56 protein-coding genes and 2 pseudogenes (1 of these 58 only partly in view) are annotated in these 55,734 nt (G+C 66.0%); 39 read left to right on the top strand and 19 right to left on the bottom strand.

Features of this window, described 5'->3' with window-relative positions:
- Positions 1-74, bottom strand: partial view of a recombinase family protein gene (locus tag RCH21_RS16480; RefSeq protein WP_326965298.1) — the beginning only. 391 nt of this gene lie to the left of the window's left edge; only the first 74 of its 465 coding nucleotides appear in the window; its start codon is at positions 72-74; its stop codon lies beyond the left edge, outside the window.
- Between the two features lie 194 nt (positions 75-268).
- On the opposite strand from RCH21_RS16480, the gene RCH21_RS16475 reads away from it, so the two are divergent.
- The 6 genes and pseudogenes from RCH21_RS16475 to RCH21_RS16450 all read left to right on the top strand — a co-directional run bounded on the left by RCH21_RS16475 (position 269) and on the right by RCH21_RS16450 (position 4,180).
- Positions 269-358, top strand: a complete 90-nt coding sequence (locus RCH21_RS16475) for a potassium-transporting ATPase subunit F (protein WP_326965297.1) — start codon at positions 269-271, stop codon at positions 356-358.
- A pseudogene (locus tag RCH21_RS16470) lies at positions 358-909 on the top strand (potassium-transporting ATPase subunit KdpA); the annotation flags it as partial. The gene RCH21_RS16475 and the pseudogene RCH21_RS16470, both read left to right, overlap by 1 nt.
- Before the next feature lie 196 nt (positions 910-1,105).
- Positions 1,106-1,318, top strand: coding sequence for a winged helix-turn-helix domain-containing protein (locus RCH21_RS16465; RefSeq protein ID WP_326965296.1), 213 nt, complete (start codon positions 1,106-1,108; stop codon positions 1,316-1,318).
- Between the two features lie 157 nt (positions 1,319-1,475).
- Positions 1,476-2,084 (top strand): hypothetical protein, encoded by a 609-nt coding sequence (locus RCH21_RS16460; protein ID WP_326965295.1) that lies wholly within the window; start codon positions 1,476-1,478, stop codon positions 2,082-2,084.
- Between the two features lie 47 nt (positions 2,085-2,131).
- Positions 2,132-2,509 carry a hypothetical protein gene (locus RCH21_RS16455; protein WP_326965294.1) on the top strand — a complete coding sequence of 126 codons (378 nt, stop codon included), beginning with the start codon at positions 2,132-2,134 and terminating at the stop codon, positions 2,507-2,509.
- A 51-nt stretch (positions 2,510-2,560) separates the two neighbouring features.
- The gene (locus tag RCH21_RS16450; protein ID WP_326965293.1) at positions 2,561-4,180 is read left to right on the top strand and encodes an AAA family ATPase; all 1,620 of its coding nucleotides are present in this window, start codon (positions 2,561-2,563) and stop codon (positions 4,178-4,180) included.
- Between the two features lie 111 nt (positions 4,181-4,291).
- On the opposite strand, the gene RCH21_RS16445 is transcribed toward RCH21_RS16450, so the two are convergent.
- Positions 4,292-4,837 carry a CGNR zinc finger domain-containing protein gene (locus tag RCH21_RS16445; protein WP_326965292.1) on the bottom strand — a complete coding sequence of 182 codons (546 nt, stop codon included), beginning with the start codon at positions 4,835-4,837 and terminating at the stop codon, positions 4,292-4,294.
- Between the two features lie 88 nt (positions 4,838-4,925).
- On the opposite strand from RCH21_RS16445, the gene RCH21_RS16440 reads away from it, so the two are divergent.
- The 3 genes from RCH21_RS16440 (at position 4,926) to RCH21_RS16430 (ending at position 8,052) form a co-directional block, all read left to right on the top strand.
- Positions 4,926-5,894, top strand: coding sequence for an EamA family transporter (locus tag RCH21_RS16440; protein ID WP_326965291.1), 969 nt, complete (start codon positions 4,926-4,928; stop codon positions 5,892-5,894).
- A gap of 128 nt (positions 5,895-6,022) precedes the next feature.
- On the top strand, positions 6,023-6,793 hold the full coding sequence (locus RCH21_RS16435) for an SRPBCC family protein (RefSeq protein WP_326965290.1): 771 nt from the start codon (positions 6,023-6,025) through the stop codon (positions 6,791-6,793).
- A 230-nt stretch (positions 6,794-7,023) separates the two neighbouring features.
- Positions 7,024-8,052 (top strand): ion channel, encoded by a 1,029-nt coding sequence (locus RCH21_RS16430; protein WP_326965289.1) that lies wholly within the window; start codon positions 7,024-7,026, stop codon positions 8,050-8,052.
- 34 nt (positions 8,053-8,086) lie between these two features.
- On the opposite strand, the gene RCH21_RS16425 is transcribed toward RCH21_RS16430, so the two are convergent.
- From RCH21_RS16425 to RCH21_RS16415, 3 genes are read right to left on the bottom strand one after another with little or no spacing between them, the layout of a single operon-like run.
- Entirely contained in the window at positions 8,087-10,342 is a 2,256-nt protein-coding gene (locus RCH21_RS16425) for a heavy metal translocating P-type ATPase (RefSeq protein ID WP_326965288.1), read from the bottom strand.
- A gap of 1 nt (position 10,343) precedes the next feature.
- The gene (locus RCH21_RS16420; RefSeq protein WP_326965287.1) at positions 10,344-10,568 is read right to left on the bottom strand and encodes a heavy-metal-associated domain-containing protein; all 225 of its coding nucleotides are present in this window, start codon (positions 10,566-10,568) and stop codon (positions 10,344-10,346) included.
- Between the two features lie 28 nt (positions 10,569-10,596).
- Complete coding sequence (locus RCH21_RS16415; protein WP_326965286.1) at positions 10,597-10,923, bottom strand: metal-sensitive transcriptional regulator; 327 nt, start codon at positions 10,921-10,923, stop codon at positions 10,597-10,599.
- Between the two features lie 156 nt (positions 10,924-11,079).
- On the opposite strand from RCH21_RS16415, the gene RCH21_RS16410 reads away from it, so the two are divergent.
- The 5 genes from RCH21_RS16410 (at position 11,080) to RCH21_RS16390 (ending at position 15,578) form a co-directional block, all read left to right on the top strand.
- Complete coding sequence (locus RCH21_RS16410; RefSeq protein ID WP_326965285.1) at positions 11,080-11,742, top strand: DUF305 domain-containing protein; 663 nt, start codon at positions 11,080-11,082, stop codon at positions 11,740-11,742.
- A 124-nt stretch (positions 11,743-11,866) separates the two neighbouring features.
- Complete coding sequence (locus RCH21_RS16405) at positions 11,867-12,520, top strand: DUF3105 domain-containing protein (protein WP_326965284.1); 654 nt, start codon at positions 11,867-11,869, stop codon at positions 12,518-12,520.
- 185 nt (positions 12,521-12,705) lie between these two features.
- On the top strand, positions 12,706-13,446 hold the full coding sequence (locus RCH21_RS16400; protein WP_326965283.1) for a GAF and ANTAR domain-containing protein: 741 nt from the start codon (positions 12,706-12,708) through the stop codon (positions 13,444-13,446).
- 8 nt (positions 13,447-13,454) lie between these two features.
- Positions 13,455-14,555, top strand: a complete 1,101-nt coding sequence (locus RCH21_RS16395) for an alanine racemase (protein WP_326965282.1) — start codon at positions 13,455-13,457, stop codon at positions 14,553-14,555.
- Between the two features lie 144 nt (positions 14,556-14,699).
- The gene (locus tag RCH21_RS16390; protein ID WP_326965281.1) at positions 14,700-15,578 is read left to right on the top strand and encodes a TPM domain-containing protein; all 879 of its coding nucleotides are present in this window, start codon (positions 14,700-14,702) and stop codon (positions 15,576-15,578) included.
- A gap of 29 nt (positions 15,579-15,607) precedes the next feature.
- Here RCH21_RS16390 and RCH21_RS16385 read toward each other — a convergent pair whose 3' ends face one another.
- Both RCH21_RS16385 and RCH21_RS16380 read right to left on the bottom strand, forming a co-directional pair.
- A complete protein-coding gene (locus RCH21_RS16385; protein WP_235830773.1) occupies positions 15,608-17,221 on the bottom strand; it encodes a peptide chain release factor 3 in 1,614 nt (537 codons plus the stop codon).
- A 362-nt stretch (positions 17,222-17,583) separates the two neighbouring features.
- The gene (locus RCH21_RS16380) at positions 17,584-18,177 is read right to left on the bottom strand and encodes a dihydrofolate reductase family protein (RefSeq protein WP_326965280.1); all 594 of its coding nucleotides are present in this window, start codon (positions 18,175-18,177) and stop codon (positions 17,584-17,586) included.
- A gap of 228 nt (positions 18,178-18,405) precedes the next feature.
- On the opposite strand from RCH21_RS16380, the gene RCH21_RS16375 reads away from it, so the two are divergent.
- A complete protein-coding gene (locus RCH21_RS16375; RefSeq protein WP_326965279.1) occupies positions 18,406-18,948 on the top strand; it encodes a hypothetical protein in 543 nt (180 codons plus the stop codon).
- A 203-nt stretch (positions 18,949-19,151) separates the two neighbouring features.
- On the opposite strand, the gene RCH21_RS16370 is transcribed toward RCH21_RS16375, so the two are convergent.
- Entirely contained in the window at positions 19,152-20,714 is a 1,563-nt protein-coding gene (locus tag RCH21_RS16370) for an MFS transporter (protein ID WP_326965301.1), read from the bottom strand.
- A 115-nt stretch (positions 20,715-20,829) separates the two neighbouring features.
- On the opposite strand from RCH21_RS16370, the gene RCH21_RS16365 reads away from it, so the two are divergent.
- From RCH21_RS16365 to RCH21_RS16355, 3 genes are all read left to right on the top strand, one after another.
- Positions 20,830-21,384, top strand: coding sequence for a TetR/AcrR family transcriptional regulator (locus tag RCH21_RS16365; RefSeq protein WP_326965278.1), 555 nt, complete (start codon positions 20,830-20,832; stop codon positions 21,382-21,384).
- 100 nt (positions 21,385-21,484) lie between these two features.
- The gene (gene mscL, locus RCH21_RS16360) at positions 21,485-21,904 is read left to right on the top strand and encodes a large conductance mechanosensitive channel protein MscL (RefSeq protein ID WP_326965277.1); all 420 of its coding nucleotides are present in this window, start codon (positions 21,485-21,487) and stop codon (positions 21,902-21,904) included.
- Complete coding sequence (locus RCH21_RS16355; protein WP_326965276.1) at positions 21,901-22,593, top strand: Pr6Pr family membrane protein; 693 nt, start codon at positions 21,901-21,903, stop codon at positions 22,591-22,593. The genes mscL and RCH21_RS16355 overlap by 4 nt, the downstream gene beginning before the upstream one ends.
- A gap of 81 nt (positions 22,594-22,674) precedes the next feature.
- Here the strand turns inward: RCH21_RS16355 and RCH21_RS16350 are convergent, their stop codons facing one another.
- Positions 22,675-24,162 carry an FAD-dependent oxidoreductase gene (locus RCH21_RS16350; protein WP_326965275.1) on the bottom strand — a complete coding sequence of 496 codons (1,488 nt, stop codon included), beginning with the start codon at positions 24,160-24,162 and terminating at the stop codon, positions 22,675-22,677.
- 133 nt (positions 24,163-24,295) lie between these two features.
- On the opposite strand from RCH21_RS16350, the gene RCH21_RS16345 reads away from it, so the two are divergent.
- The 5 genes from RCH21_RS16345 to RCH21_RS16325 all read left to right on the top strand — a co-directional run bounded on the left by RCH21_RS16345 (position 24,296) and on the right by RCH21_RS16325 (position 28,884).
- Positions 24,296-25,912: a cryptochrome/photolyase family protein gene (locus RCH21_RS16345; protein ID WP_326965274.1), complete on the top strand. Its 1,617-nt coding sequence runs from the start codon at positions 24,296-24,298 to the stop codon at positions 25,910-25,912.
- 8 nt (positions 25,913-25,920) lie between these two features.
- Positions 25,921-26,904, top strand: coding sequence for an aldo/keto reductase (locus RCH21_RS16340; RefSeq protein ID WP_326965273.1), 984 nt, complete (start codon positions 25,921-25,923; stop codon positions 26,902-26,904).
- 131 nt (positions 26,905-27,035) lie between these two features.
- Positions 27,036-27,290, top strand: coding sequence for a hypothetical protein (locus tag RCH21_RS16335; RefSeq protein WP_120149763.1), 255 nt, complete (start codon positions 27,036-27,038; stop codon positions 27,288-27,290).
- Between the two features lie 14 nt (positions 27,291-27,304).
- Positions 27,305-28,222, top strand: coding sequence for an FHA domain-containing protein (locus RCH21_RS16330; protein ID WP_326965272.1), 918 nt, complete (start codon positions 27,305-27,307; stop codon positions 28,220-28,222).
- A gap of 95 nt (positions 28,223-28,317) precedes the next feature.
- On the top strand, positions 28,318-28,884 hold the full coding sequence (locus RCH21_RS16325; RefSeq protein WP_326965271.1) for a 2'-5' RNA ligase family protein: 567 nt from the start codon (positions 28,318-28,320) through the stop codon (positions 28,882-28,884).
- On the opposite strand, the gene RCH21_RS16320 is transcribed toward RCH21_RS16325, so the two are convergent.
- The 3 genes from RCH21_RS16320 to purB all read right to left on the bottom strand — a co-directional run bounded on the left by RCH21_RS16320 (position 28,861) and on the right by purB (position 32,770).
- Complete coding sequence (locus RCH21_RS16320; RefSeq protein ID WP_326965270.1) at positions 28,861-30,303, bottom strand: lipase maturation factor family protein; 1,443 nt, start codon at positions 30,301-30,303, stop codon at positions 28,861-28,863. The two genes, RCH21_RS16325 and RCH21_RS16320, sit on opposite strands and share 24 nt — an antisense overlap.
- A 99-nt stretch (positions 30,304-30,402) precedes the next feature.
- Entirely contained in the window at positions 30,403-31,278 is an 876-nt protein-coding gene (locus RCH21_RS16315; protein WP_326965269.1) for an endonuclease/exonuclease/phosphatase family protein, read from the bottom strand.
- Between the two features lie 61 nt (positions 31,279-31,339).
- Positions 31,340-32,770 (bottom strand): adenylosuccinate lyase, encoded by a 1,431-nt coding sequence (gene purB, locus RCH21_RS16310; RefSeq protein WP_120149758.1) that lies wholly within the window; start codon positions 32,768-32,770, stop codon positions 31,340-31,342.
- A gap of 123 nt (positions 32,771-32,893) precedes the next feature.
- Between purB and RCH21_RS16305 the strand changes: the two genes are divergently transcribed.
- The 7 genes from RCH21_RS16305 to RCH21_RS16275 all read left to right on the top strand — a co-directional run bounded on the left by RCH21_RS16305 (position 32,894) and on the right by RCH21_RS16275 (position 39,915).
- On the top strand, positions 32,894-33,202 hold the full coding sequence (locus RCH21_RS16305) for a hypothetical protein (RefSeq protein WP_326965268.1): 309 nt from the start codon (positions 32,894-32,896) through the stop codon (positions 33,200-33,202).
- Positions 33,199-34,542 carry a hypothetical protein gene (locus RCH21_RS16300; protein ID WP_326965267.1) on the top strand — a complete coding sequence of 448 codons (1,344 nt, stop codon included), beginning with the start codon at positions 33,199-33,201 and terminating at the stop codon, positions 34,540-34,542. The genes RCH21_RS16305 and RCH21_RS16300 overlap by 4 nt, the downstream gene beginning before the upstream one ends.
- Positions 34,526-35,686 (top strand): histidinol-phosphate transaminase, encoded by a 1,161-nt coding sequence (locus tag RCH21_RS16295; RefSeq protein ID WP_326965266.1) that lies wholly within the window; start codon positions 34,526-34,528, stop codon positions 35,684-35,686. The genes RCH21_RS16300 and RCH21_RS16295 overlap by 17 nt, the downstream gene beginning before the upstream one ends.
- Before the next feature lie 135 nt (positions 35,687-35,821).
- Positions 35,822-37,042: a pyruvate dehydrogenase (acetyl-transferring) E1 component subunit alpha gene (gene pdhA, locus RCH21_RS16290; protein WP_326965265.1), complete on the top strand. Its 1,221-nt coding sequence runs from the start codon at positions 35,822-35,824 to the stop codon at positions 37,040-37,042.
- Positions 37,042-38,016, top strand: a complete 975-nt coding sequence (locus RCH21_RS16285; RefSeq protein ID WP_326965264.1) for an alpha-ketoacid dehydrogenase subunit beta — start codon at positions 37,042-37,044, stop codon at positions 38,014-38,016. Before pdhA ends, RCH21_RS16285 begins: the two co-directional genes overlap by 1 nt.
- A gap of 9 nt (positions 38,017-38,025) precedes the next feature.
- Positions 38,026-39,684: a dihydrolipoamide acetyltransferase family protein gene (locus tag RCH21_RS16280; RefSeq protein WP_326965263.1), complete on the top strand. Its 1,659-nt coding sequence runs from the start codon at positions 38,026-38,028 to the stop codon at positions 39,682-39,684.
- A gap of 9 nt (positions 39,685-39,693) precedes the next feature.
- On the top strand, positions 39,694-39,915 hold the full coding sequence (locus RCH21_RS16275; RefSeq protein ID WP_326965262.1) for a hypothetical protein: 222 nt from the start codon (positions 39,694-39,696) through the stop codon (positions 39,913-39,915).
- A gap of 24 nt (positions 39,916-39,939) precedes the next feature.
- Here the strand turns inward: RCH21_RS16275 and RCH21_RS16270 are convergent, their stop codons facing one another.
- Positions 39,940-41,232 carry an aminotransferase-like domain-containing protein gene (locus tag RCH21_RS16270; protein ID WP_326965300.1) on the bottom strand — a complete coding sequence of 431 codons (1,293 nt, stop codon included), beginning with the start codon at positions 41,230-41,232 and terminating at the stop codon, positions 39,940-39,942.
- A 61-nt stretch (positions 41,233-41,293) separates the two neighbouring features.
- Positions 41,294-42,262 carry a helix-turn-helix transcriptional regulator gene (locus RCH21_RS16265; RefSeq protein WP_326965261.1) on the bottom strand — a complete coding sequence of 323 codons (969 nt, stop codon included), beginning with the start codon at positions 42,260-42,262 and terminating at the stop codon, positions 41,294-41,296.
- Positions 42,263-42,624: 362 nt separating this feature from the next.
- Here RCH21_RS16265 and RCH21_RS16260 point away from each other — a divergent pair, with 362 nt between their 5' ends.
- From RCH21_RS16260 to RCH21_RS16240, 5 genes are all read left to right on the top strand, one after another.
- The gene (locus tag RCH21_RS16260; RefSeq protein WP_326965260.1) at positions 42,625-42,765 is read left to right on the top strand and encodes a hypothetical protein; all 141 of its coding nucleotides are present in this window, start codon (positions 42,625-42,627) and stop codon (positions 42,763-42,765) included.
- 88 nt (positions 42,766-42,853) lie between these two features.
- Entirely contained in the window at positions 42,854-43,825 is a 972-nt protein-coding gene (locus RCH21_RS16255) for a lantibiotic dehydratase C-terminal domain-containing protein (RefSeq protein ID WP_326965259.1), read from the top strand.
- 43 nt (positions 43,826-43,868) lie between these two features.
- The gene (locus RCH21_RS16250; RefSeq protein WP_120149748.1) at positions 43,869-44,060 is read left to right on the top strand and encodes a hypothetical protein; all 192 of its coding nucleotides are present in this window, start codon (positions 43,869-43,871) and stop codon (positions 44,058-44,060) included.
- 102 nt (positions 44,061-44,162) lie between these two features.
- Positions 44,163-44,654: a universal stress protein gene (locus tag RCH21_RS16245; RefSeq protein ID WP_326965258.1), complete on the top strand. Its 492-nt coding sequence runs from the start codon at positions 44,163-44,165 to the stop codon at positions 44,652-44,654.
- A complete protein-coding gene (locus RCH21_RS16240; protein ID WP_326965257.1) occupies positions 44,651-45,502 on the top strand; it encodes a universal stress protein in 852 nt (283 codons plus the stop codon). Before RCH21_RS16245 ends, RCH21_RS16240 begins: the two co-directional genes overlap by 4 nt.
- Before the next feature lie 72 nt (positions 45,503-45,574).
- Here the strand turns inward: RCH21_RS16240 and RCH21_RS16235 are convergent, their stop codons facing one another.
- Positions 45,575-47,080, bottom strand: coding sequence for a helix-turn-helix domain-containing protein (locus RCH21_RS16235; RefSeq protein ID WP_326965256.1), 1,506 nt, complete (start codon positions 47,078-47,080; stop codon positions 45,575-45,577).
- Between the two features lie 166 nt (positions 47,081-47,246).
- Here RCH21_RS16235 and RCH21_RS16230 point away from each other — a divergent pair, with 166 nt between their 5' ends.
- From RCH21_RS16230 to RCH21_RS16220, 3 genes are read left to right on the top strand one after another with little or no spacing between them, the layout of a single operon-like run.
- On the top strand, positions 47,247-48,290 hold the full coding sequence (locus RCH21_RS16230) for an amidohydrolase family protein (protein WP_326965255.1): 1,044 nt from the start codon (positions 47,247-47,249) through the stop codon (positions 48,288-48,290).
- Positions 48,290-49,105, top strand: coding sequence for an iron-sulfur cluster assembly protein (locus RCH21_RS16225; protein WP_326965254.1), 816 nt, complete (start codon positions 48,290-48,292; stop codon positions 49,103-49,105). The genes RCH21_RS16230 and RCH21_RS16225 overlap by 1 nt, the downstream gene beginning before the upstream one ends.
- 5 nt (positions 49,106-49,110) lie before the next feature.
- A complete protein-coding gene (locus RCH21_RS16220) occupies positions 49,111-50,136 on the top strand; it encodes an NAD(P)-dependent alcohol dehydrogenase (RefSeq protein WP_442784734.1) in 1,026 nt (341 codons plus the stop codon).
- A 961-nt stretch (positions 50,137-51,097) separates the two neighbouring features.
- Here RCH21_RS16220 and hxlA read toward each other — a convergent pair.
- From hxlA to RCH21_RS16200, 4 genes are all read right to left on the bottom strand, one after another.
- The gene (hxlA, locus tag RCH21_RS16215) at positions 51,098-51,721 is read right to left on the bottom strand and encodes a 3-hexulose-6-phosphate synthase (RefSeq protein ID WP_326965252.1); all 624 of its coding nucleotides are present in this window, start codon (positions 51,719-51,721) and stop codon (positions 51,098-51,100) included.
- Positions 51,722-51,776: 55 nt separating this feature from the next.
- A complete protein-coding gene (hxlB, locus tag RCH21_RS16210) occupies positions 51,777-52,373 on the bottom strand; it encodes a 6-phospho-3-hexuloisomerase (RefSeq protein ID WP_442784733.1) in 597 nt (198 codons plus the stop codon).
- A gap of 356 nt (positions 52,374-52,729) precedes the next feature.
- On the bottom strand, positions 52,730-53,473 hold the full coding sequence (locus tag RCH21_RS16205; RefSeq protein ID WP_326965250.1) for an IclR family transcriptional regulator: 744 nt from the start codon (positions 53,471-53,473) through the stop codon (positions 52,730-52,732).
- On the bottom strand, positions 53,473-54,942 hold the full coding sequence (locus tag RCH21_RS16200) for an APC family permease (protein WP_326965249.1): 1,470 nt from the start codon (positions 54,940-54,942) through the stop codon (positions 53,473-53,475). Before RCH21_RS16200 ends, RCH21_RS16205 begins: the two co-directional genes overlap by 1 nt.
- A gap of 514 nt (positions 54,943-55,456) precedes the next feature.
- Between RCH21_RS16200 and RCH21_RS16195 the strand changes: the two are divergent.
- Positions 55,457-55,734 (top strand): annotated as a pseudogene (locus tag RCH21_RS16195) (primary-amine oxidase); the annotation flags it as partial.

Below are 55,734 nucleotides of genomic sequence, written 5' to 3'. Positions count from 1 at the left end.
TGTAGGGCTTCAACCGCCTTGGAACTCGGGTGACCTATGAGGCGTCGGAATGCACATGTGCCGAGCTCGAGCATTAAGGAAGCGTAGGGATGTTGGGCTTCGCTGTGAGGAAAGCGTAAGGATCAGGGCACCCGCTCGGCAGGAAGCCGGCGGACCGAAGTGCACTATCCCGTCCAATGGAGTTCCTTGTGCTTGACGTCGTCTATCTCGTGGGTATTGCAGCCCTGTTCAGTGTGGTCGCTTTGATCGCCCGGGCGGAGGAGGGACTGTGATCGTTTTCAACCTGATCGCCGTCGTCCTCGCTATAGCTGCCCTGGGCTACCTGGTCTATGCCCTCGTGCACCCGGAGCATTTCTGATGACTTTCGCCGCAGCGCTTCTGCCGCTGCTGACCGTCGTCGTCGTACTCGCCCTGCTCTACCGTCCGCTGGGCGATTACATGGCCCGGACCTTCACCAGCACAAAGGACCTCCGCGTGGAGCGGGGGTTCTACCGCGTCCTCGGCGTCGATCCGGCGTCGCACCAGCCTTGGCGCTCCTACCTCACCGGCGTCCTCTGCTTCTCCGTGGTCGGCGTGCTGCTCGTGTACGTGCTGCAGCGCACGCAGGCCGTGCTGCCCTATTCGCTCGGACTGCCGGCGGTGCCCGAGGGCCTGGCCTTCAACACGGCGGTCTCGTTCGTGGCCAACACCAACTGGCAGTCCTACTTGCCCGAGGCCACCATGGGCTACGCCGTGCAGATGACGGGCCTCGCTGTGCAGAACTTCGTGTCCGCCGCCGTCGGGCTCGCCGTGGCTATCGCTTTCGTGCGGGGACTAGCAGCCCGTCGCCGCGCAACGCTCGGTAACTTCTGGGTGGATCTGACTCGCGCTCTCCTGCGGATTCTGCTGCCGGGTACCGTCATCGCTGCTAACCAAACCGTTCCTCACCGACGAGTTGCTCGCTCGGGTGAGGGCCCTCACCCGGCGGCGCCTGCCCGCACAGGAAGAAGCAGGCGCGAGCTTCGGAGACGTGCGCGTGGACCTCGTCGCCAAATCGGTGGTCAGGACCACCGACGGCTCCTCCATCCACCTCACGCGCACCGAGTGGTGCCTGCTCGAAACGTTGATGCTGAACCCCGGGCGGCTTGTAGCGCAGGAGAACCTGCTGACAGAGGTTTGGGGGCTGGAGCACGTCCGTGACTCCGGCTACCTCCGCCTGTACATCCGGCAGCTGCGAAAAAAACTCGAGCCGGACCCAAGCACACCCCGGTACCTGCTGACCGAAGCGGGAATGGGGTACCGATTCAAGGCGAACGGCAATCAAAGGCACGGTAGCTGAGACAGTGAAGCCGACGTTCACCAGATCGGCACCGCGCTGCTGATAATTCCCACCTCGAAGGTCGGGGCGGTTCCCGGCAATCAGGGGCGAGGCCTGGAGGACTAAACTGGACTGGCCGGAGATCGCCCGGCCACCGCACTCCCCAGAGAGGGCCTTGATGGCTGCTGCACCGCCTGCCCCGGGCGCTGGTCATGACACCGCCGAGTCGACGGTCTGGAAGCCGTTCCTCGCCCGCGCCGTGGTGAGCGCCGTGTTCGGGCTGGTGACGATCTTTTGGCGTGAGCCCTCGACCCTCGTGATGTCACTGGTGGGCGGGCTGTACTTCCTGCTCACCGGCGCGGCCTACCTGTGGACGCACCGGATGTCGCACTGGGGTGCGCGGCCGCTCCTCACCGACGTCGGCGGTGGGCTGCTCGTCGGGGCGGGCATCGCGAGCTTGGCCTTTTCGGATGAACGCAGTTTCGCGTTCGCTGGAGCCGTAGCGCTCGTCGTCGCGGGTATCGCCGAACTGGTGCGCGGCCTCGGGATCCGCGGTCATGCTGCGGCCCGCGACCTCGTCGTCGTGGGAGTGGTGAGTTCCGCCACCGGCGTCATCCTCCCGTTCGTCGAACAGCTCGGGGCTCACGCCCTGCTGGGAGTGACCGGGGGAGGGGCCCTCCTGTCCGCGGTTGTGCTCGGAATCGCCGCACTCAGCTACCGGCACGATTCAGCGCTGAGCGCACCGGCCACTTCCGGTGCCGAGGGCGAGCCCGAGCCCGTAAACTAGAACCTCTACGCCTCGTAGAAGATCTCGCATCACCGGAAGGAGTGCCCGTGGCCAAGCGCCAGCCGGGAAAACCCACGCAGGGACGGTTCCGCCACGGCATCAAGGCTCCGCTCGTCTTCTCCGCCGTGCTCGCCGTCGTGGCCGGGACGGCGACGTCCATCTTCGCGACCGGTGGCGGCTCGAAGGTCCTGCGGGTCGATCTGGGCATCACAGCGGCCGGGATCGCCTTCATCACCTCCCTCGTGATCTGCGCGATGCTCATGATGGCCGAGACGCCGAACGCAGGGCATCTCAGCGAGGGCTCAGGCATCAACCGATCGTCGGCCAAGCCGGACCGTAAACCGGACGCAACCCAGCCCACAGCCGCACCGGAGGACGACGACGAACCCCGGTACGGTGAGCGCCTGCCCAAGCAGGACACCTAGGATTACGGTCCCCCTGGCACATTGCCTTGACGGCGCTGTTAGCCTCCCCACATGGGGGATACCACAGCAGGCTTCATCAGGGACTTCAGTACGATGGTGCGGCTCGCGCAGGAAGCGCAGCCGCACTCCATGCGCGGACGGGAGCTCCTCGACACCCTCACCGCGCACCTCGGCACGGACGCGGGCGGGGTCGCCGTCGTGCTGGAGGAGGTGGGCGCCCACCGCTTCGTGGACGCGGACATCGTTCTCGCAGCACTCGTGGGGGAGGACGCCCGACTCGTAGGGATCGGTGGCGGCGACCAGCGCAACCACATGTCGCTCAGCGACATGCTCCAGCACTCCCAGATGTACCCGAACTTTCCGCTGTCGCAGCCGGATTACGGGAACCTGCCGGTGGGACCGGACGAGCAACGCCAGACCGTGGCTCTCGGGCTGCGTCTCTTCGAGCGCGACGGCGTGCCCATTGCCCTCCTGCAGCGCAAGGCCGAGCCGCGCTTCGGCCGGCAGGCGGCGTCGCTCGAGGTCCTGTGTACCGATCCTGCCGTGACGGCAGCACTGCTGGCCGAGTTCCGGCGACGCATGCAGAGCGAGAGCGTGCTGAAGGGCCAGGTCCTCTCCTTCACCGTCGGCGATTTCGGCGCGGGCGGGGCAGGCGTCACGTTTCACCACCGGCCGGAGCTCACCGTCGACGACGTGATCCTCCCCGAGGGACTCCTCGAAAGGGTTACGGAGCACGCCCTCGGCATAGCGGCCCATCGCGAGGCCCTCATCGCCGCCGGCCAGCACCTCAAGCGGGGCATCCTCCTGTACGGCCCGCCCGGCACGGGCAAGACCCACACCGTGCGATTCCTGCTCAGCGGGAGCGAGGGTACGACGGCGATCCTCCTGACCGGCGGTACGCTCGCGCACGTCGGCGAGGCCGCGAGGATGGCGCGCGCCCTGCAGCCCTCCATCGTCGTCCTCGAGGACTGCGACCTCATCGCCGAGGATCGCAGCTTCGGGCACGGACCGCAGCCGCTGCTCTTCGAGGTGCTCGACGCGATGGACGGGCTCGACCCCGACGCCGACGTCACGTTCATCCTCACCACCAACCGCGTGGACATGCTGGAGCGGGCGCTTGCGCAGCGCCCGGGGCGCGTGGACCTGGCCGTCGAGGTGCCGCTTCCAGCTGAGCACGAGCGTGCCGCCCTGCTGCGCCTCTACGCCCGCGGGCTGCCCTTCAGTGCGGGGACCATAGGGGCGGTGGCCGCCCGCATGGAAGGCACGACGGCGTCCTTCACCCGTGAACTGGTGCGCAGGACGGTCCTCGCGGCAGCGCTGCTGGGAGTGCCGGTCGCCGACACGCATCTGCTCGCCGCCGTCGACGAGCTCTTGTCGGACAGCGCCGCCCTCACGAGGAGCCTGCTGGGCAGCGGCAGCGGCAGCGGCAGCGGCGGCGAGGACGGCGGACCAGGAGCCGGGGGACGGCCATCCGGCTGGATGCAGGGCCCGATGACGTACGCCGGCAGCTACACGCCGGTGCCCGGAAGCACCTCCCCTGGGCTCGTCGACCGTACGGGCTTCGCGGACGGTGGCTTCTCCGAGGACGGATTCCCCGGTGACGGGATCGAAGCCGTTCCTCCTGTGGAGCGCAGTCGCGAGGACGGACAGCCGGACGCCGCCGGGCGGTAGGAGAGTGTTTTACGAGCTCCAGGGACTACGCGGGCTGAATGCGCCGTCGTCGCCCCTGTTCCTCTTTCCAGGGCGGGAGGGAGCCGAACCCTGATGGCGGGAGCGGACGGATCACGCGCTCGATGCTTTCCTCGCCCGGTATGCCCTGACATGCGTGCGGTTCGCACAGTTGCCGGTGTCGCAGAAGCGTTTGGAGCGGTTGCGGCTGAGGTCCAGCACCACCCCGTCGCAGTCCTCGGCCGCGCATGAATGCAGTCGGTCGAGCTCGTGCCCGCGGATCACATCGGCGAGGGCCATTGCAGCCTCCGTAGCCATGCGCTCCTCGAGGGGGGCTTCCGGAGCGGTGGCGTGCAGATGCCAGTCCCATTCGTCGTGGCGGACGAGTTGCGGAAGTGCGTTGGCCCTGCGGAGGATCGCGTTGACGGATCCGACGGCGTCGTCCTCCTCCGCGAACCAGATCACCTCGAGCTCCGCACGTAGCGCCCGGACGGACTGCAACTCCGCCGTGGTGTGGGTCCTGGAGCCCGAGAAGCGCTGCTCCTCGAGGAATTGGTCCAGGCCCTCGAGGGTGTCCAGCGGATCGACGTCTTCCCTGGCCGTGTTGATGAGCGCGGCGGCTGAGGAGAGTGCGACTTCCGTGTCATAGGTGAACAACATGTTGACTCCTGACTTTGCACTCGCTTAGTGTCATCACCATACTTACTCGACACTCATGACACCAACCACCGACCTGAAAGGAGGGGACGTGACACTACGCCCCGCTGCCGGACTCTGGATAGCCCTCGTCTCCGCCGCGACCTTCGGCGTCTCGGGTCCGTTCGCCAAATCCCTCCTCGAGATCGGCTGGAGCCCCGGCGCCGCGGTCGGACTGCGCATCGGAGGCGCCGCCGTCGTGCTCCTCATCCCCGTGCTGATGGCGCTGCGCGGGCGCTGGTCCACGATGCACGGCAATGCCCTCACTGTCGCGATCTATGGAACGACGGCGATCGCCCTGTGCCAGCTGTTCTACTTCAACGCCGTGCAGCGGATGTCCGTCGGGGTGTCGCTGCTGCTCGAGTACCTGGCGCCCGTGCTGCTCGTGGGGTTCCTCTGGCTGCGCTCGCGGCATGCGCCGCACGCACTGACGATCATCGGCTCGGTCACGGCGATCCTCGGGCTCCTGCTCGTCCTGGACCTCACCGGCGATGCCCGGCTCGATCCCGTCGGAGTCCTCTTCGGGCTGGCCGCCGCCGTCTGCCTCGTCGTGTTCTTCCTGATGTCGGCGAGGGTGGACGAGTCGCTGCCGCCGATCGTCATGGCGGGTGGTGGGATGGTCGTCGCCTCGATCACCATCCTGGTCCTCGGACTGACGAACGTGATGCCGTTCCGCTTCGTCTTCTCGGACGTGGAGCTGGCCGGGCAGACCTACAGCTGGATCGTGCCCGTGGCGGTCCTCGTTCTCGTCGCCACGGTGGCCGCGTATGTGACCGGTATTCTCGCTGCACAGCGCCTCGGGTCCAAGGTGGCGAGTTTCGTGGCCCTGACCGAGGTGATGTTCGCGGTCCTCGCGGCCTGGCTCATCCTCGGTGAACTGCCCGGCGCGATTCAACTTCTCGGTGGGCTCCTGATCGTGGCCGGCGTCGTGTGCGTGCGGCTGGACGAGCTACGGTCCGCGCCCGACGACGACGCGGCGCTCGACCAGCCCCACACGGTGGAGCCGCTGCTGCGGCCCTGAGGGGAACGGATCCGCGCGCGGCCCTGCCATCCGAGGCGCGACCCACGCTATGCTAAGCATGCTGATGAACTGCTTCAGTAACTGTTTGCATTCCTAGCCGTAGCTTGTTCCAACCCGGAGGAGACGCCATGAGCACGAAGTTCGAGAAGAGCATCCTTGTCAACGTCCCGATCAGCATCGCCTACAACCAGTGGACCCAGTTCGAGGAATTCCCCCACTTCATGGGCGGTGTCACATCCGTGACCCAACTCGATGACGAGCGCCTGAACTGGGTTGTCGAAATCGGCGGCGTCCGCCGGCAGTGGGACGCCGTAATTCTCGAGCAGGTACCCGACACCAAGGTGTCGTGGGCCGCGACAGAAGGCGCAACGAACGCCGGCTCGGTCTCCTTCGAGGACGTCGGAGGCGGGCAGACCCAGGTGCATCTCGTCCTCGAGTACGAGCCCGAGGGCCTGGTCGAGAAGATCGGCGACAAGCTCAACGTCGTCGAGAACCAGGCCGAGGGTGACCTGAAGCGGTTCAAGGCATTCATCGAGGATGAGGGCTATGCCACAGGAGCGTGGCGGGGCTCGGTCGGAACCGGCATCGGCACCGGCGAGCCAGGGGTCGAGGCCGCCGCCGCTTCGCGCGGTGACAGCGGCAAGGCAGGAATCTCGGGCAAGGTTGCTGCCGGTGTCGGTCTTGCCGCTGCTGCCGCGGCTGTCGGAGTCGCGGCCAGCAAGAAGAAGGACGAGGAAGCAGCGGACCTGGACGCCGACGTGACGCTGACGCCGGTCGATGATGCCGCACCCGAGGTGTACACGACGAGCGAGGACGACGTGCTCTCTCCGAGCACCGCAGAGACCCTCCTACCCACCGACGGAGCGGACAAGAACCGCGGCACGGGTGGGGCACCGTGACCATCGGTCCGCTCCGCCTGCACCAGCACGGCGGATAACACCCGTCCCCTAGGGCCGGGACCAGCAGCACGGACAGCCACCCACTCCACAACGGAGGGGGTGGCTGTCGGCTGTTCGGCGGAAAGGAGGCGGCGATGAAGGACATCAGCGCCGTCGGGACCGCGTGAACACGGGATCGACGTCGGAGGATAGGGTCGAACGGTACTGACAGGGAGAGAAGGGAACGCGGCGTGCCATTCGTCTTGATCCGCCTGATCCGGGGCCTCGGGCGCTCACGCATCTGGGTGATGCCGACTGTCATCATCGTTGCGGTGTTCCTCACCAGTTGGCCCCTGATGGTGTGGGCCGAGCCGTCCAGCAACACCATCACGTCGGCGGCGAATTACTGGTGGTGGTTCCTCGTGACTGCCGCCACGGTCGGCTACGGCGATTTCTTCCCAACCACGGTGGGCGGTCGCCTCGTCGGGGTGTACGTCATCGTCGGCGGAATCGTCACGTTAACCACCCTGTTCACCAGGATTGCAGCGGCTATCGAGAATGCGAAAGGACAACGCATGAAGGGCACGATGGATCTGGATATGGCGAACCACCTCGTGATCGTGGGTTACACGCCCGGACGCACCGAACGGCTGATCCACGAGATCGTCGCCGACGAAGCCCATGCCCTTGCGCTGTGCGCCTGGGACGACATCCAGGAGAATCCGATGCCGGAGCAGCCCGACCTCGGCTTCGTTCGGGGAGACCTCGCCGAAGAGGGCGTGCTGCGCCGTGCCGGAGTTCATCGCGCTGCGCGCGTGCTCATCGATGCCCGGGACGACAACGAAGCACTCGCCGTCACCGTAGCGGTCAAGCATGTGAATCCCGAGGCGCACACTGTCGTCACGCTGCGCGATATGAGCCGGGCCGTCAACTTCTCCTACATCGCCGCCGACGTCCGCTGCGTACAGTGGCACTCGCCTCGCCTTGCCACCGAGGAACTGCAGGATCCCGGCATCGCTGTCGTGTACGCCGACCTCATGAGCCACGGCGGCCGGAACACCTACAGCACGCGACTGCCGCGGACGCTCCCGCAGGTCAGGTTCGGGCAGGTCCAGGAGGCCATGGGACGGAGCTTCACCACGACGGTGCTCGCCGTGCAACACGAAGGGGCCGTGATCAATCCCGGCTGGGACACCGAACTGCCCGACAGCGCCGTGCTGTACTACGTTGGCGAGCGCAGGCTGTCCGCGGAGGAGATAGCGCGGGCCGTTGCGCCGTAGCCATCGAGCGCGGTTCCGTTGCGACCTGGATGGACTACCTGCCGAAGCCGCGAAGCCGTAGGGAGTTGGCGACGACGAGCACCGAGCTCGCAGCCATGGCGGCTCCGGCGAGCATCGGATTGAGCAGGCCGAACGCGGCGACGGGGATGCCGACGGCGTTGTAGAAGAACGCCCAGAACAGGTTCCCCTTGATGGTGCTCAGCGTCCGCCGGGAAAGCTCGATGGCCTGGGCCACCTGCTCGAGGCTGTTGCCCATCACCGTGAGATCGGCGGCCTCGATGGCAACATCGGTCCCGGAGCCCATGGCGATGCCGAGGTCCGCCTGCGCCAGGGCCGCGGCGTCGTTCACGCCGTCGCCCGCCATGGCGACGGTGGCGCCCGCAGCCTGGAGGCTACGCACGACGTCGACCTTGCCCGCCGGCGTCACGCCGGCATGCACGTCTGCAGCATCGATTCCGACGGTCGCCGCGACCTGCAGGGCGACGGCGCGATTGTCACCGGTCAGCAGGACGGGGCGGAGGCCAAGACGGCGGAGCCGCTCGATCGCCGCTGCCGAACCGTCCTTGATGGAGTCCGACAGCGTGACGAAGCCGGCCACGGCATCATCGATCGCAACCCACACCGCCGTCGTGCCCGCATCCTCGACGGCGCCGAAGGCCGCCATGTCGGCGTCGTTCGGGCGGATGCCGTTCCGCTCGAGCCAGCCGGTCCGCCCGGCGGTGACCGTGACACCGTCGACGGTACCGCGCACTCCACCTCCGGGGGCGCTCGAGAAGTCCCGTGCTGCGGGCAGTCGGCCGGCGTCGGCAGCGTGCCGCGCGATGGCGTGCGCGATCGGATGCTCACTCTGGGCCTCGACAGCCCCCGCGAGGCGCAGCAGTTCGGCACCGGACGCGCCGTGGAGGGAGACGACGTCGTCGACGGCCATGGTGCCGGTGGTGATGGTGCCGGTCTTGTCGAGGACGATGGTGTCCACGGTCCGGGTGTCCTCGAGGACCTGGGGCCCGCGGATGAGGATGCCGAGCTGCGCTCCGCGACCGGTACCGGTCAGGAGCGCCGTCGGCGTAGCGAGCCCGAGGGCACAGGGGCAGGCGATGACCAGGACCGTCACCGAGGCGGTGAAGGCAGCGTCGAGGTCGCCGGTCAGCAGGAGCCAGAGGACAAACGTGACGATCGCGATGACGAGGACGACGGGGACGAAGACCGCGCTGATGCGGTCCGCGAGCCGCGCGATCCGCGCCTTGCCGCTCTGCGCCTGGCTGACCAGCCGGCCCATCTGGGAGAGTACGGTGTCGGACCCTACGCGTGTCGCCCGGACCACGAGCCTGCCGGACGTGTTGATGGTGGCGCCCGTGACGGCATCGCCCGGGGTCACCTCGACGGGGATGCTCTCACCCGTCAGGAGCGCGGTGTCGAGCGCGCTGTGGCCCTCGATGACGACGCCGTCGGTCGCGATCTTCTCGCCCGGACGAACCACGAATTCGTCTCCGGGAATCAACGCCTGGGCGGGCAGCGTCACTTCGGTGCGCTCGCCGTCGACGGTGCGCAGCACGTGCGCCTCCTTCGCGCCGAGGGTCAGCAGTGACTTCAGGGCATTGCCTGCGCGTTGCTTGGCGGAGGCTTCGAGGAAGCGCCCGAGCAGCAGGAAGGTCACGACGACGGCGGCCACCTCGAAGTACAGGGAGTACTCGCTCATGTCCATGCCGGCCATCCCCCCGTGCTGCGTCAGAGTGGGGTCCGCGAAGAGCTGCCACGCCGAGAAGAGGAAGGCCGCCGTGACGCCGATCGAGACGAGCGTGTCCATGGTGGAGGACAGGTGGCGGGCGTTGATGGCCGCGGCCCGGTGGAACGGCCAGGCCGACCACGTCACCACGGGCAGGGACAATCCGAAGACCACCCAGCCCCAGTTCGTGAACTGCAGGGCGGGCACCATCGAGATCAGCAGAACCGGCACGGAGAGGACGGCGGCGAGGGTCAGGCGGGCGCCGAGGAGGGACGGCGTGTGGTCGTGGTCGTGACCGCCCTCGACGTCGTGCTCAGGCTTGACGACGTGCGCCCCGTAACCGGTGGCGACGACGGTATCGATCAGGTCCTGGTCACTGATGGACGCGGGAACCCGCACGACGGCGGTTTCCAGCGGCAGGTTGACGCTCGCCTGGACGCCGTCGAGTTTGCCGAGTTTTCGCTCCACGCGCCCTACGCATGACGCGCACGTCATCCCCGAGATGGAGAGTTCGACGACGCGCTGTTCCTGCTCGGCACCCTGCGCCGGGATCTGCTGCGTGGTCATGTCAGGCGCCGTCGTGCACCACGGTGTAGCCCGCTTCGGCGACGGCTTCGTCGATCGAAGCGACGTCCAGTGGCACCGAGAAGGAGATAGTGGCGGTGGAGTTGCCGCCGTTCACGAGATCGACGTCGACGGTCTCGACGCCGGGGAGGTCCGAGAGCTCGTTCGTGACAGCGCTTACGCAGTGGCTGCAGGTCATACCGGTGATGTTAATCGTGGTGGTGGTCATGATGTTCTCCCTCAGTGATTCGATGTGTTCAGCGGAGCAGGCGGCCGATGGCCGCCGTCGCTTCCTGGACCTTGTCCTGCACGGCCTCGTTCTTGCCGGAGGCCTGGGCCTCCTGCGCAGCTCCGACCACGCAGTGCGCGATGTGCTCCTCGAGCAGCCCCATGGAGACGGCGTGCAGGGCTTTGTTGACCGCCGCGACCTGCGTGAGGATGTCGATGCAGTACTTGTCCTCCTCGACCATGCGGGCAATACCGCGAACCTGTCCTTCGACCCGGCGTAACCGCTTGAGGTAGGCATCCTTGTCCGCCGTGTAGCCGTACGGCACCGTTTCCTCCACAGGTGTCCCTGTCGTCATGAATTTACTCCTCGCTCACCGATCGATCATACCCTTGGGGGGTATAACGCAACGGCGCGAGGAATCATTCCCGGCTGGGTCCGGCCGGCATTGCGGGAACACCCAGCGGGATGCCGTACGTTGGCTAACCGGCACTCAACCAATCCAAGGACCTTCATGACCCTCTCGCTGCCGACCTGGCAGAAGCGCGTTCTCCTGATCCTCTCGGGGATCGCGGTCCTCGCGCTGTTCGCCTTGGCCTTCTCCGCAGGGCGCGTCTCCGCCGGCCCTTCGTACCCGAATACCACGAGCGCCGACGCGGGATTCGCCCGTGACATGCAGGTGCACCACAACCAGGCCGTCGAGATGTCCATGATCGTGCGGGACAACGTCACCGACGAGACACTCCGCACCATCGCCTACGACATCGCACTCACGCAGCAGCAGCAGGCCGGGCAGATGTACGCCTGGCTCGAGGAATGGACATTGGACCAGAGCAGCTCGCAGCCGCGCATGGAGTGGATGGCCGGTGGTTCCGGTGACCACGGAGGCATGGCCATGGGAGCCGGCGCCGATGCAGGATCCATGCTCACGTCCGAGGGGCTCATGCCGGGCATGGCGACCGGGGTGCAACTCGATGAGTTGCGCTCCGCCCGCGGTGAGGACGCCGAGAGGCTGTACCTCGAGCTCATGATCAACCACCACGAGGCAGGAGTGGAGATGGCGGAGGCCGGGGTCGAGCTCGCGGACACGGAGCAGGTCCGGACCCTCGCCACCAAGATTCAATCCGGCCAGCAAGCCGAGATCACGCTGATGCGCAGCCTGCTCGAGGACCTCTAGTCCCGTCGATCCGGCCTCCCCCCGCGGGCCGGTTGAAGGACTGGCACGCACCGCCGGTACATTGGAACCGGCGCCATCCGATCCGCGGCCAACGCCGCAACTCCCCAGCACTGAAGGACGACCGTTGAACAAGAAGCGATCACAGGAGAACCAGGACCGCCAGGCGCGCCTGGCTGCCATCCAGGCTGAACAGCGGGCCGGTGAGCGGAAGCGCAACGCCCTGATCTTCGGTGGCATCGGTGCCGTCATCCTTGCCGTCATCATCGCTGTGACCCTGGTGATCGTGAATCAGATCCAGGTGAACCAGACCCGGGAGGCTGCAGCTTCCAAGCCGATCGCGGACATCCAGGAATACCCGGACGTCACCTTCAATCACGTCGAGGGTGCGGTCGAGTACGACCAGGCGCCTCCCGTCGGCGGTGACCACAGTCCGGTCTGGACCAACTGCGGCGTTTATACAGAGCCGGTCCCCGACGTGAACTCCGTCCACTCCATGGAGCACGGAGCCGTCTGGATCACCTACAACCCCGACCTGGACCAGGCCGAGATCGACAGGCTGACGGACCTGGTCGGCACGCGCTCCTATGTCCTGCTGAGCCCCTATCCCGATCTGGATACGCCGATCGCGGCCAGCGCCTGGGGCGTGCAGCTGAAAATCGATTCCGCGGACGATGCGCGGCTCGCGACCTTCCTCGACAAGTACATCCAGGGGGAGCAGACCCGCGAACCGGGTGCCGCCTGCTCGGGCGGAATCACGCCGCCGGGACGCGCCTCCTAGTTCCGCCTCGGCGGTGCCGACGGGGCGCGGGGATCGACAAGTCTCGTCGCTCGACGGTCCTTGTCCGCTCCCGATACCCGACGACGAACCCGGTCCGCATATTTCGCGGAGGGGTACCTGCCCGGTAACGTGGCAGCACGTGGTGGCATGCAGGCGACCGTGTAGCAAGTGAAAGGCGGACCGTCGTGACGAACGATCAGATCCTTGGCGAGGTGAGCCTGCCGAGGATGCTCCAGGACATGGTGCTGGAGAGTTCCGACATCCACCAGTTCCTGGACAACCTGGCCAAACTCGCAGCAGATGCGCTGTCCTCCGAGGGTATCCAGATGCTGTGCGGCATCGTCCTCCTTCGACCCCGGTCCAAGGCCACGGTTGCCAGCAGCAGCGAGCATGCGCAACGCATGGACGAGGTCCAATACCAGTTCGACGACGGCCCCTGCCTCCGTGCCGCCCGCGAGGGCCAGATCTACGTCGTCGCCGACTTCACCGAAGAGTCGCGTTTCGGGGACTATCCGAAAGCTATTGCCGACCACGGGCTGAGGTCGGCCCTGGGTGTACCGATCCCGCTCGACGGTCTTGCCGCAGCCGGGCTGAATCTGTACTCGCCCCAGCCCAAGGCCTTCGACGAGGCCATGATCGCCGCGGCCGGTGAGCTCGCGCGGGAGGCGTCCCAGTCGTTGAGGATGGCGGTGCGCGTCGCGCACCTGTCCGACACCGGGGCGCAGCTCAAAGAGGCGATGAGCTCGCGCACCACCATCGACGTCGCCGCGGGCATCATCATGGGCCAGAACCGCTGTAGCCACGACACCGCGATGACCATCCTCAAGGCGGCGTCCAGCGGGCGCAACATGAAGCTGGGGGAGATCGCCGCCACGGTGGTCGCGTCGATCGGACAGCAACTCCCCGAGACGCACTTCGACGCCTGAGCCGCGCCGTGGCTCCTCTCCTCGACGACGCCTCGACCCCTGCCGTCGTGATCGATGCAGCCCTGCTCGAGCGCAACATCACCGCAATGGCGAGATCCGCCCGTCAGCGGGGACTTGCCTTGCGTCCCCACGCCAAGACGCACAAGATCCCCGAGATAGCGCACTTACAGGTCGCTGCCGGCGCCGTGGGACTGACGGTCGCCACCATCGGCGAGGCCGAGGCCTTCGTCGACGCCAGGATCGGGGACATCTTCATCGGCTATCCACTCTGGGTCGACCAGCGCGCCGCCGCCCGGTTGCTGGCGCTCGCCGACCGGGCACGGGTGACGGTCGGTATCGATTCCGCCGAGGGCGCACGGCAGCTGGTCCGTAGCCTGGGGGCCGATGCCCGGCGCGTCCCGGTGCGGGTGGAGCTGGATTGCGGCCACCATCGCAGCGGCGTGCGGCCCGAGGACGCCGTGGACGTGGCGAAGGCCGCAGAATCGGCCGGAGCGCGGGTCACGGGGATGTTCACTTTCCCGGGCCACAGCTACGGGCCCGATGCCGCCGCCCCGGCGGTCGCCGATGAGCAGCAGGCTCTTTTCACGGCCAAGGCGTCCTTCCGGGACGCCGGTTTCCGTGGACTCGACGTCAGCGGCGGATCCACACCCTCTGCGGGCCTGGCCGCCGGAGGCATCCTGACCGAACTGCGACCTGGTGTGTACGTGTTCGGGGACGCCCAGCAGTGGGAGCTCGGGCACTGCCGCCCGGAGGACATCGCCCTGACCGTCGAGAGTACGGTCGTCAGCCACCGGATCGGTCCGCCCGGAACTCCGGGCCGCTTCATCGTCGACGCCGGCAGTAAGGTGCTGGGCAGCGACCGTGCAGCATGGGCCACCGGCTACGGTCGGCTCCTCGACCACCCGGACGCCCGTATCGTGGCGCTGTCCGAACACCACGCGACGGTCGAATGGCCACTGAACGCGTCCCTCCCACCGCTGGGTTCACGCCTGCGCGTCGTCCCCAACCACGTCTGCCTGACCATCAACCTCGTGGACCGGGTGCACGTGGTGCGGGACGGCGTGGAGCAGGGCACCTGGGCCGTTGCGGCGAGGGGCCGGAACAGCTAGGAGCGGCGAAGGTGGATCGGGCTGGGGCCCTTGGCCCCTGGGGCATTGCAGGAGTGCCGCCTACAATGACACCGACGGCGGATGGTCCACCACCGGAAGCGCACAGCGATTCCCCGGCTGCTGCGCCTGATCAGGGGGCATGCAATGAAGCGCATGATGGACGTCGCGCGAATCACCGGAGCCACTGCCGCGGTGGTGCTCGTCCTGACCGCCTGCGGCGGCAGTGGGACGGCGGCAACGCCTGAACCTCCCGGGCAGGGCAGCCTCGTCGACGCCGCCGATGTCCTGACCTCCGGCGAAGAGCAATCCCTCAATGCCCTCATCGTGGAGCGGAACAGCGCTACGGATGCAGCGCGGGTCGCAGTACTCACGGTCGACGGCGCGGGCGGCTCGATCGAGGATTACGCACGATCAGTGGCTACCGCGTGGGGCGTCGGCGACCAGGGTGCCGACAACGGGGTGCTGATCGTCGCCGATACAGCCGAGCGCGAACTCCGGATCGAGACGGCGGTCGGGGTGCGGGACGCCCTGTCGGACGACGACGCCGAGAGCATCATCGACGACGTCCTGGAGCCCGCCTTCGCCGACGAGGAGTACGCGCGTGGGCTGACCGACGCAGTGGACCAGGTGTACCTCTACGCAGAGGGTGGCGAGCCGGTAAAGGAGCCCTTCAACATCGGGCTCCTCGCTGCGGTGCTCGCGGGCAGTGTCCTGGTGATTGGCGCACTCACCTGGTGGATCGTGGCGGACTCGCGGCGCCGGCGTCGAGCGGCGGACGAGGAACTGCGGACCGCGGAGAAGGCCTACCCGGATTTCCGACTGACCGATGAGCAGCGGGAGGCCTACCGGAAATACCGCTATCGCAAGCGGGGTGACGATGCCGTGTCCAATCCGGTGGTATGGCTTCCCCTGTACGCGGCCAACCCGGCTCTGTACTCAGGAGGTACCACAGGGGGCTCGTCCGGATCGTCCATCAACGGAGGCGGGGGCTTCAGCGGAGGCGGAGCGTCGGGCATCTACTAGCGACGTCCGCGACTCGGAGCATGGCGGTGCTACTGGTCGACGGCGGCGCCGATCGCCTCGAGGACGACGTCGGGGTAGTCCTTCTTGAAGTGCCCCACCTTCCACTTGTCCCCGAAGACGGCCACGATCTCGCCGTCGGAACGGAACATGATCTCGCCGCCGCGGAAGGTCTCGGGGACGCCCTGGCTCTCGGGGGACACACGCATGGCCAGCGAGTAGGACAAATGATCCAGCGACGTCGGAGCATTGAACTCGGTGCCGAGGCGCTCCGCGGCCACCTCGAACTGCAGGGCCCCGACGGCAGCGAGGACGGGCGCCTGGTCACCACGAAGGTCGGAGCGCAGCACCTGCACCACGCCTTCGTGCTCGAGCTGCTCGATGCCGCGCCGGAACTGCTTGTATCGGCCCGGGTCCTTCGCTCGCGCGACGGCGAACAGCTCGGGGGAGAAGCGGGGGATGTCCGGAAACTGCACGGGCTGTTCGGCGAAGAGGCTGTCTCCCACGCGGAGGCTCGTTGCGTTGACCAGCCCGACGACGTCGCCCGGCCAGGCGGTGTCCACCACTTCGCGGCTGCGCCCGAGGACGCGGTGCGCGTACTTGGTGGCGAAGGGCTTCCCGGTGCGCTGGTTGGTGATGACCATGCCGCGCTCGAACGTACCGGAGCAGATGCGGAGGTAGGCGATGTGGTCTCGGTGTGCGCTGTCCTGGCCGGCCTGGACCTTGAAGACGAAACCGGACAGCGGCGCCTCGATCGGCCTCGGCTCGTCTTCCTTGGACGGCCTCGGCGACGGGGAGGGGGCTACGTCGACGAGGATGTCGAGGAGTTGCGAGACACCGAAGTTCTTCGCGGCGGCAGCGAAAAGAACGGGCGTCTGGCGGGCGGCCTCGAACTCTTCGCGGTCGAAGGATCCGTTGGAGGCCTCGACGAGTCCTGATTCTTCGCGGGCCTCGAGCCACGCACCGGCGTCGCGCGGGTCGAGGGCATCGATGTCGACGTCCGTCTCGTCGGCAGCCTGTGCGCCGGCCTCGACGGCCTCGAGCGCAATGGCACGTTCCGCCCGGAGATCGAGCAGCCCCTTGAAGTCCCCGGCAATACCGGCGGGCCAGGTGAGCGGAACCGGCGTCATGCCCGTGCGCTCGCCGACGTCGTCGATCAGGCCGAGGGCGTCGAGGCCCGGGCGGTCCCACTTGTTGATCACCGTGATGATCGGGATGTTCCGCGCCTTGCATACGGCCAGCAGCTTCACGGTCTGCGGTTCGAAACCCTTGGCGGCGTCGATGAGCATGACGGCGGAGTCGACGGCGGCGAGGACGCGGTAGGTGTCCTCGGAGAAGTCCGCGTGGCCGGGGGTGTCCACGACGTTGAGGATGGTGTCGCGGTAGGTCAGTTGCAGTGCGGCCGAGCTGATGGAGATGCCGCGGTCCTGCTCTATGCCCATCCAGTCGGACACCGTCGCGTGGCGGCTCGACTTGCCGTGCGTGACGCCGGCGTTCTGGATGGCGCTGGCGAGTAGCGCGAGAGCCTCCGTCAGCGTGGACTTGCCGGCGTCGGGATGCGAGATGACGGCGAAGGTGCGACGTCGTCCGGCCTCGCGGCGGACGGCATCGGCGTCGAGGACGGGGGATTCGGTTAACAGGGCCACGTCTCCATTGTCCCCGATCCGGCAACGCAGCCCGTCGGGGTGGTCCGGTGTTCGCTGTGCGCGTGGGCGGTGGGAATCCCGGAGGGGCCCTGGATGCAGATCTGGTTCGCATCGAGCCTCACTCCATCGGCATCCTCGTGGTCCCTTGCTAGGCCATCTCGGCCACCAGCGCCGCGGCTCCGGCCCCGCGGCTTGTCCCCTCATGGCTCGCCTTCACGATGTCGCGGAGGGCCACGGACGTTCCACCGCCTGGCGTGCCTCATTGCGGTTCAGTGTGACCGTGGGCCTGCAGCTGGGGTAGAAACTGATCGCGCTCGTGAGCTCGGCGTCAGTCGCGGGTACCACGTCGACCCGGTGTTCCATCATCGGACTCTGTAGATGAGATGGGTGACACGAGTGCCGGGCACGACCACGGGATCGTCGAGCAGTATCTCTTCAACGAGGCCGTCGAACCAGCGGATGCCTTCGCCTAGGAGCACGGGAATCAAGTCAACCCGGAGCTCGTCGACGAATCCTCGTCGCAGGCACTGCTGTACGACCTCGGGTCCCGCGATGCCGATCTCTCCGCCATCTGCCAGTCGGGCGGCGCGAGTGAGCGCGGTGTCCAGATTGGCGACGAACTCGAACGGCGCAGGGGCTCCGTCCCGCCGCGCCGGCGGCCAGTCCGGTGGTGGCCCACGGTGCGTGAGCACCACGGTGGGTGATTCGTTCGGAGGGTGTCCGCCCCAACCGTGCGTGACATCGAACAATCGCCGCCCCGTCACGAATGCACCCTCACGCGGCAGCGAATTCCAGTACGCGGCGTCCGGTCCGCTCAAATGAAACGGTTGAGCGAGTCCTGGCATCCACGTAGTAATGTCTCCGGCCTCGTACCAGTCGAAAAGCGGCCCGACACTGTCGTCGGCCCGGGCAATGAATCCATCGAGCGACATGGAGAACTGCGCGGAGACCTTCACGGAGTTGAACATGGAGACATTGTGTTGATTGCCACCACCGTAATCAACCGATCCTGCCGGCCCGTGAATTCCTCGGATACTTCAAGCGGAATGTCATTGCGAGGAGGCACTGGCCAATCTCCCCGCACAGGCTTATCTTGACCCTTACGGGCGTCGTTCGCGCCCCGTAGGCGGTAGGACGTGCTGGTCTTCAAGGTTCGTGTCGAAGCGGCTGAGGACGGGTTCGCAGTGACCTGTCCGAAAGTTCCTGCGCTCCACTACCGGATCGGATCGATCTGGGATGCCTGCGGTGTGCGCCCTGTACTGGCCGAGCTCAACGGGGTTCCCGACGACCTGGTGTGGCTGCACATCAAGGCCCAGGCAGGCGCAGTGACCATCGTCTCCGACGTGCATCCGCTGCACAGGGTGTCGTTCCACTCCGTCGCACGACCGTCGCATCCGTCCTTCGATCGCGGAACCGTCGTGTTCGATCATGCGATGACCGCTCTCCAGCACGAGGCCGATTACGCCGAGCGGGAAGGCCGGACCGATGCAAGGGTCAAGGTGGTCGTCTCGTTCCTGGACGGCACGAAGATCCAGGTGCCTCGAACAGGGGGTTGCGCGCTGTCGGAGGTGGTCGAGTGTACCCGCGCTACAGGCGACTTCAGCGGGTGGCTCAGGGTGCAGTTGACCGGGCAGACCCCGCCGGTATCGGGCTGGCATGCTCCTGTCGTCGGTCTGCAGGTCGGAGTCTTCGCGCCGGAAGCCACCAACGCCCGGCGGTACCGGTGACCGGTTGAACGCCGAAGATCTCCGGCCCGGAGGGCCCTCGTCGAGGGCCGGAGCGGACGGTTGATACGTCAGGCGTTCCGGAAGAGGGTGTCCGTCGGCTCCGCCGACGAGGGGCACGACGACATCCACGACGAGACGGACGAGGCGCTGGTCCGGGACGTGGTGGATGTCGTGGGGGGCCGGAGCCGACGGTCCGTTCCTCCTTATCGGGAGACACCTGCGGACGTGCCGTGCGTCCGGGAGGGTGCGACTGCGGCCATGCCGCGCAGGCTCCAGGCGGCGAGGACCGAGGCCCCGACCATCAGCAGGGCCGCAATGCCGGCGGTGACCGTCACTCCACTGTCGAAGGCGTGGAACGCGGAGTCCCGGAGGAGCGACGCACTGCCGGCACCGAGCTGGGACGCCACCTCGACGGCGCCGCCGAGCGTCTCGGTGGCCGATTCGGCCTGCGCGGAACTGAGCCCTGCGGGGAGTATCAGGTTCCGCTGGTAGGACGCGAGGAGGATGCTCCCGAGGACGGCGGTCCCGAGGACGGAGCCCACCTCGTAGGCAGTCTCCGAGACCGCGGAGGCGGCGCCCGCTTTCGCTGCAGGAACGGTTGAGAGAATGAGGTCGTTGGAGACGGTCTCCGAGGCGCCGACGCCGATGCCGAGGATGACGAAGGCGATCATCAGGAATCCTGCAGACCCACCCTCCCCGAGCAGCGCGATCATCGCATAGGCCACGGCGGAGAACAGCAGCGCCACCGAGACGACGACGTGCGGCGGCAGCCTGCGTGCGAGGGGCACGACGGCGAGGCCCGCGATGATCGTGACGAGGAGTCCCGGCAGGAGCACGAGTCCGGCGTCGAGCGGGGTGTAGCCGAGCACCAGTTGCAGGTGTTGTGCGACGAAGAACAGGAAGCCCACGAGCGAGAAGATCGCCAGCAGGTTCACCAGGACGGCGCCGGAGAAGGCCCGCACCCTGAACAGGCGCACATCCAGCATGGGATCGTGCCGCCGGAGCTGACGCACCACGAATGCCGTGCCCGCAGCGATGCCGATGAACGCCGCCGTCACGGACACCAGCAGGGGCCCGCCTTTCGCGAGGTTCTTGATGGCGTAGACGACCGGAAGCATGGTCGCGACGGACAGGACGATGCCCGCGTAGTCCACGCGACCGGGATTGGCATCCCTGGACTCGGGTACGACGGCGGGCGTCAGCGCGAGCATCAGCACGAGCACGGGAACGGCGAGGAGAAAGACGGAGCCCCACCAGAAATGCTCGAGGAGGATGCCGCCGAGCAGGGGACCGAGCGCAGCGCCGGCGGAGAAGCCCGCGGCCCACACGGCGATGGCGATCCGACGCTGGTGGCGGTCGGTGAAGATGTTGCGGATGAGCGAGAGGGTCGACGGCATGAGCATCGCACCGAAGACACCCAGGCCGACGCGGGAGGCCAACAGGAAGCCCGCAGTGGGGGCGAAGGCGGCGGCGACAGAGAACACGGCGAAACCTGCGGCACCGATCATGAGCATGCGACGGCGGCCGAAGCGGTCCCCGAAGCTACCCATGGCGACGAGCAGGCCCGCCAGAACCAGCGGATAGCTGTCCACGATCCACAGCAGCATGGTGCCGCTGGTGGAGAAGTGTCGGGAGATCTCCGGCAACGCGAAGCTCAGGACAGTGTTGTCCACCGAGACCAGCAGCACCGGCAGCATCAGCACGGCGAGGGCGAACCACGCGCGGCGGCCTGCAGGCGGAACGGGAAGGACGGGAGAGGACTGCATGGCACGCGGGTTCACCCCGGACATACGTGCGGAGGGGGACGGTGTAGTGGTCATCTCCCAAAGGTATACCGTCCAGCCGGTACAGTACAACAAAAGTGACGGGTATCATCAGGGAGTGTCAAGTTCCCGCGAGCGCATCCTCGACAGCTTCGAAAACGCGCTGATCCGAGACGGCGAGAGAGCCGCCACCATGGAAGCCGTCGCAGCGGCGGCCGACGTCTCCAAGGGCGGCCTCCTTTATCACTTCCCCTCGAAGGAAGCCCTCGTGGAGGGACTGGCCGAACGCCTCCGCGGGCTCGCTGACAGGGACCGCGACGCCATGACGAAGGCCCCCGACGGAGCGGCTCGCTACTACGTGCGGACCTCCGTGTTCGAGGACAGCGCCCTTGATCGTGCACTCGTGTCGATGGCACGCCTCGCCCAGCAGGGGCACCCGACGGCAAAAGGCTCCCTGGCCGAGATCCAGGAACGCTGGCTCGACGCCCTCGAGGCCCAGCTGGGGGACCGCACCACCGCGCGCGCGGTCAAGCTGCTGGGGGACGGCCTCTACTACGACGCGGCATTCTTCGCATCGGCGGGCTCGGGACGGACGAGCAGCCGGGAAATCGATGACCTGCTGGACATCGTCGACCTGATCGTCGCGGGCCGGGGCAGGATCACCAGCATCTGAAGACCGGCTCCCTGCCCGCGACCGGTCGGGTGCTTGCCCACGTCACTAGAGTTGGTCCCGCAATCACTTCGGCAGGACATCGACCACAGGGGACGAGCGCATGATCAAGGGTTTTCGGGACTTCATTCTGCGCGGCAACGTGATCGAACTGGCGATCGCCGTCGTCATCGGCAGCGCGTTCACGGCTCTCGTCGGGGCATTCACCGCAAACATCATCGACCCGGTGATCGCCTCGGCAGGCGGTATCGACGCGGCCGGATTCGGCTTCCTCGTCCGTCCGGGCAATGACGCAACCTTCGTCGACGTCGGCGCCGTCATCACGGCCGTCGTCACCTTCCTGATCACAGCCGCCGTCGTCTACTTCCTCTTCGTGGTGCCGATGAACCGTGCCAACGCACGGTTGCGCTCCCTCGCCGCCCCGCATGAGCCCGAGGAGGAGCCCACGCCCATGGACATCGCGCTCCTCACGGAGATGCGGGACCTCCTGCGGGAGATGTCGTCGAGGGACGCCCGGCCGTGACCGCAGCAATCCGCTCGGGCACGAACCCGGGTGTCCTCCGTCTGCAGAACCCTCCGACCAGGGCGGTCGTTCGAGTCACCGTGGCAGCGGTGGTGTTGCTGGCGGTCCTGTCGACCTTCCTCGACACAGCCTCCCGCACCGCCGTCAACCCATTCAATTTCTTCGGCTTCTTCACCATCCAGTGCAACCTCCTGGCCGCGGCAGTGCTGCTCATCGTGGCCGTGCTGCACCTCCGATCAGTTGCCGAACCCGAGTGGGTCGTCCCGGTCCGAGCGGCTGTCACCACCTACATGTTCGTCGTCGGCGTCGTCTACAACCTGCTGCTCGCCGGACTTCCAGGCGGTGTCGACCTCGCTTGGTCCAACTGGGTGATGCACGTGGCCTTCCCGATCTATGCCGTCCTGGACTGGCTCGTGACCGCTGACCGCCGTCGATTGTCCTATCGCGTGCTCCGGCTGATCCTCATCTACCCCCTGGTGTGGGTGGTCGTCGTCCTCGTCCGGGGGGCGACGGACGGATGGGTGCCCTATCCTTTCCTCGATCCGGCGTCCGGCTACGCGTCGGTGCTCCTGTACGTCCTCCTCATCGCAGCCACGTGCACAGGCTTCGGCGCCCTCTTGATCCTGGCCAGCCGCCACGTTGCTCCGCTCGCCGAGTTGTTCGGCAGGGTGCGGAGGGGCCGTTCCTGAAGCACCCTCGGGGGCGTCCAGGGGTCGCCCTCCGCGGGTGTCGGCTCGGAACGTTCCGATCCGAGCAGCGCCTGTCCCGGTCTACCTTCGCGTATCCGACAGGTCCGACGTCGACGGTCCCTCGAGCAGTTTCCCGCTCGCCGTGAAACGGGAGCCGTGGAGCGGGCAGTCCCACGACCGTTCCGCATCATTCCAGGAGAGGATCCCCCGGAGGTGAGGGCAGACGGCCGAGACGCGATGCTGAACGCCGTCGACCGTGCAGACGCCGATAGGTCGCGCTCCCTCGCGGATGACATGCCCCTCGCCTTCCCCGGGAGCAGAAGCGCTGCTCCTGGAAAGGCCCGACAACCAGCCGCTCACCATGTTCATGCCCACCGAGGCATTCGCCTGCGTTGTCTGCAGGGCGTCGGCCGGGCTGATCTTGGTGCGATAGAGCGTCTCCGCCCAGGGCATGTTGCCACCGAGGATCTCACCTGCCAGGGCGAGGGAGGCGGCCACGGCGTTGGTCATGCCCCACTTGTTGTAGCCGGTGGCAGCGTAGATATGGCCGCCTCCGGCCGGTACCTTGCCCACGTAGGGCACGGCTGCGGCGGGCGTGTAGTCCTGGGCGGACCAGGTGTAGGCCGGCCTCGCCGTCGGGAAGTATTCCTGCGCCCAGCGGATCAGGTCGTCCACTCTGGCCTGCGTGTTGGAGCTGTGGCCAACCTTGTGCCCGTTGCCGCCGACGATCAGGTACTTGGTGCCGTCCACCGTCGCCGTCCGTAGTGAGCGGGTAGGGGAATCCGCACTGAGGTACATGTCCTCGGGGACGTCATCCTCGACCGTCAGCGCCACGCAGTAGGAGCGCATGGGCTGCAGCACGGCGAAGTACCCGCCGCGGTCGAGGATGGGGATGCCGGTCGCGAGCACGACGTTCGACGCCGTCACCGCCCCCGCGCTCGTCTTCAACTCCACGCCCTCGGCCCCGGTCCTGGCGACCCCCTCGACCCGGACGCCTTCGACGAGCACCCCGCCGTGACGCTTGAACTCCGCAGCCAGCCCGGCCAGCACCTCCAGCGGATGGAACTGCGCCTGGTCCCGCAGGCGGAGTGTCTTCCTCACGGGAAACGGAAGGGAAGCCGCGGTGCCGAGTTCGGTGTCGAGTCCTGCTTCGGTGCAGGCCTCGTGCTCGGAGACCAGCTTGCGGGCGCCCGTGTCGGTGGTTGCGTAGTCGATCGCGTCCCGTGTCTCGTAGGCGATCCCGTGCTCGTTGCAGAAGCGCAGGAGCCAGCTCTGGCCCTCGCGGTTGCCGGTCACGTAAGCCCGTGCCAGTTCGGCGTCGTGATGTTTGAGGATGGTCGAGATGCTGGTGCCCTGGAGAATGGACAGTTTTGCCGTCGTGTTGCCGGTGGTGACCGCTCCGGTGGTCCTGGCTTCGAGGATCGCCACCCGATGACCCGCCCGGGCCAGGAGCAACGCGGTCGTGAGCCCCGTCAGGCCTGCGCCGACCACCACGGAGTCGAACCTGGAATTCTCCTGCAGCGGATCCGAGGGAATGGCCGGTGCTGTGTCGAGCCAGAGCGATCTCATGGTGGTCCCTTCAGGAGCCGGTCGGTGGATCCACCGAACCACTAAGCATGCTTACAGTCAAGCGTCCGGATGCCTGCCGGCGCTGGCGCTAGGGTGACGATGGACGACCGTCTCCTTCAGGAAGGCAACCTCCGTGCACGTCCGACTCGTCCTGCCGCACCAGCTGTTCGAAGAGCACCTCGAGGCCCCTTCCGACACGCACTTCGTGTTCCTCGAGGACGACCTCCTGTTCCGCAGCCTCCGGTTCCACCAGCAGAAGCTCGTCCTGCACCGTGCAGCCATGACCATTTTCGCCCGGCGGGTGGAGGCGGCGGGCTACAGCGTGCGCTATGTGGAAACGTCGGCGGATACACCGAGTCAGGAGCGCCTCCACGCCGCACTCACGGAATGCGATGCAACGCTCGTGACCTACTACGACGTCGTCGACGACTGGCTCGAGCGGCGGCTCACCCGCACGCTGGCCGACGCTGGCGTCGAGGCCCACTTGCTGGAGACACCCCAGTTCCTCACTGCCCGGGACGTCCTCGCCACCTACTTCTCCTCGCACAACTGGAGGATGCAGACCTTCTACGAGTGGCAGCGCAAGCGGCTCGGGATCATGGTCGGGTCCGACGGCTCGCCCGAGGGCGGAAAGTGGAGCTTCGACACCGAGAACCGCAAGAAGCTGCCCAAGAGGATCGATCTCCCGGACCTCCCCGAGTTCGAGCGACTGCCGGAGGTGGAGGACGCCATCGCCTGGGTGGTGTCCGCCTTTCCGGACAACCCCGGCAACGCCGGATCCTTCAACTGGCCCGTGACTCACGCTCAGGCGTTCGACGCACTCGAGGCGTTCCTCGTCGAGCGTTTCGAGCTCTTCGGCCCCTATGAGGACTCGATTGCCGTGGGGCAGACCTACCTCTTCCACTCGGCGCTGAGCTCCAGCATGAACACAGGTCTCCTCAGCCCCGTGGAGGTGGTCGACCTCGCGCTCGACTTCGCGGATCGGCACGGGACGCCGATCGCCAGTGTGGAGGGATTCATCCGCCAAGTCATCGGCTGGAGGGAGTACATTCGTGCGTCCTACGTGCTGCGCGGTCGGGAGATGCGGACCGGCAACACGCTCGGGTTCACCGCGGACCTGGATCAGCGCTGGTGGACCGGTGACACGGGCCTGGAGCCGGTGGATTCCGTCGTCACCCGGATACTCGACACCGCCTACGCGCACCACATAGAGCGCCTCATGATCCTCGGCAACGCGGCCCTGCTGATGCGGGCGAAACCGGACGCCGTCTACGAGTGGTTCATGGAGATGTTCATCGACGCGTACGACTGGGTCATGGTGCCCAACGTCTACGCCATGAGCCAGTACGCCGCGGGAACCATGATCACCACCAAGCCCTATGTCAGCGGCAGCAACTACATCAGGAAGATGAGCGACTTCGGGGACGGGCCGTGGCGGTTCAGCTGGGACGCGCTCTACTGGGAGTTCGTAGGCGACCACCGCGAGCTGTTCGCCCGCAATCCGAGGTCCCGGATGAGCGTCGTCCTTCTCGACCGCATGGACGCCGAGCGGCGAACCGCACTGCGCCGAGAGGCTGCGCAGTGGATCCCGGGCAGGGGCTCGACGTCGGGTGGGCCGGGCGAGGTGCGCACGCCCACCCAGGCTCGGGCGCCGCTCGAGGAACGCTCGACCGCGGAGCAGGGATCACCGGCCGAGCGGCGGATGGCGGCGGAGAAGACGGCGACCGAGGCCACCCTGCCCGGCCTATAGTCGAAAGCATGGAAAAGAGAACCCTTGGAACAACCGGTCACCCCGTCTCCGTCATCGGACTGGGCACCTGGCAGCTCGGCGCCGATTGGGGAGAGGTCGAGGACAAGGACGCCGTCGCCGTCCTGGACGCGGCCGTCGAAGCAGGCGTGACCTTCTTCGACACGGCGGACGTCTACGGCGACGGCAGGAGCGAATCGACGATCGGTGCCTTCCTGAAGGACAACCCGGATCTCGACATCTTCGTGGGCACGAAGATGGGCCGTCGGGTCGACCAGATCCCCGAGAACTACACGCTCGCCAACTTCCGGCAGTGGATCGACCGCTCGCGCACGAACCTCGGCGTCGACACCCTCGATCTCGTGCAGCTGCACTGTCCGCCGACCTCCGTCTACAGCTCCGACGAGGTGTACGACGCCCTGGACACCCTCGTGAGCGACGGCGTCATCAGGAATTACGGGGTGAGCGTGGAGCGGACCGACGAGGCGCTCGCCGCCATCAGCCGCGGCAACACCGCCAGCGTCCAGATCATCCTCAATGCGTTCCGCCTCAAGCCGCTCGACGACGTCCTGCCGGCAGCGAAGGCCGCCGGTATCGGGATCATCGCGCGCGTCCCCCTTGCTTCCGGCCTCCTGTCCGGGAAGTACACCAGTGACACGGCATTCGCCGAGAACGATCACCGCAACTACAACCGGAACGGTGCAGCCTTCGACGTGGGTGAGACGTTCTCAGGGGTCGACTACGAGACCGGGCTCCAGGCGGCCCGTGAGTTCGTCGAGCTGGTCCCCGAAGGGACCACCACGGCACAGGCCGCGCTCGCGTGGATCGTCGCGCAGGACGGCGTCAGCACGGTCATCCCTGGAGCGCGCACCCCGGAGCAGGCCAGGGCAAACGCCGCCGCGGCCGGCTTCACGGATGCCGCTGCCGGGATCAGCGACGCCGTCACCGCCATCTACGACCGCCACTTCAGGGCCACCGTGCACCCGAAGTGGTAGTCGCGTGACCGGAACCTGCCCCTGAGGCGGGCGGGTTCCGGTCGGACCGGCCCTCCGCTAGGGTGGGCACACCAGGTCAGACGGAGTTAGAGGACGTCTGTCATTGTTAGATCACCGACGAAGGAATCGACATGACTGAAAACACCTCGAGCGTTGGCCCCGGCGAATCCCACACCATCCGCGATTGGACCGACCTCGCCGAAGAGATGTGGTCCTACCTGACCGGCCGTGGCGCAGCCATCAACTACACGCTGCAGGACATGACCATCGAGGTCCCGCGCGATATCGGCCCGGACGCGCCCAGGGCGACGTGGAAGTTCGACGGCACCCTGCGGATCACGACGAGTGACAACGCCGTCGGCGGTTCCGGCCCGCACGCGAGCTGATTCGCCACAACACGATGGCCTCTACACTCAGGCTCGATATAGATATCGACTTCTCGCTGGGGGAGCCGGCGGTCGACGGCAAGCCGGAGGCGCGCCTGTCCGGCACGGTGAAGGCCGCGGGCAGCACCGTGGATGTCTTCGTGGATGATCCTGCGTCTTTCCGCGGCAACAACCTGCCCGGCATCGGGCAGGTGCGAACCATCGCGAAGGCGTTGGCGGACCGCGGTCTGGCGGTGTCCGTCAGCGGACCCAAGGGACTCCTGGTCAGCATCGGAGCCGTGCGCTCCTCCCTCGCCCAGCGGCTGATCACGCGTTCTCCGCACATCCGGCTCGGTTCGCCGGGGACTCTCGCACCGCTGCTCGGAATCGGTCGGCGTGCCCTGGAGAAGGGCGACTCCCCATCGCTCCTTCCTCCCTCCACACCGTTCCCACTGGTGCCGACCGTCAACCGACGGATCAAGCGGACCATCACGACGACGCACTACCTGCCCGGCGGCGGTCGCCCGCGGCTGATCTTCGTGCAGAATTCCGAGTCCTGGAACGGACAGGTGCCGCGTGAGTTCGAGCTGGTGGGTGAGTGCACCACGATCGGCAGCGGAGCGGACGCGATGCTTCAGCTCGTCGGTCTCGATCACCTCCACGCGGAGGTCGTCCACACCGAGGACGACGAGTACGTGCTGGTGCCTCACGGAGTCATCACGGGCAGCGTCAACGGCAGGGAGGAGTCCGTCCTCCGCACCGGCGCGCGTGTCCAGCTGGGCGCGTGGGCCCTGGCATTCTTCCGCGAGGAGTATGCGGATCACGGCAGGCCTTTCGGCGGACGCAACGGCGGTGAGCTGTCCTATCAGCGGCCCCAGCGCAATCCGCGCACAGGGCGAACCGAGAGGGATGGATCGACGGGTGTCGGCGACTTCCGACGGCCGCCGCGCTGACTGGGTCCGCCGCGGTGATCGGGCTGCCGCGCTGACCGGGCGGACAAGGCGAGCAGGACGAGGAGTGACGGGACCGGCAGGAAGGTGCGCACGGCATGGCCGATAGCGTCGAACTCCTGCTGGACCCGTCGTCGGACCTGGTCCTGCTCGAGGACTGGGCGGCGCTCGAGGCCGAGGGGCTGCCGAACCAGTCGAGGCACCAGTCCTTCAGCAATGCCCCGCACATCACCCTGGCCGCGGCCACCCGCATCGACGGCAGGTACGACGACGACCTCGCTGCTGCCGCGGACGGCCCACCGCTGCAGCTGGTGACGGCGGGTTTCCTCGTCTTCCCCACTCGCCGGAAGTTCGTCCTTGCCCGTCAGGTCGTGGCCGATACCGCCCTCACCAACCTGCACCGGCGCATCTGGTTCGCCCTCGAGGGTGTCCCCGAGTCCGTTCCCACGACACTCCGCGGCGCGTGGACCCCGCACGTCACCCTCGGGCATGGGCTCACCTCCGGGCAGCTCGCGACCGCCCTGGAGCTCCTCCGCGAGCGGCCGCCGGAACGGCTGGGCGCGGGAATCGTGCGCCGGTGGGACGCCAAGGAGAAACGCCTCATCCTGCTCGGCGGCGGCGGAGTCTCCTGGGAAGAGCAGTCAGGGAACCTCCGCACGCAGTGATGCCGGATGAACGAGGAAACCCTGCGGTTCGCGGATCCACCACAGGCCGGCGGCCCGCTTCTCGGCTCTCGTCGAGAACCGGTAGATGAAGATCCTCGCCCTGACGTAGCGCGGCCGTGCACCGTCGAAGGGGTCATGGCGCAGGAGTTTCAGGATCAGCGGGTCGGCCTGCAGGAGCTTGACCAGGAACGGCGTGAACCAGCCCCGCTCGGATCCGAGGGCGAGGAACCACATCATCCAGTCCAACCGCAGATGGTAGGGCGCGAACTGGCGGGGCATCCTGGACGGATCGCCCGGCTTGCCCTTGAACTCGTATTCACGCCACCGCGCGCCCGGTCCGACGTCGTCGAGCGTCCCCTCCACGATCACCTCGTACCGCACCTTCGTGACGCTGCCGAACGCACCATAGGCATTGCCGAGATGCCACCGGTTGAAGCTCGCGTTCATCAACTGCCGCCGGGCGAACAGGTTCAGGAGTGACGGCCAGCTCAGGTAGGCGAGGAGCAGCATCGCGAGCGCGACGACGATCGTGAACCACAGGGGCGTCGGCTCGTAGGAGCCGGACAGCTCGAGGGTGGGAAGAACTGCCTCGTAGAAGGAATCGGGGACGGCGGCGAAGGCCAGGATGATCGTCAGGGTGTTGAGCCAGGCGAAATTGCCGGACAGCACCAGCCAGCCCTGCGTCACGATCATGACCAGCGCCGCGAATCCCGCGACCGGTTGGGGAGCGAAGAGAAGGAACGGCACGGCCAGCTGTGTCACATGGTTACCGGCGACCTCGAGGCGGTGCATCGGTTTCGGTAGGAGGTGGAAGAACCTGCTGGCCGGGTTGGGCATCGGCTGGGTCTCGTGGTGGTAGTAGAGCGCCGTGAGGTCCCGCCATGAACGGTCGCCGCGCATCTTGATCATGCCCGCGCCGAATTCGAGGCGGAAGACGAGCCAGCGAACCATCAGGAGGACGAGGAAGGGCGGCGCGACATCACCTGACCCGAGGAATGCGACGATGAACCCGGCTTCGAGCAGCAGGCTTTCCCACCCGAAGCCGTAGAAGGTCTGACCCACATTCACGATCGAGGTGTAGAGCCACCAGATGGCGAGGAACGCTACGAGGGGCACCCAGGGCGGCCCGGCCTGCGGCACCCCGATGACCAGCAGGGCGGCGATCCCCGCGCCGCTCCACGCGACGATGCGCAGCAGTCGGTCGGTGTAGCCGCGATGGAACAGGGAGGGACCCGCCTGTCGCCCGGCATATTCGAGGAACACAGGAACGGGCATCAGGCCCTTCTCACCCAGAAGCGCAGGGAACTGGTTCACGGCCGAGATGAACGCGACGAGGTATACGGCTGCCACCCCGCGCTGCAGGATCTGCCGGCCCACCTCGTAGTCCTCCGCCGACAGGACCTCGGTCAACCACTCCACCCGTCCAGCGTCCTGCCGCCAGGAAGGCGTCGTCAAGGGAGCACTGCCGGCTCGCGCGGCTTCGCGAAGTGCTAGCTGTAGCTGCTCCGGGAAGTACCGCTAGCGGGGCGGAACGGGGTTCTCGGCACCGGAATGCCTGCGCGGGATGTCGACGAGGACCTGGACCGGTGCGTGGTCGCTGGCATAGCGGCCATCGAGCGTCGACGTGTTGACGGCGGCCTGGCGTACCAGGACGTCCGGTGTCGTGAGGATCCAGTCGATCCGGCGCCCGCCGTCGACCGGCCGTGCGTAGCGCGGGTAGGTCCCGTGGTCGGGGGTGAGGTGCTCTTCCGCCCTGAGCCAGGCGTCGACGAGGACGCCCGAGCCGACGAAGCTGCGGTGGGCGGAGGCCCCGGCGTCGGAGTTGAAGTCCCCCATGACGATCGTGGGGAGTCTCGGCCGGAAGAACCGGACGAGGTCGAGGACGGCCCCTGCACTGCGGATCCGCGCGTTGTCCGACTCGTGGTCGAAGTGGGTGTTGACGAGCAGGATCTCCCGATCCATGACGACATCCCGGAAGCGCCCCCAGGTGACGATCCGGGTCACGCCGTTGCCCCAGGTGGACGAGCCGATGAGCTTCGGGGTGTCGGAGAGCCAGAACTGGTCCCATTCGATGAGCTGCAGACGGCGCGCATCGTAGAAAATCGCCGAGTACTCGCCTCTGCTGCCACCCTCCCTGCCGGCTCCGATCCTGCTGTATCTGGGCGGCAATGCCGCCTCGATGACAGCGAGCTGGTGGTGGAGCGCCTCCTGCACGCCCAGGACCGCCGGGAGCTCCCGACGCAGCAGGTCCTGCAGGGGAGCGATCCTGCCGGGCCAGTAGTCGACGTCACCGGGCTGGGTGGCGGGACGGTCGTACCGGATGTTGAAGCTCATGACATGCAGGGACGTTCGGCCGGCCTTGATCAGCGGGGGTGGTGCGGGTGTTTGTGGCATGGCGCCTTTCCGGTGCGGCACGTGGAGCGTGACTGCTGCCCGGCGTTGCGCCGGCACCCGGTCAACCCAGATGGTCCACGAGCTGCGCCGCGATCCCGGTATAACGCGCCGGCGTCAGGTCGAGGAGTCGCTGCTCCGCCTCCTCGCTGAGCCCGAGGCCGCCGACGAACTCGCGCATGCGGTCGGCAGTGACGCGCTGGCCACGGGTGAGGTCCTTCAGCCGCTCGTAGGGATCGTCGAGGCCACCGACGCCGGCGACCGCTTCGGCTCGCATGACCATCTGGACCGCCTCGCCGAGCACCTCCCAGTTGCCGTCGAGATCGGCCGTGAGCACGTCCTCCGCGACGTCGAGCCGGGCAAGGCCTTTCGCCACATTGGAGATGGCCAGGAGCGAATGCCCGAGAGCCACGCCGATGTTGCGCTGGCTGGAGGAGTCCGTCAGGTCCCGCTGCCAGCGCGAGGTCACGAGGGTCGCCGCCAGGACGTCGAGCAGGGCCGACGAGATTTCCAGGTTCGCCTCCGCGTTCTCGAAGCGGATCGGGTTGACTTTGTGTGGCATCGTCGAGGAACCCGTAGCGCCCGCGACCGGGATCTGGGCGAAATAGCCGATGGAGATGTAGCTCCAGACATCGGTGCAGAAATTGTGGAGGATACGGTTGAAGCGGGCGACGTCGGAGTACAGCTCCGCCTGCCAATCGTGCGATTCGATCTGCGTGGTCAGCGGATTCCAGGTGAGACCGAGGCCCTCGACGAAGGTCCGGGCGACGTCCTGCCAGTCGGCCTGCGGAACCGAGGCGTAGTGGGCCGCGTAGGTGCCCGTTGCGCCGTTGATCTTGCCGAGGAATTCGGTAGCGGCGATGCGGTCGAGCTGTCGCGTCAGCCGGTGGGCGACGACCGCCATCTCCTTGCCGAGCGTGGTCGGGGTCGCCGGCTGGCCGTGCGTGCGGGAGAGCATCGGGGTGTCCCGCGACGAGCGGGCCAGGTCCGCGATGGATGCGACGAGGCTGCGTGCGGCGGGAAGCCAGATATCCACGACGGCGCCCTTGACCCCGAGGGCGTAGGAGAGGTTGTTGATGTCCTCGGAGGTGCAGCCGAAATGCACCAGGGGCTTCAGGTGCCCGATCCCTATGCCTTCGAGTCGCCGGCCGATGTAATATTCCACCGCTTTGACGTCATGAACAGTGACGGCCTCGATCTCGGCCAGCTCGGCCACCGAACCGTCGTCGAACGAGGTGACGACAGAACGCAACGCCGCTTCCTGGTCCGCGCCCAGCGGCTCGGTGCCGGGAAGCACGGCGTGGCGCGTGAGGTGGATGAGCCATTCGACCTCGACGTGGACGCGATCGCGGTTGAGCGCGGCTTCCGAGAGGAAATCGATGAGGGGGGCGACGGCCTCGCGGTACCGGCCGTCGAGGGGGCCGAGGGTCAGCGACGTTCCCTCCCCTCGGGACAGAGCAGCGAATTCAACCCGGGAGAGCGCGGAGTCAGCCATTGACCCATCATTTCACGGAGCCGGCCCGGCACGGCACGTCGTGTCCACATACCCGCCCGCCGGGCCGCCCGCCAGAGGCCGTCCTCCTAGCGTGGAGGGAACAGGCGGAGACGGGGTGTGGCGATGGACGGTCGATGGGGCGCGGGAACCGAGTGCGTGCCGGGAGGTCCTGCGAGCGAGGAGATCACCGCGATGGCGGCGGCCCTCAGGAGGCATGCGGGGAAGCTCGCGGACATCCGGCGGCACGCACTGTCCGTCGCCCTTCTCTCCTGGGATTCCCCCGCAGGTGGCAACTTCCGTACGTACCTTTCCGAACGCTGCACCGAGCTTTCGGGCAGCATCAGCCTGCTGGAGTCCGCCGCACAGGACCTCGGTGACTACGGTCATCTCGTCCGCGAGGCCGAGGCGCTGCATCGGGCGGTGGGACTGTGACGGACCGGCTCCGGCCCGAGAGGCCCGACGACGGTTCGCTGGACATCCGCGGGGGAGTCGGAGGAATCCGGTTCCAGTGGGACGAACTGGACCACGCCGCTCGGGTACTCGCCCTCCTCTCGGCAGACACGGCCGACGTCGCCACGGCCCTCGGTCACCTGGACGCTGATGTGGCGGAACTGCCATGGCGCATCATGCACCTTCGGCCGACCGGAGGCGTAGCCGGGCCGTATTACCAGGCTGCGCGGGCCCAGCTGGGTTCCGCGTGGTCGTCCGCGGCCGAGAACGGCCGGTCGCTGGCGACGACGGAGGAACGACTCCGAGCGAGCCTGCGTGCCTACCGTCTGGCTGATACCGCCGCGGTCGCGGCGACGGAGGCTGCACGCAGCGGAACCGGTGCGACGGCGCGGGCACTGGCCCGCGGGGCGATAATCGGCGGTGCCCTGCAGGTAGGACCGATCGACCTCCGTGGCGCGTCCCTCGGTGCCGGCGGCTCCCACACTTCCGGCGCAGGCTCCTCCCTCGGGGCCGTGGTGGCGTTCGACGGGACGGTCGAGGGCGTGGTGGAGCGCCTCGCCGCCGTGGAGGCCGAGGGAGCAGGGACCTTCGAGGTGTTGCGGCTGGGTACCGACGCGGACCCCGTGTACATGGTGGTGCTCCCCGGCACCCAGACGGGACTGGTCGATGGTGTGGCCGGCAGCAACCCCTTCGATGCCGGCGGTGTCGCGGAGGCCCTCGCCGAGGACAGCCGGTACACGGAGGCCGCTGTGCTGGAAGCTCTCGCACAAGCCGGTGCTCGGCAAGGAGACGCGCTGATGCTCGCGGGCTACAGCCAGGGTGGGATGCACGCCGTGAACCTCGCTGGTTCTGGCGGGCTCGGCGGGCAGTACGACGTCCAACTGGTCCTGACGGTCGGGTCGCCGACGGGATGGCAGAAGACAAACAGCGGCGAGTACCTGCACCTCGAGCACGCAGCCGACGCGGTGCCAGGACTCGACTCGTCACCGAACGGCGACGACCGCCACCGGACGACCGTCACGCTGACCCATCCGGTGCCACCCCTCGGTCAGGCGGCGGACGGCTCGCCGGAACCCTGGGGACTGGGACCGGCACACAAGCTGAAGAACTACGCGGAAGGCGCGAGGCTCGTGGATGCCAGCAGTGCACCGTCCCTCGTCCCGGCCACCGCCCTTCTCGCAACGGCCGGCGCCCGTGGAACCGCCCACCGCTCCACCTTCACGGCACTACGGCGCGTACATCCGAAGGTCAAACCGGGGCCCGGAGCCACGCCCCCTCCGGCGGGAGCCGGTCTAGGCTATGGCCATGACTTCGATCGATGACCTCCGGGCCATACCCCCCGCCGAAACCTCCGAAACCGAGGGCAGCTCACCGGGTCTCCGCCCACGTGGCGTCCTCGGAAAGCTTCCGCGCTACGCAGCGGGCAAGCCGCCCGTCATGGTGGACGGCCTGGAGAGTTTCAAGCTGTCCTCGAATGAGAACCCCCTTCCGCCCCTTCCTGCAGTGCTCGCGGCCATCGCCTCCGAGACCTCGATCAACAGATATCCCGATCCCATGACGACCGCACTGCGGACCGAACTCGCGGCTTACCTCGGCGTGCCTGCGACCGACATCGTGACCGGGGCGGGCAGCCTCGGGGCTCTGAACCAGATCCTCGCCACCTTCGCCGGGCAGAACGATTTCGATGCACCCGACGAGGTGGTCTATGCGTGGCGGTCCTTCGAGGCCTACCCCATCAGCGTCGGGCTCGCCGGCGCTGCGGGCATTCAGGTACCGGTCCGGGCGGACGGCACCCACGATCTCGAAGCGATGGCCGCCGCGATCACCGACAGGACCCGCGTGGTCCTGCTCTGCACGCCCAACAACCCCACGGGGCCCATCCTCACGCGGGACGAGGTCGTCGATTTCCTCGCGGAGGTGCCCTCCCACGTCGTCGTCGTGATCGATGAGGCCTACCAGGAGTTCGTCCGTCGGCCCGACGCCGTCAACGGGATCGAGCTCTACCGCGACTACGGGAACGTCATCGTGCTGCGGACGTTCTCGAAGGCCCACGGCCTGGCCGGCCTCCGGGTGGGCTACTCCGTCTCGCAGCCGTCGCTCACGGAACACCTCCGGGTCAGCGCCGTTCCGTTCGCCGTCTCGCAGATCGCCGAGCATGCCGCCGTCACATCGCTGCGACACATCGATGAGGTCGAGGCCCGCGTGCAGCTGATCGTCGACGAGCGCACGCGCGTGGTCGAGGGTCTGCGCGGCCTGGGCTGGAAGGTCCCGAAGGCAGAGGGCAACTTCGTCTGGCTGGCACTCGGCGATCACACGCAGGACTTCGCGGCGAGAGCCGGAGAGCATGCATTGTCCGTCCGCGCTTTCGGGTCCGAAGGCGTCCGCGTATCCATTGGTGAGGAGACCGCCAACACGCGCTTCCTGGAGCTGTGCGGAGAATACACCCACCGACCCGCTGGCCTTTGAGTCCGTCTCGAATAGGCCTGCGCGCCCCTGCTGACTAGTCTTGGTCAGTATGTCGCCCGGAGATATGTTCTTCGGTGTATGACTTACGGCAAACATTCCGTAAGAGGTATGTATAGGGTCGGGTAAGGAGCAGGGATGAACGCCAGTCGCTTGCCGGCAGCGGAGTTCGAGGCAGAGGAAGTACTGCGCGCCGCGCACACCGCCGATGTCGGCCGGGACCAGGAGCCCGGTGGGGAGATGATTCAGGTCCTCTCCTCGGATGGCTCGATGGCCGGTGGCATGGTGGCCGAGGTCGCCGGAAGCACCGTCGATTTCGCTCCGTACCTGTCGGCGACGGACGCCCCGCACCTCCGCTCGCTCTACCGCGACATGTTTCTCATCCGGCGCTTCGACCAGGAGTCCACCGCGCTGCAGCGCCAGGGCCAGCTCGCCCTGTGGGTTCCGCTCACGGGCCAGGAAGCTGCGCAGATCGGTTCCGGCCGCGCCCTTCAGGCTCAGGACTATGCCTTCCCCACGTACCGCGAGCACGGTGTCGCACTGACACGAGGCGTCCGGTTCGACGAGATCCTTCGCCTGTTCCGGGGCGTGACCAACGGCGGCTGGGACCCTCGCGAGCGGAACTTCCATCTGTACACACTGGTGCTGGCGGCGCAGTCCCTCCACGCGGTCGGCTACGCGATGGGAATGCAACGTGACCAGCTGACAGACCCGTCCCTTCCGCAGGGGGTGTCCGTCGCCTACTTCGGTGACGGCGCCAGTTCCGAGGGTGATATCCACGAATCGATGGTGTTCGCCGCATCCTTCGACGCGCCGGTCGTCTTCTTCTGCCAGAACAACCAGTGGGCTATCTCGGTCCCGTCCTCCGTTCAGACGAAGGTGCCGCTGGCGAAGCGAGCCGAAGGCTACGGGTTCCCGGGGGTACGCGTGGACGGCAATGACGTCGTCGCCGTCGAGGCCGTCATGCGATGGGCGCTCGAACATGCGCGAACGGGGAAGGGGCCGGTGCTGATCGAGGCCTACACCTACCGCATGAGTGCACACACCACGGCGGACGATCCGACGAAGTACCGATTGTCGCGGGACGAGCAGGAATGGCAGACCCGTGACCCGCTCGCACGCCTCGAGGCCTACCTCCGCACAGCGGGCCTGGCGGACGAGTCGTTCTTCGAGGAGCTGGGTGCCGAAGCCCGCTCCATGGCCACGGACCTGCGTGAGGCCGTGCTGTCCATGACCGCGCCGGATCTCGAAAGCCGCTTCGCGGCCGTCTACGCGGAACCGCATCCGCTCGTCCAGGAGGAGCTGCGCTTCTTCCAGCAGTACGAGGCCGGATTCGCCGACGAAGGGAAGCACGCCTGATGGCGACGATGACCATCGCGAAGGCGATCAACGAGGGATTACGTGCCTCGCTCGCACATGATCCGAAGACCCTGCTGATGGGCGAGGACATCGGCGAGCTCGGAGGCGTCTACCGCGTGACGGACGGGCTGAAGAAGGAGTTCGGGGCCATGCGCGTCGTCGACACCCCTCTGGCCGAATCCGGCATCATCGGCACCGCGATCGGCCTGGCGCTGCGCGGCTACCGGCCCATCTGCGAGATCCAGTTCGATGGCTTCGTCTTCCCCGGATTCAATCAGATCACCACCCAGCTGGCGAAGCTCCGCACCCGCAGTGACGGCATGCTCAGTGCCCCTGTGGTCATCCGGATCCCCTATGGCGGCGGGATCGGCAGCGTCGAGCACCACTCGGAGTCGCCCGAGGCGCTCTTCGCCCACACCGCGGGCCTGCGGATCATCACTCCGTCGAATCCTCAGGACGCCTACTGGATGATCCAGCAGGCCGTCACCTGCGAGGACCCGGTGATCGTCTTCGAGCCCAAGCGCCGTTACTGGCTCAAGGGCGACGTGGACACGAGGACTCCGGCGGCCGATCCGTTCACAGCCCAGGTTCTCCGCAGGGGGAGCGACGCCACCGTCGTGGCCTACGGACCGCTGGTGCCAGTCGCACTCGCGGCGGCGGCTGCCGCCGCGGAGGACGGCCGGAGCATCGAGGTCATAGACCTTCGCTCCATCTCGCCGATCGACTTCGACACCGTCACCGCATCGGTGACCCGCACCGGTCGCCTGATCGTCGCGCACGAGGCTCCGACCTTCGGCGGCCTCGGCGGCGAGATCGCAGCGCGAATCTCCGAGCGGGCGTTCCTGTCCCTCGAGGCACCCGTCATCCGCGTGGGCGGCTTCCACATGCCGTACCCGGTGGCACGTGTGGAGGAGCAGTACCTGCCGGACATCGACCGCATCCTCGAGGCACTCGACCGTGCCTTCGCTTACTGAAGGACCATCATGACGCTCAAGACGTTCAATCTGCCCGACGTCGGTGAAGGCCTCACCGAGGCAGAGATCGTGCAGTGGAAGGTGGCGCCCGGCGCAACGGTGTCCGTCAATGACATCATCTGCGAGATCGAGACCGCGAAGTCGCTCGTCGAGCTCTCCTCGCCGTACGCGGGAACGGTCTCCGAGTTGCTCGTACCCGAGGGCGAGACGATCGAGGTCGGCACGCCGATCATCTCCGTGGAGGACGCATCCGTCTCCGGATCCGGGAATGAACACGACGGCGCCGGCCCGGGTGTCACCACGCCGCAGGACACGAGCGGTCATGGCTCCGGTGGAACCGCATGGCCCCCGGCTCCGGGCGCGAACCATGACCGGTCCGCTGCCGGATCCTCGTCGCCCGACCAGGATCCTGTTTCGGTGCCCGAGATGCCGGGAGAAATCGCCGGCCCTCGTGTAGGAAACAGCCACGCCCGAGAGGCTGCGGCTCCTGGTGCAGCGCCGGCGGAACCCACACCGGGTCCCCTTGTCGGGACGGGCCCCAAGGCAGACGCGGTGAGGCGTCGCCCGCGGAAGCCGCAGGCCGCCCCTGTGTCCGGTGCGCACGTCGGGTCACAGCAGGGCCACGAGGCAGCTACTCACCTCGACGAGCAGCAGGCCGGCGACGCCGGTGGGCCGGAGCCGGCTCCTCAGGCGGCCGCCGGGAAAGCCCGCCCGGAATCGGGCACCGCTCCTGCGCAGTCCGAGGGGACGGCGTCGCAGGCCCGGGTCAACCCGCTCAACCAGCTGATCAACCGCGTGTTGGCGAAGCCGCCGGTCCGTAAGGCCGCCCGGGACCTTGGGATCAACCTGGCCGACGTGCCGGCCACGGGTTCTGCCGGTGAGGTGACGAAGCAGGACCTCATGAGCTACCAGTCCCAGCGCGACGCCGAGCAGGATGGTGCCGACTCGTTCTGGACCGACCGCAAGCTGCTGGGTGGTGGCCGCATCGAGCGCATCCCGGTCAGGGGCGTCCGCAAGGCCACGGCGAAGGCGATGGTGCAGAGCGCGTTCACGGCGCCACATGTCAGCATCTTCGTGGATGTCGATGCGTCGCGGACCATGGAGTTCGTCAAGCGACTCAAGGCTTCCCGCGATTTCGAGGGCATCAAGGTCTCGCCGTTGCTCATCCTCGCGAAAGCCGTCATCTGGGCGGCCGCGCGGAACCCCTCCGTCAACGCCACCTGGTCCGACGACGAGATTCTCGTCAAGCACTTCATGAATCTCGGCATCGCGGCCGCAACTCCGCGCGGCCTCATGGTGCCCAATATCAAGGACGCTCAGTACCTCTCGCTGAAGGAGCTCGCGCTGGCACTGAACGACCTGGCGACGACGGCCCGGGCAGGCAAGACACAGCCCGCCCAGATGCAGGGCGGAACCCTGACCATCACCAACATCGGCGCCCTCGGCATCGACACGGGAACGCCGATCATCAATCCGGGCGAGGTGGCGATCGTGGCGTTCGGCACCATCAAGCAGAAGCCCTGGGTGCTCGACGGCGAGGTCATTCCCCGCTGGATCACGACGCTCGGCGGCTCCTTCGACCACCGGGTCGTCGACGGCGACCTCAGCGCGCGCTTCATGGCCGACGTCGCCTCCATCCTCGAGGAGCCCGCACTGCTGCTCGACTAGGGTTGGCCCATGAACCAGCAGCTGCCGGGTGAGGACCCGGGCCGCCGACCGCGACCCAGGTACCCCCTGAGCAGGCTCCTGCTGGTGGTGGTGATCGGCTTCATCGCGTCCAGTTTGCTGCAGGTGGCTTTTCCAGGCCTGGACACCATCGCGCGGCTGTCCATCCTCGTGATCGTCGCAGCCCTGATCTCCATCGCGGTGACGATGCGGCAGCAGAAGGGCCCGCCCTAGGTTCTGAGGCCGGCCGCTTCCTTCCTACACCCGGTTATCATCCATCGCCGTGCGGAGGATTGGAGCCAGGCGACGGACACCTTCGACGATGTCCTCGGGAGACACGGCGCTGAACGCCAGCCGGAGTTTGTTCGACGGCTCGTCCGACGGCGTGAACGCGGCACCGGGAATGAAGACGACGCCGGCGTCGATGGCCTTGTAGAGCAGCGGGTAGGTGTCGATGCCCTCCGGAAGGGTCACCCAGACGAAGAACCCACCGTCGGGGGTCGTCCAGTGCACGCCGTCGGGCAACTCCTCGGCGAGCGCGCCGAGCATGGCGTCGCACCGCTCCCTATAAAGGCTGCGCATCGAATGCAGGTGTCCCCGCCAGTCGTACTCGGTGAGGTAGGCGGTCACGAGCATCTGTGTCAGCGGCGACGGACACAGCACCACGGCCTCGCAGGCGAGGTAGAACCGGCGGTGGAGGTGCCTGGGCACCAGTGCCCAGCCGAGCCGCACGCCCGGGGCGAAGATCTTCGAGAAGGACCCGAGGTAGATGACGTCATCGGGGTTGTCCGCACGCATCGGTTTGAGGGGCTCCCCGTCGAAGCGCAGCATGCCGTAAGGGTTGTCCTCGAGGACCAGGATGGTGTGGGTGCGGCAGATCTCGACGACGCGCTGCCGACGATCTGCGGGCATCGTGATGCCGCTCGGATTGTTGAAGCTGGGGATCGTATAGAGCAGCTTGATCGCGCGGCCCTGCGCCTCCAGTTCGACGATGATCCGCTCGAGCTCCTCCGGGATCAGGCCGAGGTCGTCCATCGGGATGGTCACGACGTCGACCTCGTAGGCCTCGAAGGTGTTCAGGGCGCCGACGTAGGTGGGATCCTCGCAGAGGATCACGTCACCCGGGTTGCAGAAGACCTTTGCGGCTACGTCCTGGGCGGACTGCGAACCTGTGGTGATCACGATGTCATCGGGGCTCGCCCCCTCGATGCCCTCGGCTGCCATCACCTCGCACACGAGCCGACGGAGTTCCTCCATGCCCTGTCCGCCGCCGTACTGCAGGGCCTCGAGCCCGTGCTCGGCGATGATCTTCTGCGCGGTGCGGCCCAGGTCCTCCAGGGGAAGAGATTTGAGGTAGGGGCTGCCGCCCGCGAGGGACACGAGGCCCGGACGGATGGAAATGTCGAAGACATCGCGCACCGCGGACTGCTTGATGTTGGCCGCCCTCAGCGAGAAGAGCTGATCGTGGCGATTGGCGGAATCGACGGCGCGTTCGAGGGCGGCTTCGGTCTCGGCGGGCAGGAGGTCGGCGGAGGTTTCGCTGGAGGACATCACGCCCAGAGTCTAAACGCGGGTTGACTAACAGGCAACAGTTGTTCACCAAAAGCGCCGATTACACCCAGCCGGCCTCGCGCGCCTTGAGAGCAGCCTGGAAACGACTATCCGCGTGGAGCGTGTCGAGCATCCATGCGATGTGCCGTCGGCAGGTCCTCACGTTGATGTCCAGGCGCCGGGCGATCGACTCGTCGGACAGACCGTTGGCGAGGCCATGGATGATCGATCGCTGCATGCTGCTGAGCGGTGACACCACCGCGTCCGGAGCGAGGAACGGCTGGCTGATCTCCCAGGCGATGTCGAAGAGATGGGTGAAGATGTTGATGAGGCTGTGGTCGCGGATCACCAGGGCGGCCTTGTCCTCGCGCGTGAGCTGGCGTCCCACCAGAGCCAGCTTGTCGTCGAAGATCAGCATGCGCAGGGGGATGAAGGGAAGGACACCGAATTCACCGCCGCCGGCGGCGATGGTCTCGACAGCCTTGCGTGTGGGAACGTGGTCGCGGGTACTCGTGTCGTACAGGGTCCGGCGGCGTACGCCCTTCTCCAGCAGCTCGAGGTCCTTCCGGACGCTCTCCTCGTGGACGTCCGCCGTCGAACCCTGCCCCGGCTGCGCGATGTAGACCTTCTCCGTGACGTCGCGGCCGTAGTCGATGAGAACCCGGTGGATGAGGTGCGGGTCTTCGAGTGTCTCGACCGATGTGCTGGCCAGGACGTGCTTGCGGGCATCGAGGAAGGTGGGGAGGAGGCTCGACAGCTCACGCCGCTGGCCACTGATCCGGGCTTTGAGTTCCTGCATCGCGCGCTCGTCCGCGTCCACCAGATCGGCGAGGGCGACGTCCGGCGATACAGCGACGAGCCCATTCTCACTGCTGGCCTGTGGGCTGAGGAGACGGCGCTCCGAAAGCTTCCCGATGGCCTCATCGATGCGGCGCAGCGTCAGGCCGAGTGCCTCCGAGACCTCGGAGCGGCTCCAGCCCGGGTGTCCTACCGCATACCGGTAGACCTCGAGCGACGTCGCGTCCAGCATGAGCTCTCCCTGTCCCGTCCCATGGCGTGGGCACCGATCACGTATGAAAACATGACATGTCCAGTTAATGACACACCACCCCGACTAGCAACTCCTAGGTGCTGCCACGTCGCGGAATCCCCGCCGTTCCGGCGATCAGGGGTACCCCGAGCAGACTATCGTCCGCCCGGGCCACAGGGCGGCGTCCGTTTCGCGTCATGTCCGTAAACGGTCACCCGTACTGCTGGACATTACCCTCTGGTCACCGCGAGTCTGAGGGGGCCGGTTCACAGGAGTCCCGCGAGGAGCTCCGAAGAAACGGGCACTGCGGACAGCCGTGCGGAACAGCGGGACCTCCCGGAGACGGGCAAGGAAGGATCGTCATGAAAAAGGTACTCGGCGCGACTGCAGGCCTGTTGATCCTGATCGGAGCCGTGGTGCCGGCAGGTCAATCCGTCAGCGCAGCAAGCTGGGACTGGCCCAAGGCGTCGGTCACGGCGAGCAGCTGGGATTGGCCCAAGTAGAAGAACCTGCGGCGACGGACTAGAGCCCGGGCGCCGCAACCAGAGCCCGCCCCAGCGGGGGTGATCACAGACCCTGAAGGGAAGAGCCATGAGTCAGCTGACAGTCGCCCGAACCGCCTCACGGACGGTCGTCAGCACTCAATGGTGGCATCTTTCCCTCTCGACGGGTGGCTTCGATGTAGCGGACGGCATCATTGAAGAGCTGGTTACCCCGCTGGTGGCGCAGGCACAGGCGCTCGGCGCCAAGCGCTGGTACTTCACCCGCTGTGAGGACGCATCCACGGGGGTCGTGAGCCAGATCAGGCTCAGCATCCATGCACATCCCCGGGTCCTCGAGCGGCTCCGGGCATTCCAGCGGGCACTTCAGGTGCGCAGCGCTCGGAACCTGCCGTTGCTCGTGGTCCGGCAGCACTACACGGCCCCGGCGAGCAACACGTACTACTCCGGTGGCCAGGAGATGGCGGATCCCCACCTCGAAGCGAACCTCGTGAAGTACGGCGGAGTCGAAGGCCTCCATCTCGCAGAAGAAGTCTTCGAGCTCAGCTCGGAACTCGCGGTCTGGGCTAACCAGCGCTTCCCCCGCATGCAGAGCCGCTCGGCACTCGGTGCCCTGATCCTCTTCGACGCCGCCCACAGCATGATGCGCGGGCCCCGTTCCGCCGGTTGGCAGGATCGCCGCCGCCTCACCTGGGACTTCTACTGGGACAGCCACCTCCGGACCTGCACCGCCGACGTCGGGCCGCGTGCCGCCGGAGTCCGCGAGGCCATGACCGCCCAGGTCGCTTCGAAGGCCATGGGCTTTCATGCCCTCATGGCAGCGACGGCGTCCGAATCGGCCGTGCACAACTGGCGACGGCGCTGGTTCCGCGCGCTCGATACGTACCTCTACCGCGCTGACAAGGTCCGGGTCAGTCGCAGCGCCCAGCACCTGACCGTCTACCAGGCGCACATGACGCTCAACCGCCTCGGTTTCGTGGCGCGGGAAGAGGCCGCCCTCGGGCTCTACGCGCGGTCTTGGAAACCACAGGCAGGCCTCATCACCGCAACGCGAAGTGCCTGATCGGCTACGGCCGGACAGGACCCATCGAGCGAAGGACTGCACCATGAACGCCAGGAATACCATCGTGCTAGCCGTGGACCAGAGTGACCTCACGGAGGCGTTGGGCTGTACTTCGGAGGTGGTCGAGTCCATGCAGGACAACGGTGTGCTCGAGTCGCAGGGTCAGTTGTGGGAGATCGGACCGGCGCGGGACTACCTGCGCGACGCCGCATGGGCGGACCACCACTGGCACTGAGCAGAACATGCGGGCCGCAGGCGGGACCTAGTGCCCTAGCCGTACAGCGTTACCCACGCAAACATCGAAGGAGCAGCATCTCCTGCCAGCGAAGGATCCTTCATGGAAACCACTCCTACACGGGGACAACGAGTCATCATCGTAGGTGTCGACGGTTCCTGTTCCTCTGTTGCAGCGCTGCGACTCGCAGCCAGCCTGATGCCCCTCGCCGGAGACAGGATCGACGCCCTCGCTGCCTGGCAGCACCCGCTCGTATTCGGCCCCTCCACGCCGTTGGAAGATGACTACGAGGAACTCGCCGGCCAGGCCCTGGATCAGGCAGTCACCGATGCTTTTCCTACTGGGGCTCCGTGTGTCGTCACGCAACGGGTGCGTCATGGACTCGCAACCGAGATCCTCATCGAGGAAAGCAGGCAAGCATTGATGGTCGTCCTCGGCTCCCGCGGTCGCGGGGGATTCAACGGGTTGCTCCTCGGATCGGTGAGCTCCGCTGTCGTTGAGAGAGCCGAATGCCCGGTTCTCGTCTCTCATGGAGCCGTGCAACTGCCGGGAGGTGCGGCAATCGCTGTGCCGACGGTCGGAGCCTCGGTATGACCGCGTCCAGCGTCTCCCCAGCCGTGGCCAAACCGGTCGTGGCCGGCTATGACGGCTCCGACGGCTCACGACGGGCGGTCCTGTGGGCAGCCCATCATGCGGCGGCGGCAGGGCTTGCGCTCGTCGTCGTGCACTGCTGGTCCTGGCCGTTCTTCACCCACGACCTCGGCCCTGTACCCGACGTGCGGGACAGCGGTCTGCAGCGCGCAGCGGAAAAGATCGCAGCCGAGGGCCTGGCCCTCGCGCAGCAGGCCGAACCGGAAGTCGACGTCAGCAATCGGCTTCTCGTCGGATTCCCCACGGAAGTACTCACGAGACTGTCCGTCGAAGCTGCCATGCTCGTGACCGGCACACGGGGGCTCGGTGGTTTCGGGGGCCTCCTCGTCGGATCGGTCAGCCTCCATCTCGCAGCCACGGCTTCCTGTCCCATCGCAGTGATCCGGAATGACCAGCCCGACGACGGCGAAGTCCTGGTCGCCGTCGATGGCTCGCCGGAAAGCGACCGGGCCGTCACGACGTCAGCTGATCTCGCAGAGACCCTCGATGCTTCTCTGCACATTCTGCATGTCCGCCCGTACAGCCGGCACGCAGCCGCACGGCTTCCGGACCTGGACCGCGATCCCGTCATCCAGCAGGCGCTGAATCTCCTGCCGGCCAATGCCGACCTCACCGTCATCGAAGATTCCTTCGCGGAGCCCTCGGTGGCCGGGGTCATCCTGCATCACGCAAGTCGCGCTGTCTGTGTGGTGCTCGGCGCCAAGGGAAACAACACACTCGGTGCCCGCCTCGGATCCACGGTGCACGCGGTGCTGCATCACGCCCAGGGCAACGTCCTCGTCGTGCGTTGAGTCGCGACAGCCTCGGGCCCCCATCGATGATCCGGCGCAGCCCTCGGCCGGTCACGAGGGCTGCCCGTCAGGTCAGGAGCGGCGCGGATCAAGTCCCAGCTTGGCAAGCCGTCGATAGATCGTGGCCCGGCTGATACCCAGTTCGACAGCGGCAGCCGCGACAGACATCCCGGGCTGAGCCAGGGTCCTCACTATTTCGTCGCGTTCGAACTTCTCGATCCGGGTCAGCTTCTGTGTGCAGCGACTCAGCAGCCCGGGGGGAAGATGCCGAACGTCGATCGTCTCCGTGACGAGCGCGGCGGCATGCACCACCTCGACCAGTTCATCGACGTTCCCGGGCCAATCATGGTCCGTTAGAGCCCGTTCGGCTGCCGGGGTGAAGTCGAGATCGCGCAGTCTGGTCTGTCGTGCAGCGTATCTCGCGAGAGGCATCACATCACTCGGTCTTTCGCGAAGCGAAGGTACGGGTACGACGGTTTCCACGGACTCCCGCAGGGGTTGCGGCACGTGATCGAGCTGTTCAGCGGAGAAGGCCCAAGGGAGGGACGGAGCTGCTCCGGGGGCTCGCGGAGAGGAACTGAGGATGTTCCTCGCGTGGGCAGCGAGTTCGTGGGCAGCCCACGCGGGAAGGAAGTCAGCGTTCTCGATGATGATGGCAGTGTCCGACTTCGACAGTTCGGGCGTCCACAGGGCGAGCCATGCGTCGACCATCTCCGGGGACGGGACGGTCGCGCAGAGGATTCGGCTGGCCGGATGCGCCTGCCGAAGGGCCTGCCCGAGCAGCGTTGCTCGTCCACTTCCATGTTCCCCGATGGCTGCAACCGCGTTCCCTCGGGCCAGCGTCGCCGTTGCTTGTTCGAGGGCTGCGGTCCAGGGTGCGGACATGGCGCGCATCGTGCCTGCTGCGGGCTCGAGGCGTGGCCTTCGCACGCGGAATACTCCTCCTTGTGGCTTGGCGGGTGCAGCGCGCCCCTGTGATCGGCTGAACATGAGGGTCGAGGTATTGGTGGCCGCGGACTGGGCAAGGGCCAGAAGGAGTCCGGGGGAGGTCTTGGACCAGGTGGTGATGTTGATGCTTCCCTCCAGGTGACCGGTGACAGGGTCCATCACCGGCACCGCCGCGCAGGTGTAGGTTCGGAGGCTGGCACTGTAGTGCTCTTCGGCGCGGACCAAGGTAGGAACCCGGTCCGCCAGGGCAAGACCGAGACCGTTTGTTCCCGCTTCCCGCTCGGAGAAGGCGAAGCCGGGGGCGAGGTGAACGCGATCCAGTGCCCGCAAGAGGGAGGAGTCCCCGCTGAAGCGGTTGAGGACAAGTCCTTCGGCGTCGGTCAGCATGAGGCTGAGTGGTTCGTTCGACAAGGTCTGGTGAAGGCCTGCCAACACTTCCTGTCCACACTGGTAGAACAACGAATCATCGGGCACCTCGCCGGCCCAGGCAGGTTCGACGATCTCTGGCGATACCCCGTACTCCTGGCTTCTCTGCCAGGACGCCAGAAGGCGACGAGTACTGGAGGAGACTCCGCCCCCGCTGGATTCCTCCATCGTGGCAGTGAGTGACTTTTCGTGGTTCGGCTTCATTGCCGACCTCCTTGAAGGTGATCATCCGACGATAGCTTGTGCGTTGCGTCTTTGGCCGACCCCGTGTCTCAAATTGAGACGCCGATCAGGGTGGCTGCGCTGAAAAGGCGCATAGTGTCGTTCTCCATCACGACTACGGCAGTCGTGATGGAGATGGAGATCAGGCATGTACACCAAAGACGGAGAGAACTATTTCATCGTTGACGCTCACATTGCCCTGTGGGACGCCCGCCCTGAAAACCAACGCAACATCCATGGCAAGCAGTTCATCGACTGCTTCTACGACTACCACCGCAACCTCTCACCCGCCGAACAGCTGTGGACCTACGAGGAATACCTGTATCAGGGCGGGCAGCGCCTGATGAAGGACATCTTCGAGTACGGCTACGTCGATCACGCGATCTTCCAGCCCGCGTATCTCGGGGAGTTCTACAAGAACGGGTTCGGACAGATCGAGGAGTCCTACGCCCTGGCCGCGGCCCATCCGACCCAACTCACTTACAACCACTGCTTCGACCCGCGCAACGGCGAGGCCGGTCTGGACCAGTTGCGCGCGGATCACGAGCGCATGAACTTCAAGGGCGTCAAGCTCTACACCGCCGAATGGAACGGCGACTCGCGCGGCTACAAGCTCTCCGACCCCTGGACCTACCGCTACTTCGAGGAATGCCGGAAGCTCGGCGTGAAGAACATTCACGTCCACAAGGGTCCTACGATCCGCCCCCTGGACCGGGATGCCTTCGATGTCTCCGACGTGGACCACGCGGCCACCGATTTCACCGACCTGAACTTCGTGGTCGAGCACGTCGGGCTGCCTCGCCTGGAGGATTTCTGCTGGATCGCCACGCAGGAGCCGAATGTGCACGGCGGTCTCGCCGTCGCCATGCCCTTCATGCACACCCGGCCCCGTTACTTCGCGCAGATCATCGGTGAACTCATCTACTGGATCGGCGAGGACCGCATCCAGTTCTCCAGTGACTACGCCCTGTGGACGCCGAGATGGCTGATCGAAGCGTTCGTGGACTTCCAGATTCCCGAGGACATGACCGAGTACGCCCCGCTCACCATCGACCAGAAGAAGAAGATCCTCGGCCTCAACGCCGCCAAGATGTACGACATCCCGGTACCCGAAGCCTTACGGCTGCCTGACGCCGAAGAGACCGCGACGGGCCCGCGCCAGCCCGACCGTGCGGACCTGGCGGGCGTCTGATGACTGACGTCCAGACCCTGCCGGCACCTTGCGCTGCCCTTCTCGAGTGTGAGGACGTCCGGCACGCCCTGCACGCCGTCCTGGATCCCGAGCTCGATGAACCGATCACCGATCTGGGATTCGTGCGGTCCATCGACGTGACCCGGGGTGTCGGAGGCCTGGTCGTCAGCGTGCACCTACGTCTCCCGACGTCGTTCTGTTCACCCAACTTCGCTTATCTGATGGCATCCGACAGCAAGGACGCCATCGCGGCCATGGAAGGGGTCGAGAAAGTCGTCGTGGAGTTGGACGACCACCACGACTCGGACCTGATCAATGCCGGACTCGCGGCCGACGCCGGCTACCGGGGAACGTTCCGCCACGAAGCCGAAGACAGCCTCGACGAGTTGCGGTGGACCTTCCGGAAGAAAGCACACACCGCAGCGATGGAACGCTGCCTGACGGAACTTCTCCGCGCCGACCGGGACCTCGCAGAAACCGATGTCGGTGGCATCCGATTGGCGAACCTTTCGGCTGGGCGCAGCAAGGCGGCTCTCCTGCGCCGACGGGAAACGCTCGGGCTGCCCACGCATCCGAATGCCGTCGTCCTGGTCGACCATGAAGGGCACACCTACGCGCCGGAGGCCGTGCCCATGGCATTGCGTAGGGCCAGGTCGACCCGGATTTCCATCGACGGCAACGCCCACTTCTGCCGGGGCCTGTTGCGCACCCGCTATGCAGGATCCGAGGCGGACCAGAGCAACCGCCCCGAAGGCGCCGAACCCACCAGTCACCACACCCTGCTCCCAGTAGCAGTCAAGGAGATCCACCCGTGAGCACTATGCGAGCCGTCCAGGTCGTCGGTTACCACCAGGACCTGAAGATGACAGAGGCACCCATGCCGGAAGTGTCCGGGCCGTGGGATGTCATTGTTCGAATCGGCGGTGCCGGTGTCTGCCGGACCGACCTTCACATCCTCGAGGGGCAATGGGCGGAGAAGTCGCAGGTCCAACTGCCCTACACGATCGGTCATGAGAACGCAGGCTGGGTCCATGCCATCGGGACCGCAGTGACGAACGTGGAGGTCGGCGACAAAGTGATCCTCCACCCACTCGTGACCTGTGGGCTCTGCCGCGCCTGCCGTTCCGGCGATGATGTGCACTGCGAGACCAGTAAGTTTCCCGGAATCGACATTCACGGCGGATACGCCGAGTACCTGCTGACCTCCGCCCGCTCGGTCGTGAGAATCGATGATGCGCTCGAACCCGCTGATGTCGCCGCTCTCGCCGACGCCGGCCTCACCGCCTACCACGCAGCAGCGAAAGCAGCCAAAAGACTCACGCCCAGGGACACCTGCGTGGTGATCGGAGCAGGCGGCCTCGGACACATTGGGATCCAGGTCCTCAAAGCACTCACGCCCAGCCGCATCGTCGTCGTCGACCGCAACCCCGCCGCCCTCGAACTCGCGAAAAGCATCGGAGCCGACGAAGGCGTCTTGGCCGACGGGACACAGGTCCAGCGAGTCCTCGAACTCACCGGAGGCCACGGCGCCGAGGTGCTCATCGACTTCGTGGGAGAAGGCGGGGCAACGTCCGAAGGGATCGCCATGACCCGACAGGCCGGGGATTACTTCGTCGTCGGCTACGGAGAGAACATCAACGTACCCACCATCGACCTGGTCTCCTCGGAAATCAACATCATCGGCAACCTCGTCGGCAGCTACAACGACCTGCAGGACCTCATGGCCCTTGCCGCCCGAGGATCAGTCACGTTGCATACGCAGAAATACGCCCTCGATGACTTCCAGTCGGCGATCGACGACCTCGACGCCGGCAAGGTGCGTGGGCGCGCGATTCTCGTTCCCTGACCTGCTGCGCAGTAAGCAGTGGTAGACCGATAGACGTCCACTCGCTGGAACTGCGCTGGCGCGATTGGGCTTGGGACGTGTTGTGGGACACGCATTGCCTGCCCTCGATGCCGTCCGCGTCCAATCGTCACAGCTGCTGTGGAGAAAGTCATCGAGGCACATACCCTGTTGTCCGGCCTCGGATTCGAATCAGGGGTCTGGCAGCAGCGCACGCCATTCGTAACGGACTACCCGCAGCACCGCATTCGCACGGGTTGGCTCACGGGCAGAAGGTCAACGTCGGGTCACTGACGTAACCCGTCCTGGAAGGGTGCTCCAACGAGTGACATCCGTAACTTCATCGAGTTCGCGACCCGCGTCGGTCTGCCCCCGCCACTTTGACGGAAGTGGGCCTATCCGTGGATGACACGCATGAACTCGAGCTCGTTGCTGACGCCGCTACAGTCCCCGGAGAAACCATGCACGCCATGCCCTTCGATATGCGGGTGTTGCGCCAGGCTCAGGTGACTGCTCACCGAAGTGTTATCCGGTGTCGTGACGACTACGGGAGATATTGCTCCCGCGTCTCTCCGAACGGAACCGTGTCGCTGAGCGCGAGCGTGTACCGGCGATGATTATGGCGAGTGACTACGATGCCTGCAGATCGTTGTCGCGCTGCGATTCCTCGGAGCGTTGCTTCTGCATCATCGAGCATCTCCTGAAGCTGACCAGGTTCGGTAACGAGGACTTCCACCTGGTCGAGGCACTGTACGCCCATGGTGATCACATTCCTTTCCATTTTCTTCGTCTCACCCTCGACGCGAGGTGGGGTAGGTCCTAGTTCGCGAAAGGTGTGCTTGGTCCGCACACGCGGACCCTGGAAGTTGTACCGCTCTCGATGACGCTGAACGAATTGTGGTGGATTCGGGAATGGCGTCCCGGGCTTTTCTCCAAGCCCGGGACGCCACCATCATTCGAAGGGTTAGGCGATGGCGTCGCGGAGTTCCTTGGCTGCCAGGGCTGGGTCGGCGGCGCTGTAGATCGCGCCTCCGGCAACAGCTACCTCGGCGCCGGCCTTCTGGACGTCTCCGATGGTGGCAACCTTCACGCCGCCCGCTACGGAGAACGGAACACGGGCCTCTGCGCCGGCGCTGAGGAGTCCCTTCAGGTCGAAGCCGGGCTTGGCCTGCTCGTCCAGACCAGCGTGCATCTCGACGAACTTCGCACCCAGGGCGCGAACTTCCTTGGCGCGCGTGACCTTGTCCTCTACGCCGATGAGGTCGACGACGACGCCCTTGTTGTGGGCCTTGGCGGCCTTGACGGCACCAGCGATGGTGGAGTCATCGGCGGTTCCGAGGACGGTCATCAGGTCAGCGCCGGCCTTGAACGCGATGTCTGCTTCGAGCTCTCCAGCGTCCATGGTCTTCATGTCAGCGAAGACGATCTTGTCCGGGTGGGCTTCCTTGATGGCAGTGACGACGGAGAGTCCGGCGGCCTTGATCAGGGGGGTGCCGAGTTCGATGATGTCGACGTACTCGGCGACTTTGCCTGCCAGTTCGAGGGCGTCTTCGGTGGTGAGCAGATCGATGGCTACTTGGAGCTTCATGGTGTTGTTCTCTTTCTGTTGGGAACTGCGGTAAGTGGAAGAGGAAAGGCCTTGGTTACTCGAGGTTCGCGTGCCTGAGCCAGAGCTTTTCGGCCGGCTCGTCAGTGTTGTCCCATAGGGACTGGAAGATGGCCTCGGTGGCCAGGAACAGTACCTGTTCGAAGAGGGACCCCGCGTACTGACGGGACACGCTGGTGCCGTGGTCGGTCTTCTGGGCGGCAGGGATGATCACCACGACGTCGGCGAGCTTTGCGAGCGGAGACTCGGCGTTGGTGGTGAACGCTGCAATGCGTGCTCCGGCCTTCGCCGCTGTCTCAGCGGATTTGACTACTCCTGAGGTCGTACCCGAGCCGGAAGCTACGAGAAGCAGGTCCTCGGAACCGATTGCCGGGGTGGTGGTATCACCGGCGACATGGACGGACAGTCCCAGGTGCATCAGCCTCATGGCAGCCATGCGGAGGGCGAGGCCGCTTCGGCCCGCTCCGGCGACGAACACCTGGCCTGGCTGGCGGAGATGAGCCGCCAGTGCGGCCAACTCCTGCTCGTTGATCTTGGCCGCCGTGTCCACGATCTCGTCCCTTATGAGGGTGAGATTACGACCAATGTCATCTGCCGTGGTGGGTGCGATAGTCGTCTCATCTGCTGTCACAATTCATCCCCTTTGATTTGGTCGTCCGCCCTGAGGGGCGCACGAACGTTTTGTGGTTGATATCCATCATGGTGAGCCGAATGGGCAGGGGTAACACTGTTTTCTGACGGTTTTCCCTACACTTAAGGATTGGCGCGGACTCCAGCCTGCCGAGGACTATCCCGATGATCGGAATCACCTCTCGGTCCTGGCGGTACGTGCGCGCTGACGCCTGTGGATATCGTGTGCTGCCGTTCAGATGTGATCGTCGGGTCCGCGCCACACCTCAACGGCACCGGGAAACGTAGGTGGATCGGACAATCGTTGTTGAGACGGGAACCTGTGAGGTTCTTACGGCGTCGCAAAGCGGCCTCTTGCGACTAGAACAAGAGTGGCGCTAGTCGCGACGCCATCTCACGGGCTGCTTCCGCATGGTCGCAGATGGCGGAAAACCGTTCTGAGGGACCTGTGAGGCAGACAGCCGCTTCAACGGTCCCGTGTGGGAGTTTCACCGGGATGGCAAGACAGGAGAACCCTTGTTCCAGTTCGTTGATGTCTACGGCTTGGCCTTCGGCCCGTACATGCGCGAATTGCTCCTCTAGTTGCCGCCTGTCGGTGATGGTGTGCGGCGTCAGCTTCATCAAAGGGCCCTTTGGAAAAGGGGGAGCCGAATCGCCGAGTTCAGCGAGCATGAGTTTCCCTGCAGCGGAGGCGTGTGGATGCCGGAGCATGTCGGATGCTGACTGCAGCGGATAATCCGGATCTTCGTCGGCAATTTTGAGAGATGCGTTGCGGAACAAGACGAGGTGTACGGCGAAGCGGTTTCCGCTTCGGAACTCTTCTATTGCAGAGCGAGCCGCGGTGGGAACGGTCGGTGGCACTGCGGCCATAATGAGGCCTGATATTGCGTGACCGAGCGCGAAACCGCGGAGGTCAGATGTGCGAACGAGGTATTCATCCGCAACGAGCGCGTTCACCATTCGGTAGACGGTCGCCGGCGGCATCTGCAGCGCGTCGGTAATCTCCTTCGCCGTCGTGCCGGTGCCGAACCGAGCCACGATTTCCAGAATCCTGAGCGAATTCGACGCCGTGCTGGGCCCCGAGTGCGCGGGTTTGTAGCCCATCAGCTGGGCCTTCCAAGAAACAGGTCCGAATCCTGGCTCTCGTCGTAGACGCCAACAGACGCCAGACGCTCAGGTAGGCGGAGATGCAGGACCAGGGCGTAGACAACGCTGGCGAGAAGGACACCGGCGTAGATGAGGGCATGCAGGTTACCTGTATCGGTTGATACTGTCGCGGCTTTCCACAGCACGAAACCGAGGGTCAGGGGCGTCACTATCCCAATGATCCAACTGGCGTAGGTATCCTCTCCTATTCGATGCAAGAAGAAGGGCAGGGAGGCACTGGCAAGAATATAGGTGCCGAGGTACCCGTAGGCGCCCAGGGTGAAGAAAAGCACGAGGCCCTGGTGCGGACTGATGCCGGAGAAGATAACCGCTATTGGGACTGCGGCCACGACCGGCATCACGACCATGATCGCCATCGAGGGCGTCCGATAGGAGGCGTGAGCTCGACCCATGATCCGTGGTGCAACGCCTTCTCTGCCCATGCAGAAAAGTACTCGGGCAAGAGCGCTCAGAGATGCGATGGCACAGGCGAACCAGGATGCTGCGATGCCGAGGTCAAGCACCGCGGCGAGTAGCGGGGAGGTTTGGGCAAACAGGTCGGATAACGGAGTGGAGCTGTCCCTGACGGATGTCGGAGCATCGTGAAGGGCTAGATCCTGAGTGATCGCGGCAAGAAGATACAGCGTGCCTGCCAATATAGGAGTCCACGTAATGGTCCGCGGGATGCTGATGAAGGGTTTTTGCGCCTCGCCTCCCAAGGTGGTAGCGCTTTCGAAACCAACAAAGGCACTGACTGCCACGACGATCCCGATCCATAAGACATCCTGGTCTCCCTCCCAGAGAAAGAAATTCTCAAAGTTCAGCGTCGGCGTGTTGAGCGCGAAGTAGGCAATCATGAGGGCTGTGAGGAGCCCTATTGCGAGGCACTCAACCATCAACGTGAACCAGGCAGAAATTTGAACTCCCCTGATCATGAGGAAACAAGCGAAAGCTGTCGCTGCAAGAATGACTAGGGCCATAAAGATTTTGGGGTCCGGAAGACTGATCCCGAGATTGATCATCATTTGAGCGGCATATATGCCTACGGCCAACAAACTGGCCATGGCTACGAGCCCGTATCCAAATATTGCTGACCAGCCGGCCGTGATGGCCGTCCGTTGTCCGAGTCCTTTGGCTGTGTAGCTGTAGAGGCCACTGACTGCGGCCATGCGCTTCGCCATAGGCCTGAGGCAGAAGGAGACCAGGATCATCACGGTCATGGCTGCTCCGAACGTCAGAACCAGGTTCGGAGAAGCGGAACCTGGGACGACGGTCGGATAGACGAGAGCCGGGATGACCGCCATGGCGCCGGCAGGTGCCACTGCAGCTACCGCTTGGGCGAAGACCGGCAGAAAAGCGAGCTTCCGGCGGCGCAAACCCTCCACCGGGGAGTGGGGCGTGATGAAGCGATCTCTGCGGGCGGACATCAAGAACCAGTTCTCCTTCGAACGGTAGGTGCACCTTGCTGACGAGGACGACAACGCAACGACCTGAGGCGCAGAACGGTAGCAGTCCCAGGCCCCGACCCGGGCAACTTCTGCCCTACAACATGTTTCCAACAGGTTTCCGATGTTTCCAACATGTTAACTGAGGTGAGAGGAATTGCTCCTGAATTTCTCAATGAAACTTCTGGAAAGGTCTCGCGTAGAGGGAAGTCCCTGACGTAGCGTTGTCCTATCAAAGGAACTGAGTGATCGGCATCACATCAGCAGTACTCGACACGGAGTTCAGCTGATTCTCCGCAGGAGGCGTGTGTCGGATTTCAGTCGATGCCTTTGTATACCCCACCAGGTTCGTCAGTCGAGTACTGACGCACGCCTATATGCGCATGCCGTGAACAGTTTCAACAATTGCATGTTCTGATCATCTTCGGCTTACCGGCATCTTCGGCTGTCAGGCCGCGAGGGACCTTCATTTGTATATGTATTCAAGGAGAGAACGATGAGTATCGACAGTGACGTCAACACCGTAGTTGGGGTGGAGTACCCCCTTGATCCGCTTTCCCGTGATGAGATTTCGCGTGCGGCTTCGATTCTGAAGGAGGGGCCGGCTGCGGCGGAGTCGTTCCGTTTCATCAGTATCGAGCTCCGTGAGCCGGCGAAGGATTTGCTGCGGGCCGGTGCCGAGACGGTGCGTGAGGCTGACGCGGTCCTGATCGATCGTGCCGAGGGGCGCTCTTATGAGGCGATCGTCGATCTTGATGCGGGCATCGTCTCGAC

The organism is Arthrobacter sp. PL16 (genome assembly GCF_035985055.1).
Taxonomy (GTDB): domain Bacteria; phylum Actinomycetota; class Actinomycetes; order Actinomycetales; family Micrococcaceae; genus Arthrobacter_D; species Arthrobacter_D cheniae.
This window is presented reverse-complemented; position numbering and strand designations above follow the sequence as displayed.

Bases quoted from the DNA above. Each gene is read 5' to 3' on its own strand.
- RCH21_RS16465 (WP_326965296.1), top strand. From the start codon at position 1,106: ATGCTGAACCCCGGGCGGCTTGTAGCGCAGGAGAACCTGCTGACAGAG.
- RCH21_RS16460 (WP_326965295.1), top strand. From the start codon at position 1,476: ATGGCTGCTGCACCGCCTGCCCCGGGCGCTGGTCATGACACCGCCGAG.
- RCH21_RS16450 (WP_326965293.1), top strand. From the start codon at position 2,561: ATGGGGGATACCACAGCAGGCTTCATCAGGGACTTCAGTACGATGGTG.
- RCH21_RS16445 (WP_326965292.1), bottom strand. From the start codon at position 4,837: ATGTTGTTCACCTATGACACGGAAGTCGCACTCTCCTCAGCCGCCGCG.
- RCH21_RS16435 (WP_326965290.1), top strand. From the start codon at position 6,023: ATGAGCACGAAGTTCGAGAAGAGCATCCTTGTCAACGTCCCGATCAGC.
- RCH21_RS16425 (WP_326965288.1), bottom strand. From the start codon at position 10,342: ATGACCACGCAGCAGATCCCGGCGCAGGGTGCCGAGCAGGAACAGCGC.
- RCH21_RS16420 (WP_326965287.1), bottom strand. From the start codon at position 10,568: ATGACCACCACCACGATTAACATCACCGGTATGACCTGCAGCCACTGC.
- RCH21_RS16415 (WP_326965286.1), bottom strand. From the start codon at position 10,923: ATGACGACAGGGACACCTGTGGAGGAAACGGTGCCGTACGGCTACACG.
- RCH21_RS16410 (WP_326965285.1), top strand. From the start codon at position 11,080: ATGACCCTCTCGCTGCCGACCTGGCAGAAGCGCGTTCTCCTGATCCTC.
- RCH21_RS16390 (WP_326965281.1), top strand. From the start codon at position 14,700: ATGAAGCGCATGATGGACGTCGCGCGAATCACCGGAGCCACTGCCGCG.
- RCH21_RS16370 (WP_326965301.1), bottom strand. From the start codon at position 20,714: ATGCAGTCCTCTCCCGTCCTTCCCGTTCCGCCTGCAGGCCGCCGCGCG.
- mscL (WP_326965277.1), top strand. From the start codon at position 21,485: ATGATCAAGGGTTTTCGGGACTTCATTCTGCGCGGCAACGTGATCGAA.
- RCH21_RS16350 (WP_326965275.1), bottom strand. From the start codon at position 24,162: ATGAGATCGCTCTGGCTCGACACAGCACCGGCCATTCCCTCGGATCCG.
- RCH21_RS16340 (WP_326965273.1), top strand. From the start codon at position 25,921: ATGGAAAAGAGAACCCTTGGAACAACCGGTCACCCCGTCTCCGTCATC.
- RCH21_RS16335 (WP_120149763.1), top strand. From the start codon at position 27,036: ATGACTGAAAACACCTCGAGCGTTGGCCCCGGCGAATCCCACACCATC.
- RCH21_RS16330 (WP_326965272.1), top strand. From the start codon at position 27,305: ATGGCCTCTACACTCAGGCTCGATATAGATATCGACTTCTCGCTGGGG.
- RCH21_RS16325 (WP_326965271.1), top strand. From the start codon at position 28,318: ATGGCCGATAGCGTCGAACTCCTGCTGGACCCGTCGTCGGACCTGGTC.
- RCH21_RS16315 (WP_326965269.1), bottom strand. From the start codon at position 31,278: ATGCCACAAACACCCGCACCACCCCCGCTGATCAAGGCCGGCCGAACG.
- purB (WP_120149758.1), bottom strand. From the start codon at position 32,770: ATGGCTGACTCCGCGCTCTCCCGGGTTGAATTCGCTGCTCTGTCCCGA.
- RCH21_RS16305 (WP_326965268.1), top strand. From the start codon at position 32,894: ATGGACGGTCGATGGGGCGCGGGAACCGAGTGCGTGCCGGGAGGTCCT.
- RCH21_RS16295 (WP_326965266.1), top strand. From the start codon at position 34,526: ATGACTTCGATCGATGACCTCCGGGCCATACCCCCCGCCGAAACCTCC.
- pdhA (WP_326965265.1), top strand. From the start codon at position 35,822: ATGAACGCCAGTCGCTTGCCGGCAGCGGAGTTCGAGGCAGAGGAAGTA.
- RCH21_RS16285 (WP_326965264.1), top strand. From the start codon at position 37,042: ATGGCGACGATGACCATCGCGAAGGCGATCAACGAGGGATTACGTGCC.
- RCH21_RS16280 (WP_326965263.1), top strand. From the start codon at position 38,026: ATGACGCTCAAGACGTTCAATCTGCCCGACGTCGGTGAAGGCCTCACC.
- RCH21_RS16275 (WP_326965262.1), top strand. From the start codon at position 39,694: ATGAACCAGCAGCTGCCGGGTGAGGACCCGGGCCGCCGACCGCGACCC.
- RCH21_RS16270 (WP_326965300.1), bottom strand. From the start codon at position 41,232: ATGTCCTCCAGCGAAACCTCCGCCGACCTCCTGCCCGCCGAGACCGAA.
- RCH21_RS16265 (WP_326965261.1), bottom strand. From the start codon at position 42,262: ATGCTGGACGCGACGTCGCTCGAGGTCTACCGGTATGCGGTAGGACAC.
- RCH21_RS16260 (WP_326965260.1), top strand. From the start codon at position 42,625: ATGAAAAAGGTACTCGGCGCGACTGCAGGCCTGTTGATCCTGATCGGA.
- RCH21_RS16255 (WP_326965259.1), top strand. From the start codon at position 42,854: ATGAGTCAGCTGACAGTCGCCCGAACCGCCTCACGGACGGTCGTCAGC.
- RCH21_RS16250 (WP_120149748.1), top strand. From the start codon at position 43,869: ATGAACGCCAGGAATACCATCGTGCTAGCCGTGGACCAGAGTGACCTC.
- RCH21_RS16245 (WP_326965258.1), top strand. From the start codon at position 44,163: ATGGAAACCACTCCTACACGGGGACAACGAGTCATCATCGTAGGTGTC.
- RCH21_RS16240 (WP_326965257.1), top strand. From the start codon at position 44,651: ATGACCGCGTCCAGCGTCTCCCCAGCCGTGGCCAAACCGGTCGTGGCC.
- RCH21_RS16235 (WP_326965256.1), bottom strand. From the start codon at position 47,080: ATGAAGCCGAACCACGAAAAGTCACTCACTGCCACGATGGAGGAATCC.
- RCH21_RS16230 (WP_326965255.1), top strand. From the start codon at position 47,247: ATGTACACCAAAGACGGAGAGAACTATTTCATCGTTGACGCTCACATT.
- RCH21_RS16225 (WP_326965254.1), top strand. From the start codon at position 48,290: ATGACTGACGTCCAGACCCTGCCGGCACCTTGCGCTGCCCTTCTCGAG.
- RCH21_RS16220 (WP_442784734.1), top strand. From the start codon at position 49,111: ATGCGAGCCGTCCAGGTCGTCGGTTACCACCAGGACCTGAAGATGACA.
- hxlA (WP_326965252.1), bottom strand. From the start codon at position 51,721: ATGAAGCTCCAAGTAGCCATCGATCTGCTCACCACCGAAGACGCCCTC.
- RCH21_RS16205 (WP_326965250.1), bottom strand. From the start codon at position 53,473: ATGGGCTACAAACCCGCGCACTCGGGGCCCAGCACGGCGTCGAATTCG.
- RCH21_RS16200 (WP_326965249.1), bottom strand. From the start codon at position 54,942: ATGTCCGCCCGCAGAGATCGCTTCATCACGCCCCACTCCCCGGTGGAG.